This window comes from Clostridium peptidivorans (assembly GCF_900205925.1).
In the GTDB taxonomy this organism is placed as follows: domain Bacteria; phylum Bacillota; class Clostridia; order Clostridiales; family Clostridiaceae; genus Clostridium_AK; species Clostridium_AK peptidivorans.
Window position 1 is genome coordinate 115,344 of sequence record NZ_OAOD01000002.1, and the last position, 57,671, is coordinate 173,014.

General features: G+C 30.7%; 58 protein-coding genes, 1 riboswitch and 1 other annotated feature (2 of these 60 cut by a window edge). Of the genes, 8 read left to right on the forward strand and 50 right to left on the reverse strand.

Translation table 11 applies throughout. From position 1 onward, the window contains the following. Positions 1-1,994: the 5' portion of an AAA family ATPase gene (locus CRN98_RS02330; protein ID WP_097025813.1), read on the reverse strand. Its footprint begins 382 nt before the window's first position; 1,994 of the gene's 2,376 nt are visible here — the first part of the coding sequence; the start codon lies at positions 1,992-1,994; its stop codon lies off the left edge, out of view. A gap of 132 nt (positions 1,995-2,126) precedes the next feature. Beyond that, on the reverse strand, positions 2,127-2,786 hold the full coding sequence (gene deoC, locus CRN98_RS02335; protein WP_097025814.1) for a deoxyribose-phosphate aldolase: 660 nt from the start codon (positions 2,784-2,786) through the stop codon (positions 2,127-2,129). Positions 2,787-3,126: 340 nt separating this feature from the next. Between deoC and CRN98_RS02340 the strand changes: the two genes are divergently transcribed. Beyond that, positions 3,127-3,534 (forward strand): hypothetical protein, encoded by a 408-nt coding sequence (locus CRN98_RS02340; protein WP_097025815.1) that lies wholly within the window; start codon positions 3,127-3,129, stop codon positions 3,532-3,534. 51 nt (positions 3,535-3,585) lie between these two features. Here the strand turns inward: CRN98_RS02340 and brnQ are convergent, their stop codons facing one another. The 9 genes from brnQ to CRN98_RS02385 all read right to left on the reverse strand — a co-directional run bounded on the left by brnQ (position 3,586) and on the right by CRN98_RS02385 (position 18,229). Beyond that, positions 3,586-4,890: a branched-chain amino acid transport system II carrier protein gene (brnQ, locus tag CRN98_RS02345; protein ID WP_097025816.1), complete on the reverse strand. Its 1,305-nt coding sequence runs from the start codon at positions 4,888-4,890 to the stop codon at positions 3,586-3,588. A 75-nt stretch (positions 4,891-4,965) separates the two neighbouring features. Then, positions 4,966-5,264, reverse strand: a binding site (T-box leader). A gap of 93 nt (positions 5,265-5,357) precedes the next feature. Further along, positions 5,358-6,884 carry a histidine ammonia-lyase gene (gene hutH, locus CRN98_RS02350; protein ID WP_097025817.1) on the reverse strand — a complete coding sequence of 509 codons (1,527 nt, stop codon included), beginning with the start codon at positions 6,882-6,884 and terminating at the stop codon, positions 5,358-5,360. A 90-nt stretch (positions 6,885-6,974) separates the two neighbouring features. After that, positions 6,975-8,282 (reverse strand): Na+/H+ antiporter family protein, encoded by a 1,308-nt coding sequence (locus CRN98_RS02355; protein ID WP_097025818.1) that lies wholly within the window; start codon positions 8,280-8,282, stop codon positions 6,975-6,977. Between the two features lie 63 nt (positions 8,283-8,345). Continuing rightward, on the reverse strand, positions 8,346-9,665 hold the full coding sequence (locus CRN98_RS02360) for a YjiH family protein (RefSeq protein ID WP_097025819.1): 1,320 nt from the start codon (positions 9,663-9,665) through the stop codon (positions 8,346-8,348). Positions 9,666-9,806: 141 nt separating this feature from the next. Further along, the gene (locus CRN98_RS02365) at positions 9,807-10,385 is read right to left on the reverse strand and encodes a cyclodeaminase/cyclohydrolase family protein (protein WP_097025820.1); all 579 of its coding nucleotides are present in this window, start codon (positions 10,383-10,385) and stop codon (positions 9,807-9,809) included. A gap of 1 nt (position 10,386) precedes the next feature. Then, positions 10,387-11,688, reverse strand: a complete 1,302-nt coding sequence (gene hutI, locus CRN98_RS02370; protein ID WP_097025821.1) for an imidazolonepropionase — start codon at positions 11,686-11,688, stop codon at positions 10,387-10,389. 106 nt (positions 11,689-11,794) lie between these two features. After that, complete coding sequence (locus tag CRN98_RS02375; protein ID WP_097025822.1) at positions 11,795-13,504, reverse strand: urocanate hydratase; 1,710 nt, start codon at positions 13,502-13,504, stop codon at positions 11,795-11,797. Between the two features lie 251 nt (positions 13,505-13,755). After that, positions 13,756-15,477 carry a sigma-54 interaction domain-containing protein gene (locus tag CRN98_RS02380; RefSeq protein WP_097025823.1) on the reverse strand — a complete coding sequence of 574 codons (1,722 nt, stop codon included), beginning with the start codon at positions 15,475-15,477 and terminating at the stop codon, positions 13,756-13,758. A 196-nt stretch (positions 15,478-15,673) separates the two neighbouring features. After that, on the reverse strand, positions 15,674-18,229 hold the full coding sequence (locus CRN98_RS02385; protein ID WP_097025824.1) for a calcium-translocating P-type ATPase, PMCA-type: 2,556 nt from the start codon (positions 18,227-18,229) through the stop codon (positions 15,674-15,676). 197 nt (positions 18,230-18,426) lie between these two features. Between CRN98_RS02385 and CRN98_RS02390 the strand changes: the two genes are divergently transcribed. From CRN98_RS02390 to CRN98_RS02400, 3 genes are all read left to right on the forward strand, one after another. Continuing rightward, on the forward strand, positions 18,427-20,064 hold the full coding sequence (locus CRN98_RS02390; protein WP_097025825.1) for a putative manganese-dependent inorganic diphosphatase: 1,638 nt from the start codon (positions 18,427-18,429) through the stop codon (positions 20,062-20,064). A gap of 173 nt (positions 20,065-20,237) precedes the next feature. Continuing rightward, on the forward strand, positions 20,238-20,477 hold the full coding sequence (locus CRN98_RS02395; RefSeq protein WP_097025826.1) for a hypothetical protein: 240 nt from the start codon (positions 20,238-20,240) through the stop codon (positions 20,475-20,477). A 121-nt stretch (positions 20,478-20,598) separates the two neighbouring features. Next, positions 20,599-21,366, forward strand: coding sequence for a hypothetical protein (locus CRN98_RS02400; RefSeq protein ID WP_097025827.1), 768 nt, complete (start codon positions 20,599-20,601; stop codon positions 21,364-21,366). A gap of 65 nt (positions 21,367-21,431) precedes the next feature. On the opposite strand, the gene CRN98_RS02405 is transcribed toward CRN98_RS02400, so the two are convergent. The 31 genes from CRN98_RS02405 to CRN98_RS02560 all read right to left on the reverse strand — a co-directional run bounded on the left by CRN98_RS02405 (position 21,432) and on the right by CRN98_RS02560 (position 47,332). Beyond that, positions 21,432-22,202 carry a flagellar hook-basal body complex protein gene (locus CRN98_RS02405; RefSeq protein ID WP_097025828.1) on the reverse strand — a complete coding sequence of 257 codons (771 nt, stop codon included), beginning with the start codon at positions 22,200-22,202 and terminating at the stop codon, positions 21,432-21,434. 10 nt (positions 22,203-22,212) lie between these two features. Further along, complete coding sequence (locus CRN98_RS02410) at positions 22,213-22,953, reverse strand: flagellar hook-basal body complex protein (RefSeq protein WP_097025829.1); 741 nt, start codon at positions 22,951-22,953, stop codon at positions 22,213-22,215. A 196-nt stretch (positions 22,954-23,149) separates the two neighbouring features. Beyond that, a complete protein-coding gene (locus tag CRN98_RS02420) occupies positions 23,150-23,665 on the reverse strand; it encodes a coiled-coil domain-containing protein (RefSeq protein WP_097025831.1) in 516 nt (171 codons plus the stop codon). A 29-nt stretch (positions 23,666-23,694) separates the two neighbouring features. Continuing rightward, entirely contained in the window at positions 23,695-24,429 is a 735-nt protein-coding gene (locus CRN98_RS02425; protein WP_097025832.1) for a FliA/WhiG family RNA polymerase sigma factor, read from the reverse strand. A 4-nt stretch (positions 24,430-24,433) separates the two neighbouring features. Next, the gene (locus tag CRN98_RS02430; RefSeq protein WP_097025833.1) at positions 24,434-25,093 is read right to left on the reverse strand and encodes a flagellar brake protein; all 660 of its coding nucleotides are present in this window, start codon (positions 25,091-25,093) and stop codon (positions 24,434-24,436) included. A 30-nt stretch (positions 25,094-25,123) separates the two neighbouring features. Next, positions 25,124-25,996, reverse strand: coding sequence for a MinD/ParA family protein (locus CRN98_RS02435; RefSeq protein ID WP_097025834.1), 873 nt, complete (start codon positions 25,994-25,996; stop codon positions 25,124-25,126). Then, a complete protein-coding gene (gene flhF / locus CRN98_RS02440) occupies positions 25,990-27,108 on the reverse strand; it encodes a flagellar biosynthesis GTPase FlhF (RefSeq protein WP_097025835.1) in 1,119 nt (372 codons plus the stop codon). The genes CRN98_RS02435 and flhF overlap by 7 nt, the downstream gene beginning before the upstream one ends. Position 27,109: 1 nt before the next feature. Beyond that, positions 27,110-29,173 (reverse strand): flagellar biosynthesis protein FlhA, encoded by a 2,064-nt coding sequence (flhA, locus tag CRN98_RS02445; protein WP_097025836.1) that lies wholly within the window; start codon positions 29,171-29,173, stop codon positions 27,110-27,112. A 46-nt stretch (positions 29,174-29,219) separates the two neighbouring features. Continuing rightward, complete coding sequence (locus CRN98_RS02450; RefSeq protein ID WP_097025837.1) at positions 29,220-31,052, reverse strand: fused FliR family export protein/FlhB family type III secretion system protein; 1,833 nt, start codon at positions 31,050-31,052, stop codon at positions 29,220-29,222. A gap of 18 nt (positions 31,053-31,070) precedes the next feature. After that, positions 31,071-31,340: a flagellar biosynthesis protein FliQ gene (gene fliQ, locus CRN98_RS02455; protein WP_097025838.1), complete on the reverse strand. Its 270-nt coding sequence runs from the start codon at positions 31,338-31,340 to the stop codon at positions 31,071-31,073. Positions 31,341-31,352: 12 nt separating this feature from the next. After that, a complete protein-coding gene (gene fliP, locus CRN98_RS02460; protein ID WP_097025839.1) occupies positions 31,353-32,138 on the reverse strand; it encodes a flagellar type III secretion system pore protein FliP in 786 nt (261 codons plus the stop codon). After that, positions 32,119-32,487 (reverse strand): flagellar biosynthetic protein FliO, encoded by a 369-nt coding sequence (gene fliO, locus CRN98_RS02465; protein ID WP_097025840.1) that lies wholly within the window; start codon positions 32,485-32,487, stop codon positions 32,119-32,121. The genes fliP and fliO overlap by 20 nt, the downstream gene beginning before the upstream one ends. A gap of 26 nt (positions 32,488-32,513) precedes the next feature. Continuing rightward, positions 32,514-33,044: a flagellar basal body-associated FliL family protein gene (locus tag CRN98_RS02470; protein ID WP_097025841.1), complete on the reverse strand. Its 531-nt coding sequence runs from the start codon at positions 33,042-33,044 to the stop codon at positions 32,514-32,516. Continuing rightward, positions 33,041-33,781: a flagellar motor protein MotB gene (locus CRN98_RS02475; RefSeq protein ID WP_097025842.1), complete on the reverse strand. Its 741-nt coding sequence runs from the start codon at positions 33,779-33,781 to the stop codon at positions 33,041-33,043. The genes CRN98_RS02470 and CRN98_RS02475 overlap by 4 nt, the downstream gene beginning before the upstream one ends. Beyond that, a complete protein-coding gene (locus CRN98_RS02480; protein ID WP_097025843.1) occupies positions 33,774-34,604 on the reverse strand; it encodes a motility protein A in 831 nt (276 codons plus the stop codon). Before CRN98_RS02480 ends, CRN98_RS02475 begins: the two co-directional genes overlap by 8 nt. Further along, on the reverse strand, positions 34,601-34,810 hold the full coding sequence (locus CRN98_RS02485; RefSeq protein ID WP_097025844.1) for a flagellar FlbD family protein: 210 nt from the start codon (positions 34,808-34,810) through the stop codon (positions 34,601-34,603). Before CRN98_RS02485 ends, CRN98_RS02480 begins: the two co-directional genes overlap by 4 nt. 122 nt (positions 34,811-34,932) lie before the next feature. Beyond that, positions 34,933-35,940, reverse strand: coding sequence for a flagellar hook-basal body complex protein (locus CRN98_RS02490; RefSeq protein WP_097025845.1), 1,008 nt, complete (start codon positions 35,938-35,940; stop codon positions 34,933-34,935). Positions 35,941-35,975: 35 nt separating this feature from the next. Further along, positions 35,976-36,524: a flagellar hook capping FlgD N-terminal domain-containing protein gene (locus tag CRN98_RS02495; RefSeq protein WP_097025846.1), complete on the reverse strand. Its 549-nt coding sequence runs from the start codon at positions 36,522-36,524 to the stop codon at positions 35,976-35,978. A 12-nt stretch (positions 36,525-36,536) separates the two neighbouring features. Then, complete coding sequence (locus tag CRN98_RS02500) at positions 36,537-37,880, reverse strand: flagellar hook-length control protein FliK (RefSeq protein WP_097025847.1); 1,344 nt, start codon at positions 37,878-37,880, stop codon at positions 36,537-36,539. Positions 37,881-37,885: 5 nt separating this feature from the next. After that, positions 37,886-38,323: a flagellar export protein FliJ gene (gene fliJ, locus CRN98_RS02505; protein ID WP_097025848.1), complete on the reverse strand. Its 438-nt coding sequence runs from the start codon at positions 38,321-38,323 to the stop codon at positions 37,886-37,888. Between the two features lie 25 nt (positions 38,324-38,348). Beyond that, positions 38,349-39,656: a flagellar protein export ATPase FliI gene (gene fliI, locus CRN98_RS02510; RefSeq protein WP_097025849.1), complete on the reverse strand. Its 1,308-nt coding sequence runs from the start codon at positions 39,654-39,656 to the stop codon at positions 38,349-38,351. A 23-nt stretch (positions 39,657-39,679) separates the two neighbouring features. Beyond that, positions 39,680-40,477: a FliH/SctL family protein gene (locus tag CRN98_RS02515; protein WP_097025850.1), complete on the reverse strand. Its 798-nt coding sequence runs from the start codon at positions 40,475-40,477 to the stop codon at positions 39,680-39,682. After that, positions 40,461-41,483: a flagellar motor switch protein FliG gene (gene fliG, locus CRN98_RS02520; protein WP_097025851.1), complete on the reverse strand. Its 1,023-nt coding sequence runs from the start codon at positions 41,481-41,483 to the stop codon at positions 40,461-40,463. The genes CRN98_RS02515 and fliG overlap by 17 nt, the downstream gene beginning before the upstream one ends. Positions 41,484-41,488: 5 nt before the next feature. Beyond that, entirely contained in the window at positions 41,489-43,054 is a 1,566-nt protein-coding gene (fliF, locus tag CRN98_RS02525; RefSeq protein ID WP_097025852.1) for a flagellar basal-body MS-ring/collar protein FliF, read from the reverse strand. A 16-nt stretch (positions 43,055-43,070) separates the two neighbouring features. After that, a complete protein-coding gene (fliE, locus tag CRN98_RS02530; protein ID WP_423237079.1) occupies positions 43,071-43,334 on the reverse strand; it encodes a flagellar hook-basal body complex protein FliE in 264 nt (87 codons plus the stop codon). A 55-nt stretch (positions 43,335-43,389) separates the two neighbouring features. Next, positions 43,390-43,821: a flagellar basal body rod protein FlgC gene (gene flgC, locus CRN98_RS02535; protein ID WP_097025854.1), complete on the reverse strand. Its 432-nt coding sequence runs from the start codon at positions 43,819-43,821 to the stop codon at positions 43,390-43,392. Positions 43,822-43,894: 73 nt separating this feature from the next. Next, positions 43,895-44,296 (reverse strand): flagellar basal body rod protein FlgB, encoded by a 402-nt coding sequence (flgB, locus tag CRN98_RS02540; RefSeq protein ID WP_097025855.1) that lies wholly within the window; start codon positions 44,294-44,296, stop codon positions 43,895-43,897. A gap of 412 nt (positions 44,297-44,708) precedes the next feature. Further along, positions 44,709-45,545: a flagellin gene (locus CRN98_RS02545; protein ID WP_097025856.1), complete on the reverse strand. Its 837-nt coding sequence runs from the start codon at positions 45,543-45,545 to the stop codon at positions 44,709-44,711. A gap of 71 nt (positions 45,546-45,616) precedes the next feature. Beyond that, complete coding sequence (locus CRN98_RS02550) at positions 45,617-46,282, reverse strand: TVP38/TMEM64 family protein (protein WP_097025857.1); 666 nt, start codon at positions 46,280-46,282, stop codon at positions 45,617-45,619. Positions 46,283-46,358: 76 nt separating this feature from the next. After that, positions 46,359-46,700, reverse strand: coding sequence for a single-stranded DNA-binding protein (locus CRN98_RS02555; protein ID WP_097025858.1), 342 nt, complete (start codon positions 46,698-46,700; stop codon positions 46,359-46,361). Between the two features lie 125 nt (positions 46,701-46,825). Beyond that, positions 46,826-47,332 carry a gamma carbonic anhydrase family protein gene (locus CRN98_RS02560; protein WP_097025859.1) on the reverse strand — a complete coding sequence of 169 codons (507 nt, stop codon included), beginning with the start codon at positions 47,330-47,332 and terminating at the stop codon, positions 46,826-46,828. A gap of 387 nt (positions 47,333-47,719) precedes the next feature. Here CRN98_RS02560 and CRN98_RS02565 point away from each other — a divergent pair, with 387 nt between their 5' ends. Beyond that, positions 47,720-48,583, forward strand: coding sequence for a formate/nitrite transporter family protein (locus CRN98_RS02565; RefSeq protein WP_097025860.1), 864 nt, complete (start codon positions 47,720-47,722; stop codon positions 48,581-48,583). Between the two features lie 77 nt (positions 48,584-48,660). On the opposite strand, the gene CRN98_RS02570 is transcribed toward CRN98_RS02565, so the two are convergent. From CRN98_RS02570 to CRN98_RS02580, 3 genes are all read right to left on the reverse strand, one after another. Further along, positions 48,661-50,406, reverse strand: coding sequence for a 5'-nucleotidase C-terminal domain-containing protein (locus CRN98_RS02570; protein WP_097025861.1), 1,746 nt, complete (start codon positions 50,404-50,406; stop codon positions 48,661-48,663). Positions 50,407-50,641: 235 nt separating this feature from the next. Then, complete coding sequence (locus tag CRN98_RS18010; RefSeq protein WP_097025862.1) at positions 50,642-50,776, reverse strand: hypothetical protein; 135 nt, start codon at positions 50,774-50,776, stop codon at positions 50,642-50,644. Between the two features lie 66 nt (positions 50,777-50,842). Further along, the gene (locus CRN98_RS02580; RefSeq protein WP_097025863.1) at positions 50,843-51,358 is read right to left on the reverse strand and encodes a folate family ECF transporter S component; all 516 of its coding nucleotides are present in this window, start codon (positions 51,356-51,358) and stop codon (positions 50,843-50,845) included. Positions 51,359-51,409: 51 nt separating this feature from the next. Next, positions 51,410-51,519, reverse strand: a riboswitch (THF riboswitch). A gap of 263 nt (positions 51,520-51,782) precedes the next feature. Here CRN98_RS02580 and greA point away from each other — a divergent pair. After that, a complete protein-coding gene (gene greA / locus CRN98_RS02585) occupies positions 51,783-52,247 on the forward strand; it encodes a transcription elongation factor GreA (RefSeq protein ID WP_097025864.1) in 465 nt (154 codons plus the stop codon). 89 nt (positions 52,248-52,336) lie between these two features. Here greA and CRN98_RS02590 read toward each other — a convergent pair whose 3' ends face one another. The 3 genes from CRN98_RS02590 to CRN98_RS02600 form a co-directional block, all read right to left on the reverse strand. Beyond that, positions 52,337-52,672 carry a hypothetical protein gene (locus tag CRN98_RS02590; protein WP_097025865.1) on the reverse strand — a complete coding sequence of 112 codons (336 nt, stop codon included), beginning with the start codon at positions 52,670-52,672 and terminating at the stop codon, positions 52,337-52,339. 265 nt (positions 52,673-52,937) lie between these two features. Next, complete coding sequence (locus CRN98_RS02595) at positions 52,938-55,010, reverse strand: methyl-accepting chemotaxis protein (RefSeq protein ID WP_097025866.1); 2,073 nt, start codon at positions 55,008-55,010, stop codon at positions 52,938-52,940. Between the two features lie 237 nt (positions 55,011-55,247). Then, entirely contained in the window at positions 55,248-55,913 is a 666-nt protein-coding gene (locus CRN98_RS02600; RefSeq protein ID WP_097025867.1) for an FHA domain-containing protein, read from the reverse strand. A gap of 206 nt (positions 55,914-56,119) precedes the next feature. Here CRN98_RS02600 and CRN98_RS17605 point away from each other — a divergent pair, with 206 nt between their 5' ends. Beyond that, positions 56,120-56,257, forward strand: a complete 138-nt coding sequence (locus tag CRN98_RS17605) for a hypothetical protein (protein WP_179631879.1) — start codon at positions 56,120-56,122, stop codon at positions 56,255-56,257. A gap of 14 nt (positions 56,258-56,271) precedes the next feature. Here the strand turns inward: CRN98_RS17605 and CRN98_RS02605 are convergent, their stop codons facing one another. Further along, entirely contained in the window at positions 56,272-57,051 is a 780-nt protein-coding gene (locus CRN98_RS02605; protein ID WP_097025868.1) for a cytidylyltransferase domain-containing protein, read from the reverse strand. Between the two features lie 123 nt (positions 57,052-57,174). On the opposite strand from CRN98_RS02605, the gene CRN98_RS17450 reads away from it, so the two are divergent. After that, entirely contained in the window at positions 57,175-57,351 is a 177-nt protein-coding gene (locus tag CRN98_RS17450; protein WP_179631880.1) for a hypothetical protein, read from the forward strand. A gap of 4 nt (positions 57,352-57,355) precedes the next feature. Here CRN98_RS17450 and CRN98_RS02610 read toward each other — a convergent pair whose 3' ends face one another. Further along, positions 57,356-57,671, reverse strand: partial view of a bifunctional 4-hydroxy-2-oxoglutarate aldolase/2-dehydro-3-deoxy-phosphogluconate aldolase gene (locus tag CRN98_RS02610; protein WP_097025869.1) — the 3' portion only. It continues 314 nt past the right edge of the window; 316 of the gene's 630 nt are visible here — the last part of the coding sequence; the start codon falls outside the window, past its right edge; the stop codon is at positions 57,356-57,358.

The window sequence follows — 57,671 nt, forward strand, 5'->3', positions numbered from 1 at the left end:
AAAGAACCTGTTACAGCTATATTGTTTTTTACACCTATTTTACTTAAAGAAGATAGCATTACAACCACTTCTGCAACTGATGCACTATCTCCATCAACTTTTCCATATATTTGTTCAAAGGTCAAATGAAAATCCACTGGAAGTTTTTTATATCCTCCCATCAAAGTATTCATATATCCTCTTAATATATTTATTGCCTTACTGTGTATTTTCCCACTTAAATCACTATCCTTTTGAACATCTATTATATTCCCATCTCCTTTATAGCAACAGCAGGTAATTTTTACAGGCTTTCCAAAGCTAACATACCCTGTATCTAAAACTGTAAGACCATTTATTTGTCCCACAACCTTGTCACAAACGTTTATAAATATTTTTCTTTCCTCAAAATACTCCTGAAATTCCTTTTCTATACTTTCTTCCTTATAAGCTATACTTACTATATCCTTGGCCTTTATTCTATTTCTGCCTTCATTTACGACCTTATTATTTGCAAGCATTAAAAGCTTATCAATTTGCCAATCATTAAATACCATCTTTTTTTTACTTTCCGCAACCCTTGAGAGATATTTCTCCACTTCAAGAACAGCACCTCTATCAAGTGCCATTAAATTATTTTCTTTTGTTATCTTGTTTATAATTCTAAGTAATGCACTATGATTGTTGTCATTTATTTTTACTAAAGGATTAAATTCCGCCTTTATTTTAAATATTTTCTTGAAATCTTCATCATAGCTATAAAGCACATCATAGCTTTCATAATCTCCAATTAATATAACTTTTTCTTTTATTTTAATAGGTTCTGGATGTAGTCCACTTAAAGAAAGAAGTTCTAAGTATCCCCTGTTATAATCCATATCAACTTTTTCATTCATAAGAGATTTTTTTAGATAATAATAGGATGATGGATTTGCAAGCAAGTTATTTATTCTAATTATAAGGCATCCTCCATTTGCCTTTAACATAGAGCCTGCTTTAATTAAACTTACATCTGTTACATAAACTCCATTTTTGTTTTCATATTCTATACTTCCCAAAAGATTTGAAAGACTTGGATCTTCTTCATATATACATCTAGGTTTTTTATAATTTGTATTATCAACAATTACATTTACTGTATATTTATATATTATTTCACTTATGCCTTCTTCATCTTCCTCATAACTCATTGTGTAGTTATCCATAAGTTGCTTTTCTATTTCAGCACAAATATTATCTAAAAAACTAAGTACTTGTTCTTCATCTTCGAATTCCTTTTGATAAGATCTTTTTATCTCCTTACTGCATTCAGTATAATATTGAACTAATAATTCTCTTATATTTTCAATTCCTTCTTCTTCTTTTTCTTTCATCTCATCTAATATATCTTGAGCCTTTTTCTTTAATTCAGAAACCTTATTTAAAATATCATCTTTCTCCATTGACTCAAGCGCATCATATTCTTTTTCGCTCATAGGCTTTCCATCATCTTTTATAGGAACAAAGGTAAATCCTCCTTGATTAACTTTTATATCAAATCCATTTTCTTCTGCAATTTTTAACATTTTGCTTACAAGCTCGCTTCTGTTCTTTTCAACCGTTTCAACTAACTTTTCCTTCTCTTTATGCTCTGATGTGTTATAAAAATCAAATGTATTTTCTAAATAAATTCTTTGAATATCCTCTACATATTTTTTAAATACGTTTCCCTTTCCATTCCCTAAAAAAAATGCCTTGGGATTTTTAGTGTCTTCATATACCACGTAGCAAATATCCTTTGGAGGTTCTTCTTTAAAGTTACTTTCCACAAAACTTATTATATTTTCTAATTTATCCTTAGAAAAATCATCTATAAGATAAACATTGTAACCTTCCTTATTTATTTCTAAGGCAGTCTTTATTTGAGTATATACTTCATCATACTCTGGAAGATAGTATTTATTATCTATACTCATTCCTATATTTTTAAAACTAGATTTATATTTTACTTCCTCCACTGTAAGTTTCCTTAACATTATTCTCCCCCCTTTTATCCCGTTATTATAATAATATTCGTATATTTTAGTTTTAGAAATAAATTTTATGTATATTAACAAAAAAAAGCAAAAGCCAGCTTTTAACTGACTTTAATTTAAAATTAGTATTTATTATTTTGCTTTATTTATTATATCAATTGAAGCTGATGCACCAATTCTTGTTGCTCCTGCATCTATCATAGCTATACAATCTTCATAGTTTCTCACTGCACCTGATGCCTTAACTCCTAATTTTTCTCCTACAGTTTTTCTCATAAGTTTTATATCTGAAGCTGATGCTCCTCCTGTAGAAAATCCTGTAGATGTTTTTACAAAGTCTGCTCCTGCTTCTTTTGATAGTTTACATGCCATTATCTTTTCTTCATCAGTTAAAAGGCATGTTTCTATTATAACTTTAGTTAGCGCCTTTCCTTTTGCCTCATTAACCACTGCTTCTATGTCTCCCTTTACATAATCATAATCCTTATCCTTAAGTTTTCCTATATTTATAACCATATCAACTTCTGCAGCACCTTTTTCTATAGCATCCTTAGTTTCGAATACCTTTGTAGCTGTAGTATTTGCTCCTAATGGGAATCCTATTACAGTACAAACCTTGACTTCACTCCCCTTTAAAAGTTTAGCTGCTATTTCTATGTTGCATGGATTAATGCACACAGATGCAAAGTTATATTGAAGTGCCTCTTTACATATTTCTTCTACCTTTTCTCCTTTTGTATCAGCCTTTAAAACAGTATGATCTATCATTTTTGCTAATTCATTTTTTGTCATATAAATACTCCCTTTCTTTTATCAATAATTGTTCATTGCTTAATTATAATTAGTCTTTATTTAATTTATATATCAATAATTATTATACATCATTGTATATTATTTACCATTATTTATTAAAATATTTTAACAAATAGTTTTCTTTTCTAAATTATGATTTATAATTTTAATGTATACAAATAATATATATACTCTATGGATAAAATATAAATACTAAGTCAGTCTTATCAAAGTTTCTTTTAAAACTTAAAATAGTATGCTATAATATACACATAATATTATATTTTGGAATTATATTGTCACTTATTACAAATATTTTAACGCAAAGGAGTAATAAAATATGGGCTTCAGAGAAAAAATAAATAAGTACTATGCAGAAAATTATATAAAAAAATATGGTGACAGATTATCTCAAGTACAAGGTAATGTAATATCTGTGAAAGTTGAAGAAAAAACCATACTTTGGATTTTCCATAAATTAACTGTAACACTTCTTGTAAAGCCAGAAAGAAGTAAAAATATTGTTAAATGTACTTATAAGAAAAATAGATGGTTTAAACCTATTTCCTTTATTCCTGTATCTCAAGGTAATTATGTTCTAGTACAAGGACTAAAGGGTAAAAAAGGTAAGGAAAATAGAGAACAAATAGAAATAATGAATATACGAAATATGACTAATAAAAAAGATCTAGTTCCTCTTGAAGGAAAAGAACCAAAGGTTCAAAGAATTAAACAAAAGTATAGATAAATAAAAAATCAGGGAATTTCCCTGATTTTTTATTTATCTTAGAAAGTGCATCTAACTTTCTAAAATTTTATTAGATTTACTTTCCTTTCCTTTAGTAATAAATAAGGCTAATACTAAAGATAATAGTGTAGGAGTTACCCAAGCAAAACCTATGCTTGATAATGGAATTACATTAAGAAGTTCTTTAAGAAAACCCCCATCAACACCCATAGATGGTAATGTTTCAATTATGCTAAATATTAATGAAGTATATACTGGAACTCTTAATACAAAATTGTTTTTAGATAAATTTTTAGATAAAGTCATCAATGTAAGAGTTATGGCTACAGGATATAATATACATAATACAGGACCGGATATTTTAACTATTTTGTCCACTCCAAAATTTCCTATAGCTATACTAACTAAAGATATTACTATGGCATTTATCTTATAGGGTAACTTTCCATTACTTATATTATCAAAAAAGCTTGATCCGGCTGTTATTAATCCTATGGATGTAGTGAAACAAGCAAGTCCCATAGCAATTCCAATTATTATACTTCCATATCCACCTAAGCTTCTTTTTGATATTTCTAATAATAAAGCAGTTTTAGATATATCCTTTGGAAGTATAGAACTTGTTTGTGCCCCTAAATACATTAACCCTCCATATACTATGGCTAATCCAAGTATTGCAATAAGTCCAGATTTTATAGTTATACTTATGGCTTCATCACCCTTATAACCCTTTTGAATCACCGAAGATGTAATTACTGTAGCAAACATTAATCCTGCTAAAGCATCCATAGTTTGATATCCCTCTATTAAGGAATTGGAAAATACTGAGGACATATTTGTATCTATAACATTTCCTATTGGAGATACTGCTCCCTTAACTATTAATATTAAAAGGGCAATTAATAAGGCTGGTGTTAAAAACTTTCCTATATTATCTATTACCCTAGAAGGTCTTAAAACAAAACATAAATTCAATGCAAAATATAAAATCATAGAAACCATAGAAGACATCCATGGAAATACAGGCTGTATAGTTAATTCATAAGTGGTAGCTGCAGTTCTTGGTATTGCAAGCATTGGACCTATAGCTAAAAAAATGGCAATAGAACATACTATAGCAAAGCTTCTACTTACCCTCCCTGCCATATCATTAAAATTCCCATTGGTTTTAGTACATGCCAGTATCCCCAAAAATGGCAACCCTACTCCCGTTACAACAAATCCTAATGTAGCTAACACAAATTTACTTCCTGTCAATTTTCCAAGATACGGAGGAAAAATTAAATTGCCTGCCCCAAAAAACATAGCAAATAATGCAAGACCTATTACCAAAAAATCCTTTGTAGTTTTTTTCATGAATAAAACACCCCTTAATTTATTTAATTTAAAAATAGATAATAAAAAAAGCCCTTCATCCTCATAACTGAATATTATAAGGACGAAAGACTATACTTCCGCGGTACCACCCTATTTATGGTTATATTATAACCACATCTTTTTCAGGTCGATCTCTATAAATAACAAATAACAGTATAAATAATAGATATTAATTGTTATCTCTGATGAACCCTAACCATATATCGCTGGTATACGTCCTCATCTACTGAAATTTTTTCAACAAGGAAGCTCTAGAGCTACTATTATATATTCACTTTAACATCAACTCTCAGCAAATGTTGATTCTCTGTAATTAAAGTATTGAATATTTTTCTCTCTGTCATTGCTTTAAATATTCATAATATTAACTTATTTATTACAAACTATTATATTTGCATTTTTAAAAATTGTCAATAAAAAATTATAAAAAATCTGTAATATACAATTTATTTTAATTCACCTATTTCTTCTTCTACTATTTCTACCAGTTTATGACTTGCTACTAGTTTATAACATTTATTTATATCTAAGTACATAATTCTGTCATTTTCTAAAGTAGCAACTTCCTCTCTTATTTTATTGTAAGCTGCTCTTGTTCCAGGAGCAAGTTTCCCTGATGCACCAAAATCTATTGCTTGTGCTGCTGTCATTATCTCTATACCAAGAACATTCATAACATTATTTAAAATTTCTCTAGACTTTCTAGCTGAAATAGAACCCATACTAACATGGTCTTCTTGATTAGCTGAAGTAGGTATAGAATCTACACATGCTGGATGTGCTAATACTTTATTTTCAGACACTAACGCTGCAGCAACATATTGTGGTATCATAAATCCGCAATTCAATCCACCATTTTTAACCAAAAATGCTGGCAATCCACTTGATGAAGGATTTACAAGTCTATCAATTCTTCTTTCACTAACATTTGCAAGTTCAGCCACAGCAATTCCTAAGAAATCAAAAGCTAATGCCATTGGTTGCCCATGAAAATTTCCTCCTGATATAACTTGCCTATCATCAGCAAATATTAATGGATTATCCGTAGCTGAATTTATTTCTGTGCTAACTCTATCTACAACATAATCTATAGCATCTCTACTAGCACCATGGATTTGAGGTACACACCTTAAAGTGTAAGCATCCTGTACTCTTATCTCACCCTGTCTAGAAGTGGATTTACTTCCATTTAGTATCTTCAACATATTTCGTGCACAATTAATTTGCCCATTATGAGGTCTTACCTGATGAACTTTTTCATCATAAGCATCTATTATTCCATTTAATGCTTCTGCAGTCATAGCTGCTGCTATATCAGCAAGTTTAGTGAGCTTTTTTGCATCATAAGCTGTTAATGCTCCGACACCTGTTAAAACCTGAGTACCATTTATTAGTGCTAAGCCTTCCTTTGAAATCAACTCTACTTTGTCTATTTCTGCTTTTGACATAGCATCTTTACCAGATAACCGCTCACCTTTATAAATAGCTTCTCCTTCTCCCAGCATTACTAGAACCATATGAGCTAATGGGCATAAATCTCCACTGGCTCCTACCGAACCTTTTTCAGGTATTATAGGATGCACACCTTTATTTAGCATTTCTATCAATGTATTTAATGTACTTAGCCTTATTCCAGAATATCCCTTTGATAGGGCATTAGCTCTTAAAAGCATAGCTGCTCTTACAACTTCTTCTGGATAAGGATTTCCTACCCCACAAGCATCACTTACAATTAAATTTCTTTGAAGTTCTTTAGTTTGATTCTTTGATATAAGTACATCACTAAATAATCCAAATCCTGTAGTAATTCCATATATAACTTCTCCACCATCTACAAATTCATCTACTAAGGCCCTTGATTTATTTACTCTTTCAATTGCTTCCTTAGTTAGTTCCACCTTATAATTTTCTCTGGCAACCTGTACAAGTTCCTCTAAGGTTAGACTATTTCCATCAATATATATAACACCCATTTAAGAAATCCCCCTTTAGTTTTTAGTTAAGCAAGTTTTATACACCTCCTAGAATTATTTTTTATCCTAAGAGGTGTATTTATTATTCTTTTATGTGAACATAAGAGCTCCGATCAAACCAAATATAAAAAGTGGTATATTATAGTGTAAAAAAGTAGGAACACATGTATCCCAAATATGATCATGCTGCCCATCCACACTTAACCCTGCTGTTGGTCCTAGTGCAGTATCTGATGCAGGAGAACCTGCATCTCCTAAAGCACCTGCAATAGCTATCAATAGTATGGTAGATTTAGGGCTAAATCCCATAGCTATACAAAGAGGTACATATATTGCCGCAAGAATTGGAACTGTTCCAAAAGAAGTACCAATTCCCATAGTTACAAGTAATCCTAATAATAGCATAACTAAGGCAGCAACAGGTTTACTTCCACCCATAGCTCCAGCAGCTGCATTTACTAAACTCTCAACACCACCAGTTTCTCTAATTACAGCTGCATAGCCAGCTGCAACTAGCATAACAAATGCTATAAGGCCCATCATTTTAATACCGCCATTAAGCATTTCATCCATATCACTCCATTTGATTGCTCTTGCCACTATCATAATGGCAAGCCCTACAATTGCTCCAAGTGGCAATGATCCAAACGCTAATTGAATTCCTAATGCTGCAACTCCAGCTATTAATGTAGCTATATGAGCTGAAGTTACTTTAACTTCTTCTTTTACTGCTGCCACCTGCTCTTCTTCTATGGATGCCATCTCATAATCTCTTGGTTTTCTATAGGTAAATAAAGAAATAATAAAACCAACTACCATGGCAAGACCACCAACCCAAGTAGCCTTCCAAACCATATCCAAGCTTATAGGCATTCCATTGGCTGTCATTTGGTCTTTTATTATTCCATGAAATATTAATCCATAACCAATAGGCCAAGTAATGTATGGGGCTTTTAATCCGAAAGCCAAGGCACATGCCGCTCCTCTTCTATCCATTTTAAGTTTATTCATTAATGATAATAGTGGTGGTATAAGAATTGGTATAAAAGCTATATGAACTGGTATAACTGTTCCTGATATACAAGCAACTATTGCAAATATTAGTAATAGCATAATCTTTTTGCCCTTAATCCAGCCAGCAATTTTCATAGAAAGAACTTCTGCTGCTCCAGTTTTGTGTATAGCTGCTGCTAACGCACCAAGTAAAATATAACTTAGTGCTGTTTGAGAGTTCCCTCCCATACCTCCAATTAGTACCTCCATAGTTTTAGAAATAGGCATGCCTGCCGCAGCCCCACCCACTAAAGCTGCTACTATTAATGCAATTAGAACATTTAACTTTAAAAGACACAGTATTGACATCACTAAAACTGATAATATTACAGGATTTGTTAACATATAATTCCCCCCTGGTTTTTTTAATATTTATATGTGCATATATCCTTTTATTTAATCTATTAACTAGAAAAATAAATATACAATTGGTGCAGCTATAATTAAAGAGAGTACTACCCTTTCAAACCATATAATTACAATATCCTTTAAACTAATAGGAATATCTGTTGACAAAACACAAGGCACTGATGCTGATAAAAATAGTATTTCAGATATACAAACTATTGCAATTATAAATCTTGTGCTAAACCCTGCCCCTTTGGCTATAATAGCAGGTACATACATGTCTGCCAAAGTTATAGCACTAGCTTTTGCTGCTAATAATGGATCTGGCATTCCCAGCAATGCTGTAAAAGGATAAAATAAATATCCACCAATATCAAATATTTTTGTATACTCTGCAGCTAATAATGCAAGAACACCTATGGACATGATATTTGGACCAATATTTATGGCAAGTTTAATACCATCTCTAAGATTAGCACTAATATTGTGTAATAAAGAAGGAGCTTTCTCCATGGTTTTCATTCCTTCTTCCCAAGCCCTTTTAATTGTATCACCTTTCTCTTCCGATTCTAAATCAGGTTCCACATTATTGTAATAAGTTTCTGGTTTTTTGTTTAAAGGATATATTCTTGCTGTTATAGCCGTTACAGCAAATGTAACTACTAGAGTAATCCAGAAAAAAGCACTCCAGTGTTCCATAATTCCCAGGGTGTTTGCAACAATAATCATAAAGGTTGCAGAAACAGTTGAAAATCCAGTAGCTATTATGGCAGCTTCTTTTGTATTATATTTTCCTTCTTTATAAACTCTGTTGGTAACTAATAAGGCCAAGGAATAACTTCCTACAAAAGATGCCACTGCGTCAATTGCAGAACGCCCTGGAGTCTTCCATATTGGTCTCATTACAGATCTCATAAATACTCCTATGAATTCCATTAATCCATAATCTACAAGAAAAGCTAGGAACACAGCCCCTATAGGCACAATAGCAATTACTGGTACAACAACTGTTTTAAATACATATGGTACCATATTAGGATCTAGCAAAAATGCAGGCCCTACATTGAATATAGCCATAAATGCTGTTACTAAGCCTAATATATTTAACAAAGAAAAAACTGTAGTTGTTTTGTTTTTATTCCAAGTCTTATTAATGAAAGGTAACATGGTGCCTACGGTTATCATTATGCCACCATAAATAGGTATAAAATATGGTATTTTTCTAATCCATGTAACAATATGATCTATTGGAATCGTCTTTTTACCTGCAAAGGTAATTGAAACAAAGAACATAAATATACCAATCAAACTATAAATAACCAATTTTATTCCATTAACATTTTTGCCCTTTTTCCTAGAAGTATTTATTATACTATTCATACTTCTTCACTCCTACTTTAAATACTTTATACCTGAAAATTCATCAATTAGCTATAGTAACACCATTGGCCCTAAAGTAACAAAATCCTCCGCTAATATGCCTCATGGCTTTATCTATTCTATTTAATATATCTCTTTAAGCTAACTATATTCACTGTTGTATTGTTTTAAATAATTAATCTCCTTTTGAAATTTCAATTTAACATCTTCACTTTTAATCAGTGGAAGATTAGCTTCTATATTTAACACACAGCCTAAAATTGCTGCATTTAAAAGTAATTTTCCTTCCTCTAGATCTGAAGAAGCATTAGGATTAGACTTTCCTTCCATTAAAATATAAAGATCAAAAATTTCTCTACAAAGCTTTCCATTGTTTAAAGGAACGGTAGCTGCTCCAATTGCAGCCTCTTGAATTGCTTGGCTTCGAGTTAATTTTTCATCTTCGGTCTCCTTAGGCATAGCATAGGCTTCTTTTATCTTTATAAAAGACTCCGTATCCTTTACCGCCCCATTAATTAAATCTTTACTGATCTCATCTAACCTATCAGCAATATAAATATACTTCTCCGCTGAAAGACCATATTCTTTTTTGATAGATAATCTAGCTACCATACCAATAAGTCCTGCTGCCATTGCTCCTGCCAAAGCCGCTGCTGACCCTCCACCTACTGTAAAATCTCTAGAATCAATAATTTTATTTAGTGCATCTATATAATTCATCTTAAACATCCTTTTTCACAGTATTGTTTATAAAGGAAAACCCTGATAAGTTATTTTCTATTACAACCTTTCCCCTCTTTATAACCTTTTCTACTACATTCCCGCCCAAACGATATACCACATCTTCATAGGTATCAACATCCCATATTTGAATATCTGCAAGTTTTCCAACTTCAAGGGATCCTCTATCATGTTCTAAGCCAAGAGCAATTGCCCCACCCAAAGTAGCTGCTCTTAAAGCTTCTGCAGCACTCATTCTATGCCTTCTACAGGCAAGAGCCATAACAAATTGCATGGATTCATTCCAGCAGCCTGGACAACAATTAGTGGCTAATGCTATAGTCATGCCTTCTTCTATCATAGGCCTTGGGTCGAATGGCTTCGGATGATTAACAGCAAAATCAATTGCAGGAAGTAGCACTCCTGGTACATTAGCTTTTGCTAATTTATTTAGTACAGACCTTGGTGTATAATTTAAATGATCTGCAGAAATCATTTTCATATCTGCTGCTAAGTCAGACCCTCCTATATAGGAATAAGCATCCGTGTGTATCTTAGGTTCAATACCAAGATCTCTTGCAGCTTGAAGTATTCTTTCACATTCTTTTGCAGTATAATGTCCATCATCACACCATATATCACAAAACTTTGCTAGTTCCAGCTTTGCCACCCAAGGTATCATTTCTTCCATTAGTGTATTTATATATTCTTCACGTGGTATGTCATCTGGCCAACCATGAGCTCCTAAAAAAGTAGAAACTATATCTATAGGTAAGCTTTCGTTTAATTGTTCGTTAATTTTTAACATTTTTATTTCATCTACGGTAGTAAGACCGTAGCCACTTTTGCTTTCTACAGTTGTAGTTCCAGAATTTAGCATCTTGTATAATCTACTCGCAGCTGCTTTATATAAGGATTCCGTTGAAGCATTTCTAGTCATTTCTACTGTGACCATTATACCTGTCTTAATACCCATGTCCTGTAATACTTTTGGGTCATCCGTAGTTAACTTAGCAGCATACTCCTTAACCCTGGATCCTCCAAAAATCAAATGAGTATGAGCATCAATAAAACCAGGTGCTACTACTTTTCCTTTAGCACTTATTATTTGTGCTTCGCTACAATCTACTAGGTTCATTACTTCTTCTTTAGAGCCTAATGCAGCAATTTTTTCTCCTGCTATTGCAATCCATCCATTTTCCATTAATCCAATATGATCTACAGAGTCTTTTTTACAAGTTACTAATTGTGAACAGTTTTCAATAACTAAATCAACTTTTAATTTAGATTTCTCTTTTTCCACTTAAGCTCACCTCTAATAATGTAATTTGTACCTCTTCAATTTCTGAAGAGGTACAACTGCAATGAAAATTATAAGTTATATTAATATTTTAATACTTTACTACTTATTATCTTGGAGCCTTTCCGTTTGGTCCAAATGTTGCTTCTGGTGTCCACCATAATGGAACCTTAATGCTGTCAGTTGTGTATTTTCCTTTTCCTTCAGCAATTTCTCTTGCAGTTTCATATCCAGCTTGAGCATGTCTTATAATACCTATTCCAGAGTCTGTTGTCATACAAACCTCAAGTCTCATAGCTGCTTCATCAGTACCATCTGCAATCATTGTAACTCCTGTATGAACTGCTTCCCCCATGGAATAGTTAGATTGTATAGCTATTAAATCACACATTCCTACAGCATTAAGCAATCCATTTAAATATGGCCAGTCAGAAATTAAATCGCTGCCATCTTTCATGTTTTCTGATTCGAAGGTTGGGTTAACTATAGAACCACAGTCTAGATTGTCTCTTGAGAAAGCTACTGGTCCCTTAATTTCTCCTTTTTTAATAAGTTTATTTACTGCTAAAGCAAACTTTTTACGTTCTCCAAATGCCATGTAACAAACTCTTGCTGGGAGAGCTTCTATTGGAAGATGTTTATGAGCTAATGTAATCCATCTTGTTACTAGTGGGTCGTTTTTGAATAACTCTAATGCAAGTGCATCTGTTTTAGCAAGATCTTCTGGATCTCCTGATATACAAGTCCATCTAAATGGTCCACGACCTTCACAGAATAAAGGACGAATATATTGAGCAACAAATCCTGGGATTATAAACGCTTCTTCTTTAGGCATTCCTGCATCACGGCATTCTTTTCTTATGCTTGTTCCATATTCAAATACTTCAACGCCCTTCTCAAAGTAAGCATTCATTGCTCTTAAGTGTCTTATCATAGTTTCCCTAGCTTTTTCTAAATAAAGTTCACGATTTTCAGCTCTAAATGCGTCTGCTTCTTCCCCAGTATATCCAGATGGAATATATGAAATTGGGTCATGACATGGACACATTTCACTTATTATATCTGGCATGAATCCTTTATTGTATGCATACTCGTATAAGTCAGCTGCATTTCCAACAACTCCTATGGATAATGGTTCTTTCTTAGCTGCTGCAGCTGTAGCCATTTCTATAGCTTCATCCATAGAATATACTATACTATCCATGTAATCTTTTTCTATACGTCTTTTAATTATTCTTTCATCAGCATCAACTACTATAGCAACTCCACCATGCATCTTCATTGCCCAGCTCTGATTTCCACCCATTCCTCCTGCACCAGCAGTTAAGTAAATTCTTCCTGATAAATCACCATTAAACTTCTGTATAGCTATAGCTGATAATGTTTCAAAGGTTCCTTCTATAACACCCTGGGTTCCAATGTATTCCCAAGGAGCAGCAGTATATTGAGCAAACATAGTTAAATTCTTATCTTGAAGATCATAAAATGTTGGCCAATCAGCCTTCATAATATTTGTAGTAGCCATTACAACACTTGGAGCATATTTATGAGTTTTAAATACTGCTACTGGCATACCAGATTGTACAACTAGAGTTTCATCATCTTCTAATTCTTTAAGAGATTTAACTATGGCATGATATGATTCCCAGTTTCTAGCACACTTACCATTACCACCATAAATGACCAATAATTCAGGTATTTCTGCGTTTTCCATGTTATTTTCTAACATTCTAAGTATAGTTTCTTGTTTCCAACCCTTACATCTTAATTCTGGACCTCTCTGAGCTTTAACTGAATACAGAATTTCTGGTTTTTCCATAACAATTTCCCCCTTAATCTTATATGTTTTTATTTATTAATTAACTTATTTATGCATTTATATATAGCAAATGTCATGCCAATAGTATTTTTCAAATATATTACATAAAAAATATGTTTATCAGTATTTTACCAGTTTAAATATTATTATTCCTATATATCCGTTGCATAATTTTTATGCAGTTATCATTGGAATACTTGTAAAACTATTGCATAAAAGTTATGCACTAGGCAAATTTATTATTATACTATCTATTTTATATCTCTTTTTATATTTAATTTCTTTATTCTATACTCTAAACTTTGACGAATAATACCTAAGTCCTTAGCAGTTCTAGTTAAGTTCCATAAATTTTTATTTAAACTATCTAAAATCATTTTCTTTTCTTCACAGCGTAGAAATTCAGGTAAAGTTTTTTCATTATCTTCTATTATGTTCACAGCTACATTATTTAACATTTTATTTTTTATATATCTAGGAATGTCTTCATAATTAAGTTCCCTTTGATTCTCTGTAGCCTTAATCATCATATTTTCTACAAAGTGTTCTATTTCTCTAATATTACCAGGCCACTTATAACTTAACATTATTTCTCTTAGCTGCTTTGAAAAAGTTTCTATATTTCTATTTAATAACTTATTATATTTTTTTATAAAAAATTCACCAATACATATTACGTCTTCCTTTCTTTCTCTTAATGGAGGTATATAAAGACAAAATCCTGATATTCTATAAAAAAGATCCTGTCGTAATCTTCCCTCATCAATAAGCTTTGAAGGCTCCTCATTAATAGCAGTTATTACACGACATTGTATTGGAGTTACCGTAGATCCTCCAACCCTTCGTACAACTTTTTCCTGTAATACTCTTAAGAGTTTAGATTGCATTGATATGGGCATAGAATTAAGCTCATCTAAGAAAAGTGTTCCATTTCTAGCTTCTTCAAAAAGTCCACTTTGAGTAACTGCTCCTGTATAAGCTCCTTTTATTGTTCCAAACAATGTACTTTCTAATAAGTTCTCAGGAATTGCAGCACAGTTTATAGCCACAAAGGGCTCATTTTTATTCTTGCCAAAGTTATGTATGCTTTGTGCAAAAACTTCCTTTCCAGTACCTGTTTCTCCAACGATAAGTACTGTATTATTCAATAAGGATACAGTTTCAGCCTCTTTTATTATGCTTTTAGTAACATTACTATTTCCTACAATACTTGAAAATGTATATTTAGTTCCATTGTTTTTATACTTTTCTTCTTTTTCTTCCCCTTTGCTAAATAATTTTCTTTTTAGCTCTATAGTTTCTGAGAGTAAGGCTTGAAGGCTTGTTTCATTTTTACTTATAGAATAAACACCAATTACTTCTTCATCCTTTATTATAGGATATGTGCTATAAGACAAGTATTTAGGTATACCATTTTTAAAGGTATGTGCTCTATATTTTTCTATTATAGGTTCTCTAGTTTTATAAACTCTCCTGTGTTCTGCCATTTCCGGATTACACTCCGGATTATACTCGTAAACTTCCCAAAGATGTTTTCCAACCACTTCTTTTGCGGTGAGCTCTTCTAAATTTTCCTGTGCTTTATTGTATAATACAACACGTCCTTCATGGTTGCTAATTATAATCCCATCATTTATAGATTCTATTATTTTTTCCAAACAATAAAGTTTTATATCTTTATTATAAATATCTGTTATCTCTTGTATATATACTATATATATTCTTTCTTCTTCAATATACCGTGCCTTTAGATTATATATATTACCAGGTAATGTTTTTATAATTTTGAATTCTTTAGTGATTTCATCTAATTTAATAGAAAATATCTCTGAAAACTTCTTATTTAAATGATTTTTATCATTACAAATTTTTTCCATTAAATCATTGCTCCATATAACCTTTTCCCCCTCATCAAGAATAATAATACCTGAAAAGCAATCTGTTAATAACTTCCCCAACATACTTAAATTCATTTTGCTCCCCCTATACTTTTTCTTTTATGAATAATCATAATATTCAATATTTTTCTCTAAAGTCCTTCTTATTTATTTCATTGCATATATATTCTATTAAAATTTTTATTAAATCCTTGTGATTTTATTTATAGTTAAATTCAACACAAGGAAGTCCTAAATAAAAAAATCTATGCTGCGCATAGATTTTTTTTATTTACCTTCTTTTTGTAGTTAAATATAAGTAAGTGCTATTTATAAATGCAATTACTCCCGAGAAAAATATAACTATACACCATTTACCAATGTCTAGAGGTACTGTATGAAATACGTTACTTAAAAATGGCACATATAATACTAAATTTAGCATTATTATTGATATTAAAACCGCTGCAACAAGGTACATATTAGTATAAAATTTTATTTCAAATATAGAATGTCTTTCTGATCTACATTCAAAAACATGTATAAGCTGCGATAGTACTAAAGTACAAAGTGCTAAAGTTCTAGAAGTTTCAAGATCCATATTATATATTTTACCTGCCATAAATGCCATTAAAGTACATATTCCAATTAAAGTTCCTCTAATTATTATCTTTTCTTTAAGTCCCCTTGCAAATATACTTTCTCTCTTAGGGCGAGGTCTTTGTTCCATTATATCGGGATCTGCCGGATCTACTCCAAGTGCCATAGCTGGGAGTCCATCTGTAGCTAAATTTACAAATAATATTTGTATTGGAAGTAATGGTGTAGGCAGTGCTAAAATTGAAGCTAAAAACATAGTTAGAACTTCTCCTAAATTGCAGGACAAAAGATATCTAATAAACTTTCTTATATTATCATAAATAACTCTACCCTCTTCTACAGCTGATACAATTGTTTTAAAATTATCATCTAAAAGTATCATAGAAGATGCTTCCTTTGTTACATCTGTTCCTGAGATACCCATAGAGATTCCTATATCTGCTTCCTTAACTGCTGGTGCATCATTTACTCCATCCCCTGTCATTGCTACTATATTTCCATTATTTTTAAAAGCTTTAACTATTTTTAACTTATGATTTGGACTCACTCTTGCAAACACTCTTATATTTTCTACTTTCTTTTCCAGTGCCTTATCACTTAACTTATCTAATTCTTCCCCAGTTATCACTTCACTTTCATCCTTTACTATATCAAGCTCTTTTGCTATAGCATAAGCTGTATTTTTATGATCTCCAGTTATCATTACAGGTCTTATTCCTGCAAGCTTACATTTAAATACTGCATCTTTCACCTCACGCCTTGGAGGATCTATAATTCCTGCAACTCCTACAAATATTAGGTCTTTTTCTAGATTACTCTCATGAAGATTTGAAATGTCCTTATAAGCGGCTCCTATACATCTTAATGCTTTAAAAGACATAGTTTCTACTGCCTTTAAAATTTTTTCTTTATAACCGGATGTAAAAGGTACTACTTCTCCATTTATTAAAATGTACTTACAGTTTTCAACTACTCTTTCTGGAGCTCCCTTTAAATACACTGTATACTTAGAGTTTTCCTTCATAACTACAGACATCATTTTTCTTTCGGATGTAAATGGGTTATCCTTTGCTCTATATGCTTTACTTAAAAAGTTTTTTACTTCTCCTGTCTCCTTAAAAAATGCTTTAATAAGAGCAGTTTCTGTTGGATCACCTAAAAGTGATTTATCTAATTCCTTTTTATTAGGATCTATATTACAATCATTACAATAAGCTACAGTCTTTTTAAAAAGCACATTACTGGGTACATTTTCCTTATCTAAATTATACATACTATTGTTAAAATACATTGCTTTTACTGTCATCTTATTTTCTGTCAAGGTACCTGTTTTGTCACTACATATTACGGATGTACATCCTAAGGTTTCTACTGCTGGGAGTTTTCTTACTAATGCATTTTTCTTAAGCATTCTAGAAACTCCTAAAGCTAAAGCTACTGTTACTATTGCTGCAAGTCCTTCAGGAATAGCAGCAACTGCAAGACTTACACCTAAAAGAAACATTTCAGTAACATCTTGTCCCCTAAATATACCTGTTGCAGTAACTATAGCACATATTATCAGGCACATATAAACCATAACTTTACCTAATGAGTTTAACTTTTCTTTTAAAGGTGATTTTTCCTTTTCTATACTTTGAAGCATACCTGCAATTTTTCCCATTTCAGTTTGCATGCCCGTACTTATTATCTTTGCCTTGGCTTTGCCCTTTAAGACTATTGTGCCCATATATAAATTGGAGCTAGATTTATTAGTAGAAGATTTATTAACTCCTACAGATTCTCCTGTTAAAAGAGATTCATCTACCATTAAATTTGAGTCCTCAAAGATTATTGAATCTGCGGGTACTCTATCTCCACTTTCTACTAAAATTACATCTCCAATTACTAAAAGTTCTGCATTTACTACTTTTAAAACTCCATCTCTCATGACCTTTGCAGTAGGTGATGCCAGCTCATTTAAAGCTTCTAAGGATTTTTCTGTTTTAAATTCTTGAATAAACCCTAATACACCATTCATTATTACAATTATAAGTATTGTTATGGCATCTGCCTTTTCTCCCATAATGCCAGATATTATAGTTGCAGCAATTAATATCCACACTATAAAATCATTAAACTGCTGCAAAAATATTTTTATAGGAGAAATCTTTTCTTTACTTTCAAGCTTATTAGGGCCGTACCTTGCAAGTCTCCTTTGCACCTCTAAGGAATCTAATCCCTGGATTAATTCTTTTTCATTTACCATGCTAATCCCCCCTTATGTATAACATAAATATGTATTTAATTTTTCTCACTAATTAAATATATGTGCTAAATGCTATAAATATTTTAAATTTTAAAAATATGCTTAATTATACATTTTTCTTGGTTCTTCTTAAAGTTACTTTAAATTTGCTGATTTTTTTGATATTATTAATAAGGTAAATAAAAGGAGGTTTTTTTATGAAGGATTTAATATACATAAGTGGACATAAAAATCCCGATACGGATTCTATATGTTCTGCTATAGCTTATGCGGATTTTAAAAATAAAATTGGAAACATACCAGCCATCCCAGTAAGACTTGGAGAGTTAAGTCGTGAAACTCAATTTGCACTTGACTATTTTGGAATAAAAACTCCAGAGTTTATTGAAACTGTGAGAACTCAAATTCAAGATCTAGACATAGATACGGTTCCACCAATAAACCCTGATATAACTTTAAAGATGGCTTGGTCTATAATGTCAAAAAATAATATAAAGACCCTTCCTGTAGTGGATAATTCTGAAAGACTTGTAGGTCTTGCTTCTGTATCTAATATAACTTCTAATTATATGGATATATGGGATAATAATTTACTTTCAAGAAGTGGAGTTAAGCTTGAACATATAATAGAAACTCTTTCTGCTGAATGTATATATGTAGCTCAAAATGCCCAAAAATTTAGTGGAAAGATAGTAGTTACTGCTATGAAACCTGATAGTGCCTGTGAACTTGTAGAAGAAGGCGACGTAGTTATTTGTGGAGATAGAGAAGATGCTCAAAAAATAATACTTGATAAAAAAGCTTCTCTTATGATAATTACAGGTAAACATGTTGTACGTGAAGAAATATTAGAAAACGCAAAAGAAGTTGGGTGTTCTATTATAATGACTCCTTACGATACATTTACCGCAGCAAGACTTATACCTCAAAGTGTTCCTGTAAGTTATGTTATGACTAAAGATAATTTATTAGTATTTAACCCAATGGATTTAGTAGATGATGTGAAAGAAACAATGCTTCAAACAAGATATAGAAGTTATCCTGTAGTCAATGATGACAATAAAGTAATAGGAAGCATTTCAAGATATCACTTAATTTCTAAAAATAAGAAAAAGGTTATATTAGTTGACCACAATGAGAGAAGTCAATCCATACCTGGTCTTGAAGATGCTGAATTGTTAGAGGTTATTGATCACCATAGAATAGGAGATATTCAAACAGGTAATCCAATATACTTTAGAAATGAACCTGTAGGATGTACTGCAACCATTGTAGCTTCAATATTCTTTGAAAACGGAATAAGACCTTCAAAGAAAATAGCAGGTATTTTATGTGCAGCTATAATATCCGATACTTTATTATTTAAATCTCCTACTTCTACTAGTATGGATAAAATAATGCTTAAAAGATTATCAGAAATTGCTAATATAGATGCTGAAAAATTTGCGCAAGAAATGTTTAAAGCTGGTACTTCACTTCAAGGAAAAACTATTGAAGAAATTTTCAATCAAGACTTTAAAGTATTTAAAATAGGTTCATTAAAAGTAGGTGTTGGCCAGGTAAACACTATGGATACTGAAGGCTTTGCTAAGATGAAAGATGATATGATAAATTACATGGAAAAGAAGGAACAAGAAGAAAACTTTAATCTTTTAGTTCTTTTAGTAACTGACCTTTTAAAAGAAGGTTCTGACTTCCTTGTGGTTGGTAATGAAAAATATCTTATAAATAAGGCATTTAACGTTCATCTTGAAGGCAATAGTGTGTATGTTCCTGGAATAATGTCTAGAAAAAAACAAGTTATTCCACCACTAACTGCTGCAGCAACTGAATAACAATTCAAACAATAATTAATAAATAATAGATACTAATTTATGAAAAAAGTCACCTTCGGGTGACTTTTTTCTTTATTTGTTAATTATTATTTATAATTTATTATGTATTTTATGGAAAGTTTTTCTAACCTCTTTCATATAATAGTAGTGATAATCTTTTAGGGGGAATCTATATGTATAAAATGAATAAATGCATGTGTAATTATATGCATATGAATCCTTACGAAAACATGCATAATCGTAAAGTTAAAGGCATATTTACGTGTCCTATGATGAATAGGTGCTATATGAATCAACACTCAATGCCTTGTGAGCAATTTAGAATGCGTGAAAGTATGAACATAAAAGAACAAGATGATGAAATTCCTAAAATTAAGATGAAAACCGTAAAACTTCATGATTTAATAGACTAAAGAACAGTTAGGAATTAATGTTTAATAGTGATTTGTTGTTTAAGAAATTTCGAAGGATATTCCTTCGAAATTTCAATATAATAAAAACTATTCACCATTAACTAGCAAAGGGGGCTTATATATGGGAGTGGGCTATGTACTAGGATGCTTTTTCAGCATTTTATTATGGAAAATAGATAGGCAAATAATATATCGTAGAATAAATAATGTATTTAAAAAAATTGTAAAAAATCCAATAATACCTGTATTTTTTTATTATTTATGTACTGCATTATTATGTATTTTGTTATCTGATATAAAAAACAAAGAGATATTTAACGGCATAACTGCATTTTTAATTACAGATATAAGCAGTAGTGAACGAAAAAATTTAAAAAGAAGCGACAAGGTTCATTTTTATGATTCTATATCAATCATTTCACGTTCTACAGTTTGTGGATTTATAGCTCCCTTCCTTTATATCATATTATTTGGAAATAGCTTTGCAATTATTTATACATTAACATATAATCTTCGTATTATAAGCAACTTAAATTTTATACTTATATGCTTTAATATACTTACTTTTATTCCTGCATTTATAGCTCAAGGATTTTTATACATTATTTATATTACTCGAAATAAAAAGTTCTCCTTAGATTTTAAAGGAGATTATTTTATAAATTCCTATATGAACCCTATGTTAAATGTAGACATCCTAGCGGCTTATGTAGAATCAGTTAATTTTTATCATTATTTTTCTAAAAAAAATACATCATATCTTAAAAGTTATGGTGAATATAAAAACAAAATTGATCAAATATGTATAAAAGATTATATAGGTATTTCTTATGGCATTTGTATGATTTGGTTTGTTATATTTTTTCTAATCACTATCCTCAAGCGCTAATTTTCAAAAGAAACAGTCGCTAATCTCTGTATACTTGAGACTAGCGACTATCTTTTGATTGTACTTTACTTTCCTCTCATGTTATTGACCATTCCCCACATTTCATCTGCAGTTGTTACTGCACGGGAACCAAAACTAAAGGCTCTTTGCGTAATTATCATATCAGACATTTCTTTTGCCATGTCCACATTAGAATTTTCTAAAAATCCCTGCATTATGTTTGAATTAATAAGCTTAGGCTGAACCCCTTCCTTAGGGATGTATAAGTTTTCACCTACAGATAAAAGATCATTATCTCCTGTGGTATTGTAAATATCAATTTTCCCTATTTCAATGTAATCATTTCCTTGTTTAACGGTTATTACTCCATCTTCTTTTATGGAAAAGTTATCTTTGGTTAAAGGTACATTACCATTATTTCCATAAGGTCTTATAACCAATAAGTTCCCATTTTTATCTACTAAATTTCCATTAGCATCTATATTAAAACTTCCACCTCGTGTAAGCATATCCCCTTCAGGTCCTCGAACTCTAAAATAGCCTGGCCCATCTATTGCTAAATCTGTTTTAGCTCCTGTATCTACAACACTTCCTTGGGAATTATCTCTTATCCATTGCCCTGTTTTAACACCAGTTCCAGTTATGAGATTTTTATTTTCTCCTTTATTTACAGGATATCCTCTTCTATCCAATGTTTCATACATCAAATCTTGAAATGAAACCTCTTCTCTTTTATATCCCGTAGTATTAGAATTAGCTATATTATTTGATATAGCATCTAACTTTTCTTGCTGTGCTATCATAGAACTTCTACCATTCCACAAAACTCTAAGCATATCTTACCTCCTAAATCCTTCCTATTTCATTTGCTGCTTTTCCTAAAGTTTCATCTAATGATTGAATCATCTTTTGATTTGTTTCAAAAGTCCTCATAACAGTCATCATTTCAATCATTTCACGAGTTACATTCACATTAGATTTTTCTAGAGAATATTGCTTTATATTTCCATTTGCTGCTATTTGTTGTCCTTCTCCACTGTAAATATTATCTCCAATTTTAGTCAAAGAATTATAGTCCTGAAAATCTACAAGCATCATATTAGACTGATTTAAACTATTAACATTTACATTTATGGGCTCCTCTGCCCTTGTCTGAGCATTTATTCCAATTACATTATCTCCACTATCATTTACTAAAAACCCTTGAGAATTTACATGAAAATGTCCATCTCTTGTATAATATCTCTCTTTATTTATTCCATTATTTCTTTCTATTACAAAAAATCCTCTTCCTTCTATGCCGAAATCAGTTTCTTTATCCGTATTTTGCAAAATTCCTTGAGTAAAACTTGTAGCTACTTCATCAATTTTACTTCCAAGATTTATAGTCCCAAGATTTACTTTTACATTTTTACCATTTACTATTTTGTCCCTATTGCTTAAAAGTACTTCATTAAAGGATTTAGTTGCTAAGTTGTCTACTTTAAAACCTGCAGTATTTACATTTGCAAGATTATTTGTTATAACATCTTGCTTTGCTTCCTGTGTTATCATTCCAGATACTGCCGTATATAATCCCCTTATCATTTTTTCACTTCCTTATCCAATATAACTTTTGCTTCCTCTGGATATTCCATACCCATATTCCTTGCTCGTTTTTCTACTTGATAATCACTCATTTGATAATTAATCTTAGCGCCAAGCATTGCTATAGTCCCTATAAATATTCCTATTCCTATTCCTAATAATATTTTTTTATCGCTTAAAAATAGTATAAGTTCTTTTATTTTAAATATAGTTCTTTTATTAATAGCATTTCACCCCTGCCTATATGTAGTGCTTCTGCAATTTCTTCTTCATTCATGCCTTTATCAATAAGCTTCTTTATTTCTTTTATCTTAACGCTATTTTTATCATCATCTTTATTATCGGCCAATATTTCATAATTTTTAGCTTTAATTCTATCACTATGTATTTCTTGATTTTTATTTATTTTTTGTTCTTCAATATTTATAATGCTTTCTTCCTGAATTATATTATATTGATTCTTTACAGCATCTTCTTTTTTTATAGCATATTCTAATTTATTTAATTTTTCCTTTAGTTCTTCCATTTCAGTTTGTATATCTAATATGGTTTCTCCCATTTCTCGTCTAAGCTTTCCTATTTCTACTTCGTAGTTTTGTAGACTTTCTTCTTTATTTATTAAAATATCTTTAAATGAATTTTTATCTTTTTTAAAAGATAAAATATTTAAAAATATCAGTGTTAAAGAAATTATTATTAAAAAATATGGCATTAATAATACTCCTTTTTGTATTTAATTTATTAATTTTCTACATTATATTTTAATCTTTTAAGCTCATCCCTTAAATGTAATATTGCTCTACTATGAAGCTGACATACTCTTGACTCAGATACTCCAAGTACACTGCCTATTTCCTTTAATGTAAATTTCTCATAATAATATAATGAAAGAACTGTTTTGTCCTTTTCTTTTAAATTATCTAAAGCTTTTGCCAAATATTCTAAAAGCTCTTTTTCTTCTAGCGTTTTTTCAGGGCTTGGACTTTTTTCATCTTCTATTGTGCCTATTAACGGCATATCATCATCTTCTGAAAATATTAAATTTTCTAAGGAGACCACTGATATATAATTTATATAATTTTCTACTTCAGAAACATCTTGTATTGAGACCCCAAGTTCAGCTGCTATTTCAAAAATCTTTGGTTCTCTTCCCTCTTTCTTTTGTAAATTTTCTACCGCAGCATTATATCTGTTAAGCTTGTCCATTGCTCCTTTAGATATAGGGCTTATTTTACGTAGCTCATCTATCATTGAACCCTTAATTCTTATAGAAGCATAGGTTGAAAATTTCATACCTTTAGAGGCGTCAAATTTATTTATTGCATCCATAAGCCCAAGCAATCCATAGCTTACCAAATCTTCATACTCAATATATTTTGTTTTCCCTATAATAACTCTTGATGCTATATATTTTACTAACGGAATATATTTTTGTATTATTTGTTCTTTAAAATTTCCTTCTATTGCTATAGCCATAATTTTAATCCCCTTCTACTCCAAGTTTTCTCTGTTCCCTCATTATTTGAAATAATATTCTCATTATTTTATCTACAGTTTTATTGTCTATGTCTAAAAAGCATATCCCATATATACCTTTATTATTTTCATCCTTTTCTATTCGTACAACTTTTCCTTTTAAATTTAAAGTTTCTTCTTTAATAGAAATATGCATTATTATTATATCCCCTAGATATAACTCCTTTGCGGTGCTAAGTCTTATTCCGCTTGCACTTAAATCTAATGAGTATCCACTATAAAATGTGATTTCATCATCATTTATATTTATCATTTCGTTTTTATTACCTATGACTGCAAAAGATATATTGCTTAAAAAATATACTCTTACAAAATTTCTTCTTTGTATCTTAATAAACTTTTCAGGTTTCTTTAAAGTTATCATCATTATTCTGTCTATCTTTCTTCCTAAAACAGGAGTAAAAAACTTATATACAGCTTTACCTTGGTAATATACTCCCTCTATGGTTTCACCTTTTCTCAAGGGTAAATAACTTCCGTCTTTGACAGGAACGCTTATTGCTATATATTCCTCGGTTATATCTTGTATATTGCTTTTATAAATTCCGTCTTCCATCAAAATTTCCATTTTTTCATTTATTTTGAAGTTTATCCTATCACTCATGCCGCTAACACTCCTACCCTAGTTTATATTTTATGAAAAGATAGCAAATAGCTTTTTAAATAAACCTTTTACAGAAGCACTATCCTTGGATGTATTAATTCCTATAAGTTTTTCTGCTATTTTTTCTATTGCTCTTGATGATTCTGAATAAGGTGCACTTATTACTACTGGTTCTTGTTTTCTTACTGCTTCTGTAAGCTTTCTATCTTCAGGAATATGTCCTAAATAATTTAATTCCATATTTAAAAACTTAGCTACAGTACTTCTAAATCTCTCATAGGTACTTATAGACTCCTTTAAGTTAAATGATTTATTTACAACTACATAGGCTTTATCCTTTAATTTAAAATGTCTTACAGCCTTTAAAAGACTATATGCGTCTGTAAGGGATGTAGGTTCTGGAGTAGTTATAAGTATAAGCTCCTCTGAGCATGCCACAAAGGCTAGTACATCTCTATTTACTCCTGCACCTGTATCCATAAGCAAGAAATCTATATCTTCTACTTCTCTTAATTTGCTTATAAATTCTTCTCTTTGTGAATCTGAAATTTCATCTATTTTTGAAAATCCATTTCCCCCTGGCAAAAGCTTTATTCCAAATGGGCCTTCTATTAAAACTTCATTTATTTTCATTTCCTTAAATATAACATCATATATATCATATTTAGGTATATATCCTATAAGTACATCGTCATTTCCCATACCAACATCTGCATCGAATATCATCACCTTATATCCTTGCTTTTGAAGAGAAATTCCCAAATTTACAACTAAATTACTTTTACCAACTCCCCCTTTTCCAGAGGTAACAGTAATTATACGTGGTGCCGTTTTAACTTTTACGTCCTTATCCTCCTGCCTTTGCTGTATAAGTTTTCTTAAGTTTGCCGCTTGATCTAGCATACATTATCTTCTCCTAAAATTAGATTCACTATTTCATCTTTAGAAGGTATTTTAATATCGTCTGGAACATTTTGGCCAATAGTTATAAAACTTAATGGCTTTTTAGCAGTGTTTAGTATATTTAAAATTGGGCCATAAGTTGTAGTCTCATCTAACTTTGTTACTATAACATAATTATATTCTAACACTTTATATCCTTCCAATATTGTATTTATATCCCTATTTTTTGTTACTCCACTTATAACTAGGTGAATGTCTTTTGTATTTATTTTTTCTATAAAGGCTCTTAGTTCAGATATTTGCATTATATTTTTAGAACTTCTTCCTGTAGTATCAACTAAAATAGTGTCACAATCTTTCATACTTTCCATTGCGCTTTCAATATCCTTCATAGAAAATATCACCTTAAAAGGTATATTCATTATGTCTGCATAGGTTTTAAGCTGTTCCACAGCTCCAATTCTATATGTATCTATAGTTATAAGTCCTACCTTTTTTTTCTCAAGAAGTGCTAATCGTCCTGCAATCTTTGCTATTGTAGTAGTTTTTCCAACCCCTGTGGGCCCAACTAAAACTACTATATCACTTAATGTTTTCTCTTCTATCTCAATGTTTTGGTAAAGTATTTTTTTAACTGCCTCTATATTTTCCTCATCTTCTTTAGGAAGCTTTGCCAATATCTCTTCAATGATTTTAGGTTCTATATCACTTGATTGAAGCTTTTCTTTTATCTTATTCTTTGAAGCTTTCTCCTCAGATGTTATATTTATCATATTCTTCATCATACTTTTCATTTCATGAAATTCTTTTAAAAGCTCTTTATTAATTCCATCAGTTTCTACTTCTACAGCTTTATGATTTATATCCATAGAAGCTTTGTCTTTAATTAAAGTTTTCAAAGCCCCAAAACTCTCTTCTTCCTTTTTAGAAGCTCCTTTAGCTCTATTATCTACTGCTGCAGTAACTTCCAATACTTTCCCTTGAAAAAACCCAAGAAATCCTGGTTTTTTTACTTTTCTTTGACTTATTATTACTGCATCTTTCCCTAGCTCATACTTTATTATATTCATAGCCTCACTCATGCTATTTACAATATATTTTCTTATCATCATCTTATACAGCTACAACTCCTTCGGCTTTAATTTCCACATCATTTGGTATTTCATTTATAGAAAGTACACATAAATTTGGGAATACCATTTCTGTAAGTTTTCTAAATGCTGGTCTTATTTTAGGCGATACCAATATCACAGGCTGACCTTCATAAAAGAAAGTACCTTCTATTATATTTCTTAAAGAATTTAAAATATTTCCTGTGGTTTCTGGATCCACCGCTGGGAAAGAACCTTGCATAGATTTTTGTATGTTATTTGCTATTATGTCTTCAATTTGTGGTGATAAAGTTATAACTGTTATAGAATTATTTTCATCTATTAGGGAATTACATATACTTCTTGCAAGGGAAAACCTTGCATATTCAGTTAATACTTCTATATCTTTTGTAGTTCTTGAGTTATCCGCTAAAGATTCAAGTATTGTTACCATATCTCTTATAGATACTCTCTCTTTTAATAAATTTTGTAGAACCTTTTGTACTTCCCCTATTGTCATAAGATCTGGTATGAGTTCTTCTACTACTGTACTATATTTTTCTTTTATTGAATCTATGATAACCTTAACCTCTTGTCTTCCTAAAAGCTCATAGGAATGAGTTTTTATAACTTCAGTTAAATGAGTAACCATGACCGTTGTTGGATCTACTACTGTAAGGCCTTTTATTTCTGCATCTTCTTTTTTATCATTATTAATCCAAATAGCCGGAAGTCCAAAGGCTGGCTCTATAGCTTTTATCCCCTGCATTTCCACTTCTCCTGAAGGATCCATACATAAAAGCATACTAGGCATAAGCTCTCCTTTTGCAATTACAGTTCCTCTTATCTTTATCACATATTCATTAGTTTTAAGTTGAAGGTTGTCTCTTATTCTTATAGGTTGTATTACAACTCCCATTTCAATAGCACATTGTCTTCTAACTGAAGTAATTCTTTGTAGTAAATCCCCTCCTGATGCCTCATCTGCTAGTGGTATAATTCCATAGCCTATTTCAACTTCCATTGGCTCGACATTAATAAGGTTCATTACATTTTCAGGTTCCTTAGCTTGTATTTCAGTGATTTCTTGATTTTCCAATTCTATTTGCTCTATCACCTTTGCAGCTTCATCCTTGTAAAGCATGTATGCTGATACTCCACAAGCTATAGAAAGTATTAAAAATGGTGGCTTTGGAAGTCCTGGTATTAAAAACATAAAAAATAGTACTGCAGATGCCATAGCAATTACCTTTGGAAATGCTGTAAGCTGATTACCCACAACAGATCCAAAGTTATCTTCATTTCCTGAACGAGTAACTAGTATACCTGAAGCTGTGGATATTAAAAGTGCTGGTATCTGACTTACAAGTCCATCTCCTATAGTAAGTCTCGTAAAGGTTGCTGCTGCCTTTGCAGCATCCATATTCATCATCAAAACACCTATTATTATTCCACCAAGAATATTTATACCTGTAACTATAAGTCCTGCTACTGCATCTCCCTTTACAAACTTAGATGCACCATCCATAGATCCATAAAAGTCTGCTTCCTGCTGAAGCTTTTTTCTTCTATCTCTTGCTCCAGTTTCATCTATAAGTCCTGAGTTAAGATCTGCATCTATACTCATTTGCTTACCTGGCATAGCATCCAGCGTAAATCTTGCTGATACCTCTGAAACTCTTGAAGCACCACTTGTTATTACAACAAACTGAACTATTACTATAATTAAAAATATTATTACTCCAACTACATAATTACCTCTTACTACGAAACTTCCAAAGGCTTCTATTACACTTCCTGCACTTCCCTCAGATAATATAAGCCTTGTAGAAGATATATTAAGTCCTAATCTAAATAATGTTGTAATTAAAAGCATAGTTGGGAATGATGAAAATTGTAATACATCTGTGGTAAACATAGTCAAAAGCATTATAACCACTGAAATAGTAATGTTTAATGCTAAAAGTACGTCTAAAAACCATGATGGAAGAGGAATTATTATCATCATTACTATGGCTATAACTCCAAAAGCTATTACTATGTCTATATTATTTTTTATGTTAAACTTTCTGCCTGTGTTTTCCACATTAATTCTCCTCACTTTTTAGTTAACAATTAATAACTATCATCGACTATTTACTCTTCATTATAACTGCCAATATTTCAGCTACTGCCTGATACATCTCTACAGGTATTTCTTCATCTATTTCAACCTTTTTATATATCATTCTAGCTAATGGTTTATTTTCAATAATTGGTATTTCATACTCTCTTGCCTTTTCTTTTATCTTTAATGCTATATAATCTGCTCCTTTTCCTATTACCTTTGGAGCTTCATCTTTTCCTTGTTTATACCTTAGTGCTATAGCTAAATGAGTTGGATTTGTGACGATCACTGATGCATCTGGAATACTCTGCATCATTCTGCTCATTGCCATTTCTCTTTGCTTTTGTTTTATCTTTCCTTTTACCTGAGGATCCCCTTCTTGTTGCTTATACTCTTCTTTCACTTCTTGCTTTGTCATTCTCATATCTTTTTTAAATTGTCTTCTTTGAAAAATGTAGTCTCCTAGTGCTATTGCTACTAATACCAAAGTAACCTTGAAAAATATACTTTGAATTAATTCTCTTATGGCTTCTACAAGAACCCCAAATCTCAAATTATATAAATTCAAGATTTTTGTGTAGTTTTCCATTATAAATTTATATCCTATATACCCTACTACTGTTATCAATAACACATCTTTTACTAATTCAACTAAAGTTCTCTTAGAAAACATTCTTTTAATACCATTTATGGGATTTAACTTTTTAAAATCAGGTTTTAGAGGCTCCTTTGTAAACATAATTCCAGTTTGCATAAGATTGGCAGCTATTCCCACAACCATAATAGATATCATTACAGGCAATACAAGCATTGCAATTCTTAGTAAAGTAATAAATGTTATGTAAAACAAATTATTATAAGATAATTCCATATTTAAAAAATTAGTTAAAAAATGAATTAAAGTTTTCTCAAGTCCTTCTATTATATAATTTCCTAATGCCGTTATAACTAATGTACAGGCTAAGAGTGTAAGTGCCAAGCTTGCCTCTTTACTCTTAGCTACCTGCCCCTTCTTTTTTGCTTCACTTAATTTATGAGGTGTAGCTTCCTCAGTTTTATCATCTGAAGCAAATATAAATAATACTGGCATCATTGGTAATGTATTATATATTCCTTTAAAAACCTCTGTCATTACACTAAATGCATCTCCAATTAAGCTTAAAAATATGGGCATTGCAAATAAAAAACTTGCTAGCGATATAAGTATCTTAACTGGAAGTCCTAGTATCATAACATTTAATTGAGGGACAGTTCTTGACATAAGTCCTAAAACTAAATCTGTTATGACTACAATTAATATAATTGGTATTGCCATTTTAAATCCAATTATAAAAAAGCTTATAAATGCTTCTATCATAATTCCTGCTGAACCTTGAAATAGTATAAACTTGCCAAGAGTTACCCATTTAAAACTTTCAATAAGCTGCAATATCAAAATATGATGTCCATCTACTATAAAAAATATTACAAGACTTATCCAATATAAAAGTCTTTCAATTAAAGTTGCATTACTATTTGAATTAGGATCAAACATACTTGCCATAGCTAATCCTGATTGAAGATCCATCATATTTCCTGCAAATTTAGCTGCCATAAAACAAAGTTCAGTTATAAACCCGAGTATTATTCCTGTGGTAACTTCACTTATACAATTTGCCATAAAAACTATCATATTTGAAATAGAATTTATTTGAGAAAAGTCTACACCTGGTAAAATTATGTACGATAATATAATTGCTACACCTATTTTTGCCATTGGCGGTGTTCCTTTTGGGAAAAGTCCAGTAGCTACAGTAAAAAAACTAATAAGTCTTAAAAATACCAAGATAAGTGCTGTAAAATATGCTATATTTATCAACTAAAACACCCCAATGATTTATTGTATTATATTTGAAATTAATGCAAATATTCTCTCCGTAAAATTTACAAGCTGATGAAGCATAAAGCTTCCTGTGAGGAGTCCAACTATTGCTACAGCTATAAGTTTTGGCACAAATGTTAGTGTTTGTTCCTGTATTTGTGTTGTTGCTTGAAATATACTTACAATAAGACCTACCAGTATTGAAATCCCAAGTATTGGTGCTGCTACTATAAGTCCTGTTTGTATAGCATCTTTTACAACCCCTATTACCATATTTTCACTCATTTATTAATCACCTCATTTAAAGCTCATTATTAAAGATTTTACTAGGAGGTGCCATCCATCTACCATTACAAATAAAAGAAGTTTAAATGGTAATGAAATCATTATCGGTGGGAGCATCATCATCCCCATAGACATAAGTATACTTGCAACCACAAGATCTATAATTAAAAACGGAATAAAAAGTAAAAATCCTATTTGAAAAGCTGTTTTTAATTCACTTATTATAAAAGCTGGAATTACTATGTAAAGAGGCATTTCATTGGCTGTCACATCTTTATTTATCTTACCCACATCTACAAAAAGCTGTAAGTCTTTTTTTCTAGTTTGCTTTAGCATAAATTGTCTTAGTGGAACTGCTCCAATCTCTATAGCTTGTTCCTGACTTATTTTATTTTCCATATATGGCGTAAAAGCCTTAGCATTAATTTCATTATATACAGGAGTCATAATAAATACAGTTAAAAACAGTGCTAATCCTATAAGTACCTGATTTGGTGGCGATTGCTGGGTACCTATAGCATTTCTTAAAAATCCAAATACAACTGTAATTCTTATAAAACTAGTCATCATTATTATAAAAGAAGGAAGTAATGTAAGTATTGTAAGCATTATAAGCAGCTTTATATTATCTACGTAATTTTTAGAATCCCCTGCACCATCTAAAGATATATTTACTCTTGGAATTGGCACATCTGCTGGAGCTGCATAAATTTTAGATGAAAATATAAGTACGCAACATACTGCAATTAATACTGTTCCCACTAAAACTCCTACATTTTTAATATTTAGTTTCTTCATCTTTATCTTCCTTTTTAGATTTTAGTTTACAAATTAAATCCTTTATGCTATGGTACTCTGGAATTTCCCTTGAGCACTCAATTTTAATTATATCTTCTTTAGGTATTTCAAAAATAATTTCTATTTTCCCTTGAGTACTAGATATTACATAGGCCTTTTCTCCAATCTTTACTACTAAAATATTATTTTCTTTGGATAGTGGAAGCCTATCTAATACTTTCATATATTTTCCCTTTTGAAGATCTTGGAGTTTCCCTCCCCCATATTTTATGAATATATATATAAGCATAAGTACAAAGGGAAGGAATAATATTAATTTAAATAAAGTTGACAAAAATTGTAAATCCATATATACTATACCTTTATTCTTTAGTTTTATTGAACTAATATTTCATTAAAATAGACGCTTTCACATCTTCCTTCTTTAAACATTGGATTTATTCTGTTTAATATTTCAACTTTTATATCTTCTGTTCCTTTAGGAGTAAAATCCTTTGCTTTTTTTGATCTTAATACACTATTAATTGCATCTCGGAGCATTGGGGTCTTACTTTGAAGTTCCTTTACAAGCTTTTTATTGCTGTATCCTATATGAATATTTGTCTTTACAAATCTTTTTTCTCCCTCATCTGAAAGATTTACTAAAAATTCGCCAAGTTCAAATGTGTAATCACTTATTGCAGGCTGAATTGCTCCATTTACAGTTGTTTGTGCTGAAGCCACTTGAGAAGGTAAATTATTATTTACTACTTGCATATTATTTCCATTTGCTTGACTGTTATTTTTATTAACCAGCATATATCCTCCAAAAACTCCTCCAGATATAGCTAAAGCTATGACAATTATAATTATTATAACTTTGAAAGACTTCTTTCCTTTCCCTTCTTTGGCTGTATTCTCACTCATTTGCTATCATTCTCCTTTTCTGAGGCTACAATTACTATATTTACTCTCCTATTTCTTGCCTTATGTTCTTCTGTATCATTAAGATATAAAGGTTTAAATTCTCCATATCCTGCTGCAGTAAATCTAGAAGGATTATGTTTTTTAGTTTCAACAAAGTATCTTACCACATTTACTGCTCTAGCTGTAGAAAGCTCCCAATTAGAGCTATATTTATAATTGCTTATAGGTACATTATCTGTGTGTCCTTCTACCACTATTTCATTAGGTAAGTTTAATATCACCTTATTTAGCTTTTCAAGTATTGGCAAACTAGAATCCTTTATTTCTCCTTGTCCAGTTTCAAAAAGTACATTATCTTTTAACTCCAATGATACTCCTCGTCTGTCTGATTTCACACTTACAGTATTTTGAAGTTTATTTTGATCAACAAAATCTCTTACTTTATCATAAAGTTCATTTTCTCTTCCACCAGTATCAGACCCTAGGTCTACTGTTTCCCCTACCATGGGTACATCCCCGTTTTTCATGTTAAAATCAAATATTGTATGCCCACTTTCTCCAGACAAAACACTTTGAAATGCAGAAGCTACTTGTTTAAGCTTTTGAGTATCTACACTTGAAATAGAATATAGTAAAATGAAAAAGGTCAAAAGTAATGTTACTGTATCTGAATAGGTTGCAATCCATTCGTTATTAGCTCCTCCTGAATCGCTACCCCCTCTTTTTCTTCTAGCCATTTTCAGCCACCCCTTCTGCTTTTGCAGATACTGTATAGCTCTTTCTTTCTTCAGGTGATAAATAAGACATAAGTTTTTCTTCAACTATTCTTGGATTTACACCTGATTGAATAGAAAGTATTCCTTCTAACATCATATCTCTTATAGCTACTTCTTGCTCACTTTTCAAAGCTAAATTTGCAGCCATAGGATTAAATATAAGGTATGCCATTAATGAACCATAAAATGTAGTTATAAGTGCCTTTCCCATACCTGATGCTATTTGGCTTGGATCTGAAAAATTACTTCCAAGCATTTGTATAAGTCCTATAAGAGTACCTGCCATACCAAATGCCGGTGCATACCCTCCCCAAGTTCGTAGCATATCTACTCCTTCTTTATGACGTCTTTCCATTTCAGAAATCTCTAAATCCATTATTTCTCTTATAGTTTCTGGTTCAATACCATCCACTACCATTTGAAGTCCCTTCCTTAAAAACTCTGCCTCTATAGAACTTATTTCATCCTCTAAAGAAAGGAGTCCTTCTCTTCTTGCTTTTCTTGAAAGGGATATAAACTCACCTATTGTATCTGGTGCAGATTTTTCACTTTCTTTAAATGTCTGAAATATTATTTTAGATAATCTTTTAAAAGTATTGAATGGGTAGGCAATCAAAAGTGCACAAAATGAACCTCCTACAGTGATTATTACAGATGGTATATCCCAGAAAAGTTTGAGCTGTCCTATATTATATTCTGTAATACTTACCATTGCCATACCCCATAGCATCATTGCAAATCCTACTGTTATACCTATTACTGTCAATATGTCTCTTCTCTTCATTTTTTAGTTGCCTCCTGTAAGTTCATGGAAAATATCTTTCTTTTGTATATTAGTGCTCTCTCTAATATTTCATCTAAAGATTCCTTTACCAAATACTTTTTTCCATTAACTAAAGTAATGAGGCTTTCAGGAACAGACTCTATTTTTTCTATATGCTCTGCATTAAGTATAAACTTTTTGCGATCTAATCCCGTAACTTCAATCATCACTCTGACCTCCTTGTCACTAGAGTTTTAATTATAAGCTTTAATCATAGTATGAAAATTCCCCTCAAGGGAAATTTTCATACATTTGATTAATACTCAACAACAAAAATTCTCAATTAAAACTATCTCTTAAGATTAACTAACTCTTGTAGTATTTCATCACTTGTTGTTATTATCTTTCCATTAGCTTGGAAAGCACGGGAAGCAACTATCATTTCTGAAAACTGCTCCGCTAAGTCTACATTGGACATTTCAAGCATTCCTTGAAGCATATCTCCATATCCACTATCATTAGGAGTTGTAGCATCGGTTCCTACTCCATTTCTAAAAATTGCTTCTCCAGAGTTTGCTGAGTTTTGCCATAAATTTTTGCCTAACTTTGTCATACCTTCTGTATTTTTAAAAGATGCCATAGCAATTTGGCCAAGGGCTGTTACTTTGTTATTACTAAGTACAGCCTTTATAACTCCATTTTTATCTATAGAAAAACTTTTTACTTTTAGCTTTTCGCCTCCATCTTCAATTTCATCTGGTATAGCTAAAGGTACAAGCTGTTGCTCATCAGCTTTTAAATCTTCACTTTCGGAATCTACAAATTCCATTGTTCTTTTTCCATCACTACCGTAACTAATAGAAGTTTTACCATCTGCTGTAGTAGCATATCCCATTATTCTCAATCCATCAGAGTTTACTAAATTACTATTATAATCTAATGTAAAAGACCCATCACGAGTAAACATAGTTTCCATTGTTGTACCTGTATCTGCAGTCATATCATCTTTTTTAATAACAATCTTTGCATCCGTAGGTCCCTTACCTACTACAAAGAATCCATCTCCATCTATAGCTGTATCAAGTGTTCCTCCAGTAGTCTGCATATTACCTGGAGTCATAGTTGTATCAATCCCTGCAACCTGTACTCCTAGTCCTACTTGGCTTGCATTAGTACCTCCTAGATTTCTACCCGGTCCTGTAGCTTGTCTAACATTTTGACTTAACATATCTTGAAATCTTATTCTCTGATTTTTAAAAGCTGTAGTACCTACATTTGCTATATTATTACCTATTACATCTAACTTAGTTTGATTTGCTCTAAGCCCACTTATACCTGAATACATTGCACGTATCATTTCATATAACCTCCAATTTAAAATATTTTCGTCTTTTAAGCATTTTTGCTTTCATTATCATCTTCTGAACCATCTGGCGGTTTCACATTATCTCCAGAACCATCTGGTGTTTCTACAACTTCTATAACAGATTCATACATAAATTGTCTTATATCATCTACTTCTGTACCATCATCAAGCTTTATTTTACCTACATTTACATTTACCCTTACTATACTTCCATCTTTAGATATTCCAGTAACTGTACCTATATGATACTTTCCCTTATCATTGATTGAATCAAGCATTACTGTTTTACCAATTAAACTTGATGCTCCAGAAAACTTCATAGAAGTATTTAGATTCGTCATCTGCTCTAAGTTTGCAAATTGAGCCATTTGAGCTACATATTCTGTTCCATCTTTTCCACCTGATAATGGATCCTGATTAGCAAGCTCTGCCGAAAGTATTTGCAGGAACGCATTCTTATCTAATTCTTGCCCAGCTTTTATTATCTTGGTACCCCTATTTGTTTTGGTAGATGAATTTGTTTTGGTAGATGAATTTGTTTGATTTTGAGTATTAACACCTGTACTTTCTGCCATTTTTTCACCTCCTTAAGCAAATAAATTTACATTATTTAATTCTTCACTTGAGCTTGATACCTCATCTACATCTAGTCCTTGTATTCCTGGAGAATCTGATTTATTTTTCTTATTTTGTTGTTTTCCACTATTTTCATGCTCAGATTGTCCCCTAAAAAAAGTTGTGTCTTCGTATATACTTATGTTAAGACTTTGAACACGTATATTATTTTGTTGTAATTTATCATTTAACTCTGAAAGATGAGCGTTTAATAAATTGAAGGCTTCCTTATTTTGAGCAGTAACGTTTGCCTTCATGATGCCTCCTTCTATAGTTACTTTTATTATTATTTCTCCTAATTCCTTAGGATTAATTTTTACAGTTAAATCTTTGAGATTGTTGATTTCCATATATTTGACTGTTTTTAATATGTCGTTTGCAAAAGTAGATTTATTTATAACTATATTTTCTTCTGCTGGTACTTGTACATTTTCTACAGTTGTTTTTAAGTGATTAATAAAGTTTACTGCATTTGTAATTTTGTTATCTTTTGAGGAGTCCTTAGATAAATTTTTAAGTAAGCTTTCTTCTTGTGAAAACTTGCCATCATGTAAATTTAAAAAAACATCTTTATTTTCTTTAGTATTATTAAGTACTACATTAGTATTATTGGATATTACATTAGCATGTTTACTTAAACTTACTTCATGATTTTCAAATACAACTTCATTTTTATTTGGAAATTTGTTTAAAGCTTTTTTAGCTTCTTTTACAAGAAGTGTAAGTTCTTCCTTTAAATTTTGCTTAAAAGAGTCTGACAGACTACTATGTACTTTATCTTCAGGAAAGTTCTTACTAAGACTTTCTAATAATGAGTTAAGTTCATCTTTGGAACTATTATCTAAATTTACATCATTAATTAAAGTTTCTACGTTAGATATCACTAATTCCTTTAATTTACTTAATTCCTCATTAGTGGTATTTTCGTTCAGAAAATTTGATATTAATGTTTCCATTACTGAGATAATATTTTGTGGTAAAATATCAGCTTCCTGTGTATTTAATAAATCTTCTTTTATAAGTATTTCTAAATCCTCTATAGAATTTACATTTTTTAATTTTTCTTCACTTATTCCAGCTGTTTTAAGTTCATCCTTAATCCTACTTATATCTAAATTTAAATCTTCTTCTACTTCTTCACCTTCATTTTTAGGTTTTTGGAAATTATCTTTTTTCGTTTCCTTAGAAGATAACTTACACTTATTTTCTAAAGTTTTAGAAAACTCATCTTTAAATTTAGTATCTTCTGGCTTTTTAGGAGTTTCTACATTCTTTATATTAAAATTAGTTGTGATTTCTCCTAATACTACATTCAATTGTTTCACCTCCCTTGGATAGCTTTTATGTGAGAATAAAGTGCAAATTCATCATTAGTTTTTTGTTCAATTAAATTTTTCTCTTTTATAAATGCTTCATATCCCTTTTCTTTCAATATTTCAACAATTTTTCGTTCTATCTGCTTTTGATTCAATTCTTGACGAGCATTATCTAAAAGTTTTTCCTTATTTTTAAGCTCTCTTGAAGTTTGATTTATTCCCACATTTAATGCTGATAAATATTGATATTTTATTTTTTGCTCTACTATACTTCGCTTATCACATAAGTTGCAGTACTTCTTATAATTCTCCTGAAGATGTATTAATTTATTTTCAACTTCTACCTTTTCCTTTTGAACTTCTTTAAAATTTCTCTTAGATTCATCTTCTTTATCCATTCTTATGTTTAAAAGCTTTTGAAGCCTAAATTTATAGTTCTCCATATAACTACCTCATCTCAATTGTGAATCATTTAAACATTGATTTTAGCCAATTTATAGTATCATTAAACTCTGTCTGTTCCTCTACTCTTTGTGTTAAAAATTTATTTATACTGTCTATATAATGTATAGCCATATCTACCTTATTATTGCTGCCTTTAACATAAGCTCCTATGTTTATCAAATCTTCCGACTCTTTATGAGTTGCCATCAGATCCCTTGAAATTGCAGCAGCATTTTTATGCTCTTCTTCTGTAATTTCATTCATAAGTCTACTAATGCTGTTTAATACATCTATGGCTGGATAATGATTTTTAGCTGCTAACGCACGGGAAAGAACTATATGCCCATCCAATATACCTCTAACTGCATCAGCAATAGGTTCATTAAAATCATCTCCATCTACAAGCACTGTATAAAATGCTGTTATAGAACCTTTATCAGACATTCCTGATCGTTCCATAAGTCTTGGAAGCATTGCAAAAACTGATGGTGTGTATCCTTTAGTTGCTGGAGGCTCCCCTATAGCAAGACCTACTTCTCTTTGCGCCATTGCAAATCGAGTTACTGAATCCATCATAAGAATTACTTTTTTTCCCTTATCTCTAAAGTACTCTGCTATAGCTGTAGCTGTAAATGCTCCCTTAATTCTCAAAAGAGCTGGTTTATCAGAAGTTGCACATATCACTATACTTTTCTTCATGCCCTCAGGTCCTAGATCTCTTTCTATAAAATCTAAAACTTCTCTTCCTCTTTCACCAATAAGACATATGACATTCACATCTGCTTCAGCATATTTTGCTATCATCCCTAAGGTTGTACTTTTTCCAACACCACTTCCTGCAAATATTCCTATTCTTTGTCCTTCCCCACAGGTTATAAAACCATCTATAGCTCTAATTCCTGTTGGAATTATATCCTTTATTCTTTTTCTCTTCATAGGATCTGGCGGAGCTGTATCTAGTGGGTAGTAAACTCCATATCTTGCTTCTTCACCCTCTAGTGGTCTTCCTAGTCCATCTAAAACTTTTCCAAAAAGCTCTTCTGAACATTTTACACTTAAGGGTTTGCCAGTAGGAACTACTCTACAACCTGGTGATATGCCTATAAGTTCTCCCAGTGGCATTAGTATCACATCTTTATCCTTAAAACCAACAACTTCACAATCTATTGGATTATTTCTTTCATTGTATATAATACAAACTTCACCAATAAAAGATTTTATGCCTTCTGCTTCTATAGTAAGTCCTATTACTTTTTTAACAATACCTTCCATATGATAAAAGGTAGTTTCTTTAACTCTTTTATTTATAAGCTGAAACTTTAATGCTTCCATACCGTACCCTCTTATTTACTTGATTATTCAGAAAGAAGTATTTCCTCTATTTTTTCTAAGGCTTTGTCTGCGCTTATGAGTATTTTTCCATTATCTTTTTCTATTATTAAATTTCCTTCAGGCATTGTCTCATCTAATATTACAAATACTTCTCCCTTAAATATCTCACGAGACTTCCAAATATCTATAGTGTTTTTTAACTCTTGTCCATATATTTGATTACATCTTACTATTATTGATTTAGCTCCCTTAGCTACGTCTAGTACGTCTAATACCATGTGATTTAAGCTATCTTCTTCTTTTATCTCTCTTTTAAACACTGCCTCTACTATATTTTTAACAGTTTCCACTATTTCATCTTTTTTTTCATCAAGATATCTCAAATATTCAGCTTTAGCACTTTCTATAGTTTTAGTTGAAGTATTTTGTGCTTCCTTTATTAGTAATTCTCTTTCATCTTTTGCTTTTTCAATATTTTTTTTGTATCCTTCTTCATATGCGTCACTATATCCCTTATTTTTTCCCTCTGCATATCCTATTTGATAAGCTTCATTATATGCTTCACTTCGTATTTTTTCTGCTTCCTTATAACTCTGAAATAATATATCATCTCTTTCAGCTCTAGCTTGCTTTAATATAGAGTCACTTAAAGCTTCATAACTTCCAACTATATCCTTAGTATAAACTTCTTCAATTTTATCTTTAGAACAAATTTCTTCAGTGATTTCCTTTTGCATTTTAGGGATATATTCTGTTATTATTTCTTTTTTACCTTGATTAACTACGCTGGTCCCCTTTATCACGCTATACGATGATTGCATCTTCTCCACCTCTTGCAATTACTATTTCCCCAGCCTCGTCGAGTCTTCTTATAATGCCTACAATTTTTTGCTGCGCTTTTTCAACATCCATAAGTCTTACAGGTCCTAAGAACTCCATGTCTTCTTTCAATGAAGCAGCCGCTCTTTTAGATTGATTTTTAAATATACAATTGGCCACTTCTTCTGAAGCTCCCTTAAGCGCCAATGAAAGTTCTTTTGTTTCTACTTCTCTTAATACTCTTTGTATTGATACATCATCTAATGTAATAATATCTTCAAATACAAACATAGACGACTTAACTTTCTCTGCAAGTTCAGGATTTTCTCTTTCTAGAGCCTCTGTTATATTCTTTTCTGTAGTTCTATCTACTTGGTTTAATATATCAACTATAGTTGGAACTCCTCCCATAGCCTTCATCTCTGATCTAACTACAGAAGATAATTTACTATCTAACACCTTTTCTATTTCCTTTAACACCATAGGAGAAGTATTACTCATAGTAGCAACTCTATAAGCTACATCTGCTTGTACTTCTTCAGATAACTCAGATAAAATTTGTCCTGCCTTATCTGCCTGAAGATGGCAAAGTATAAGTGCTATAGTTTGAGGATGTTCATTAGATATAATATTTAAAAGCTGATTTGCATCTGCCTTTCTTGCAATAGCAAAGGGTCTAAACTGCTGTGTAGCTTCAGTTACCTTATCTAATATTTCAATTGCCCTTTGGCTTCCCAATGCCTTAGCTAGAAGGGTTTTGGCATAATCCAGTCCTCCTTCTACAAGATAATCCTTTGCTTTGTTCATTTGTATAAATTCTTCTAATATACTTTGCTTTTGTTCCGATTTAACTGTACTTATATTAGCTATTTCATAGGTAATCTTTTGTATCTCTGATTCAGGAAGCTTTTTTATAATTCCAGCAGAAGCTTCTGGGCCTAAAGTTATAAAAAGTATTGCAGCCTTTTGTACTCCAGTTAATTTTTCCACATCTACCCCTGTATGCATTTAAATCACCTCTCATCTTCTGCTAACCAAGATTTTATTATTTCTGACACTTGGTCTGGTTTTTGTATAGCATATTTTCTTATTTCATTTTCTGTATGACTAATTTCAGTTTCTGTTTCTAATTCTATAGGCTTAAATTTAGGTACTTGTTCAAGTTCAATTTCATCATCTATAACAGTATCTATATGATCTAGTGGTAAAATCTCTTCTTCTTCCTCTCTATGACTTCTTCTCCATAAAATTATTCCTATTATTGATGCTAATAATAAAATTACTCCAATTCCTATTAATCCATATTTCTTCATAACAGCTGCCTTTGCTTTTTCCTTTTCCATTGCTTCTAAATCGCCTTTAACCTTATTATCTAATTCTTTATCAAAGGCTAATCCTTCTACGCTGATACTGTCTCCTCTAGTTTGATTATATCCTACAGCAGACATAACACTATTACTAACAGATGCCCTTGTGGCATTATCTATCACACCATCTAATATTACAGAAACTGTAAGCCTATTAACATCACCAGGTGCTTTTATTACCTTTTCCTTGCTTTCAGATATCTGATAATTTTTAGTATTTTCTTCATGAGTTGTTATACTGCCATCAGCGTTTTTCTGGATTGTATTATTCATATTATCATCTACAGGACTTCCTGTTATTTGGCCTTCTGTACCCTTTTCGGTATTTTTTATATTTTTTTCACTTACTACTATATTCTTAGGATCATAAGTTACTTTATCTGTTTCTTGAGCATCAAAATTCAAATCAGCATTTACAATAACTCTTACCTTATCTTGTCCATATACAGCTGAAAGCATATCCATAACTTTATTTTCAAGCTTTTTCTCGTAATCCTTTTCTAATAACTGCTGCTTTTCAGCTGAAGAAGATGCTTCAAACTTATCATCTTCAAAAAGGTTTTGTGTTAAGCTGCCTTTCGTATCATTTATTTCAACATTTTCTTTAGGCAAATTTTTTACACTTCCAGATACCAAAGAAACTATAGCCTTTACTTGATCTTTTGTAAGCTTTTTCTCAGGCTTCATTTTCAATGTAATCGAAGCTTTTGCTGGTGTAGAATCCTTAACAAAAACACTATCATCAGGAAGTACTAAGTGCACTCTTGCATCTTCTATTTCTGGAAAGGCTTTTATTGTCCTTTCAATTTCTCCTTGAAGAGCCCTTTGGTAGTTTATTTTCATTTCTGCATCTGTGCTGCCAAATTTACTTTTATCTAAAAGCTCAAATCCCTGACTTCCATTAGTCATAGGCACCTCAGCTAACACTTCCATTCTTAAGGAATCAACTCTATCTTTAGGAACTAATATAGTATTGCCTTCTACCTTAAAATCCTCTTTTTTTTCCTTAAGCTTAGTATAAATTGCCCCTGAATCATCAGAATCTACATTTTGAAAAAGAACAGCATATTTAGTAGAACTTGCTGAAATAATTCCATATATAACAACTGCTATAATACTTACTAAGATAATTCCATAAGCTATCTTCTTTTTTGTACTCAATTCAGATAATTTTGTCTTTAGGTTGCTAATCCATTGGGATAGCTTGTTCATTCACTAGCACTCCTTACTATAATTGCATTCTATTAAGTTCTTGATATGCTTCAACTATCTTATTTCTTACTTGAACTGCAAGTTCTAAAGATAGCTTAGCTTCTTCCGCATCTAACATTACCTTATGTACATCTACTTCTTCTCCACTAATAAAGCTTTGCGTGGTATTTTCTGCAGTTATTTGTTTTTCATTTATTGAATCTAATTTATCTTTAAGTACTGAGGAAAAACCACTACTTTTTTCATCTGTTTTATTTTCTCTATCCGTTTGCATTCTCATATCATTAAAGATGGAACTGGATGGAGCAAACTCATTTATTTTCATTATTTTTCACCTACCTTCCTATTTCCAAAGCCTTAGAAAACATAGATTTTTCTGAATTTATTGCATCTACATTGGCCTCATATGATCTAGTTGCAGCTATCATATCAGCCATCTCATTTAACATATTTACATTTGGCATCAGTACATATCCATTTTCATCCGCATCTGGGTGAGTTGGATCATACACTCTTCTAAGCTCTGTTGGATCATCAGCTACCTTTACTGCCTTTACTCCTAAAAGCCTTTCTTTTTCCTTTCCAGTAGTTTTCTCCACTTCCCTTGTCAAATTCTCCTGGAATAGTGCTATCTTTCTTCTATAAGGCTCTCCATTTTTTCCTCTTGTAGTAGAAACATTGGCTATATTAGAAGAAATGGTATCCATTCTCAATCTTTCAGCTGATAATCCGCTGGCACTTATTCTTAAACTATCAAATGCTTTCATTGTAATCCACCTCATCGTTGTTAAATTTAATTTAAATTTTACTGACTAGTTATAAGCTACTATTGATCAATTACTATTTTCCATTAACCACAATTCTTCTTTGTGAAATTCTATTGTTTAGCTGAGCAATCATAGCATTATACATAAGAGCATTTGCCGCTTGATTAACCTTTTCTAAATCTAAATTAACATTGTTACCATCCTCTCTCATACTGCTTGTCTTATCTTCTTTTACAGTAATTTCTCCCATAGGAGCATCATAACTTAAATGTTTTTCGTTAGAAGTTTTTAAACTCAACTCTCCATTATTTTGTTTTAAGGTTTCCTCAAAGCTTACATATCTTCTCTTATAGTTTTTTGTATTTATATTTGAAATATTATTAGCTAGGGTCTTACTTCTTTCTGTAGAAGCATCTAATCCTTTTTTTATTACTTCATATGTAAGCTGATCTGGCGAAAGATTGGAAATTTTCAAATTATCATCCCCCAATGTTTTGTATAATTTTCTAAAATTATTACATTAAATTCAAAATACGTTTCAATTTTACAATAAAACTAAACTTTTGTATAGTGCAAATTATCATTTATTTAAAAATATTTAAATAAATAATAATTTTTTTTAACTTTTTCTAATAATTAAAGCATTTTAAGGCTATTGGTGATAATATGGCATAATACACTCACATTTTAGTGTATTATGATTCACTGGAATACACTTATTAATTTAACAATTTAATGAAATATTTTCCTATACTATGCAATTATACTACATAATTTACTATTTTTCATCTAATTTTAAATAAATTTTATTTTTTATTTAATTAAATTTTATTTAATTTTAAACAAAAAAATAGACAATCAGCTTTCATACTGATTGCCTATATCACTTACCTGCTTTTTACATTTTCAAGTATTCTAAGTATCTCTTGTGGCAATTTATTAGATTGAACCATCATCGCATTACCCGAATCTACAAGTATATTATTTTTAGTAAGCTCCATCATTTCTTCTGCTATATCTGTATCCCTTATAGCGCTTTCCGCTGCCTGAGTTACTAGTTCAAATTCTCCTAACCCTTCAAAACAATTTTCAAACATATTATCTAATGCTCCATATTCACTTCGAACATTACTCAAATTTTCTATAACTGAATCAGATTTTACCAGAGCTTTTCCAAATTCATCCTTTTCTACAAACCCTACAATTTCATCCAAATTAAGATTTCCCGCTCTTAAATTATAAAATTTTATTTCTGTATTTTCATAAGCATTGGCTCCCAATTGCATTTTCACACTGTTTATACCATTCTGCGGCTCAAACAAAGGCACACCATTAAACTCACTGTTTTTAGCTATATCATCATAGCCAGCTATCATCTGTTTTACTTCATTTAGTATAGTTTCTTTATCTTCAGGACTATTTGACCCATTTCCTGCTTGTACTAAAAGTTCTCTCACTCTTTGTATAGTATTTGTCATAGAATCTAGTGCGCTATCTGCGGTTTGCATCATACTTATTCCGTCTTGTACATTTCTTTGAGCCATTTGAAGCCCTCTTATTTGAAGTCTCATTCGTTCGCTTTTAGCTATTTCATTTGGCGCTTCCCCAGCCTTTGTAAACTTTTCTCCAGAAGATATATTTTTTAACGCTTTGCTTTGATTTACCAAAGACTTTTGATATTGTCTATATATTCTTTGTGAAGACATATTTTGCATCAATCTCATAAATTATCACCTCAAAATCAAATTATTAATAAAAATCAATACTTTATTTATCGGCAATAAACCATACTACTTTACTTAAAAGAGCCTCTTTTTACCAAAAACCAACCTAAAGCTCCTATAATAACTATTATTACAATAGATAATATAAATTGAGGAGAATGAGGATTAAATATATTTTCTCCTAAATATGCATAAGCTGCAGTTTCTATAAACACCCCTAATATGGATCCTATGATATAATCTTTATATTTTATTTTAGTAAGTCCTAAAGTATAGCTTACTATGTCATAATGAAATACAGGTACAAATCTTATAAGCGCTATGATAGAAATTCCATTTTTATTTATTATCTTATCTATTTTTATACCTTTTCCTTTAACTATTCTGTCTACAAAAGATTCACCTAAAAATCTTGCAAGAAAAAAAGCTAAGGTTCCTGATAAAAAAAATCCTATTAAACTTAATAATAGTCCTTGTAATGGTCCAAACAAACTTCCTCCCACTATGGTCATAATCATAGAAGGTATAACTATTATAAGTGGTTTAAGAGCAAATAATACTACAAATATAAACTTTGATAAAGCACCTTGGCTTTTTATAAAATTTTCTAAGTACTCCTTATTTATCCCTTGAAGAGCTGTTCTATGCTTTATCAAATAACACAATTGTATTATCAATAAACAAATTACTACAATTTTAATCACAAATCGCCATTTAATGCACTTTTTATCCTTCATAAATCATATCTCCCTATAATAATATTTATCCTTTACATTCTTATATTATAGGGAGACAGAATTATCGTCAATATATTTATTCTGCTTTTTCCTTATGTTTAAATAGATCTACAAATTGTATTTGTTCTGCTACTACTTGAGCTGAATATTTTTTTTCACCATTTTCTTTAGTAAAAGCTCTGATATTTATTCTCCCCATAACACTTATAACCTTACCCTTTTTAAGATAAGGTGATAATGCTTCACTTGCTTTTTTCCAATAAACTATCGGAATGAAATCTGCATCTCTTTCTCCATCTTTGTTTAAAAAAGGCTTTTGTACCGCTAATGTAAAATTTAAAACCGCTGTATTATCTTCTCCTACATATCTTAACTCGCAATCTTTAGCTAGCCTTCCTATTAACAAAACCTTATTCATTTTTTCACCTTCTATATTTATTTTTTATTAATTATAACCAGCTTTAGAGATATTAAACACTAATTTATAACTTTAAATTGCAGATTTTCAATTTCTAAGTGATTTATAGTTAATAGGAAGTAACTTTATTTACCTTTATATTCTGATGCTAGCTCTCTATAGTGTTCAGCACTTCTTTTTATTTTGCTTATTTCTTCTACTGTAAGATTTCTTATAACTTTTGCAGGAGTTCCTAGGCATAAAACTCCCGATGGGATTTCCTTTCCTTCAGTAACTAAGCTTCCCGCCCCTATAATGGTTTCTTCTCCTATTTTTGCATTGTTTAATATTATACTACCCATACCTATTATTACATTATTTTCTATATCACAACCATGTAATATAACATTATGTCCTACGGTAACATTATCTCCTATAATAAGAGGAGCATCATTCTCTTCATGCAAAGTCGAATTATCTTGTATATTAGTATTTCTTCCTATAATTATATTATTTGATTCTGCTCTTATAACCGATCCAAACCACACCGAGGAATTTTCTCCTATTTTTACATCTCCTATTATCGAAGCATTCTCTGCTATAAAACAGGATTCTTGAATTTCTGGACTCTTTTCTAAAAAATTCTTTATCATAATACTCTCTCCTCCATTATCTTAATACCAAGTATAATTTAATATGAATATTTGCAAATACATTAAATTACAATAGCAATTTTGTATTATTAATTTCCAATTGTCAACTATAAATTAAAAATAAAAAATACATACAATTTCAATATTGTGTTAACATTTTTAATTTTTTCACATTTTCTAAGCGCTGCTAAATTTATATAGACGATTTATAGATGTTTTTACAGTATAATAAAGACTATAATAATTTTCATTTTATACTGTATACCTTTGTAAAAGAATAGTTATTTATTAACGTCTAAAATATCAGTAACCGTTTACTTGCTACCTACAACTGATAATCGACTACCAACTTTTCACTATTAACTATAATAAATAGGGGGATATATTATGGATAAACAGATGTTAAAATGGTCGGAATTATGCCCTGAAGCAGTAACTACAGCTGTGGGAAAAACAAACTCAACCTTTATAAAAACTCTTATACTTGGAATACTTGCGGGTGCATTTATAGCTATGGGAGGTTTTGCTGCAGCAGTAGCTTCTCACAGCATATCAAATGTTTCGGTTTCTAAATTTATGGCAGGCGCAGTTTTCCCCGTTGGACTCATATTAGTTATAATATGCGGCGGAGAACTTTTTACGGGAAATTCACTTATGATTACAGGTATACTCGAAAAGAAAATAAATTTAAAAGCTATGCTTAAAAATTGGATTATAGTATACTTCGGAAATTTTTTAGGTGCTCTTTTAATAGTGGCTTTGCTTTGTCTTAGTGGTTCCTTTGATATAAATGGAGGAAAATTAGGAGGCTATGCACTAAAAGTCGCTTACACTAAAGGCTCATTAACTGCGGTAAAGGCATTTTCTAGCGGAATACTTTGTAACTTTATGGTAAGCTTAGCGGTATGGGGAGCTTATGCTGCTAAGGATATAATAGGGAAAATTTTTATGATATGGTTTCCTATAATGGCTTTTGTAGTAGGAGGCTTTGAACACTGCGTAGCCAATATGTATTATTTATTCGCAGGCTTACTATCTAAGGGAAATAATATTTACATAGCGGCTTCTGGACTTAACTCTTCAGCCATTTCAACCATAAACATGTCAAATATATTTCATAATTTATTTTGGGTAACGCTTGGAAATATAGTAGGCGGCTCAGTTCTTGTGGGATTCTTGTATTGGATAGTGTACTCACAATCTAAAAGCACTGCTTATGTGACTCATTCATCTTCTAGAAATTTAGGATAAAAGTAATAAAGGAACTTGAAAATGTTATTCAAGTTCCTTTATTATTTGTTTAGAGTAATTATATTTAAAAACCAACATTAATTTTGAGGAATAATAAGCTTTTGTCCAACAAATATTAAATTCAAGTTATTTATATTATTAATTTCTCCAATTTCTTTATAATCAACATTATATTTTGTCCCTATAGAATATAATGTATCTCCTAATTTTACAGTGTATATAACTGATTTTTGTGGTATTACTGGTATCGTTGGACCTTCCACCTTTTTCTCTTCTTGTAGATAATTCTTTTTAACTAGTGAAAGTTTTTTAGAAGCCTTGAATTCATTTATCAATGCATCCCTTACTGGAATATTTGTATCTAACTTATTTTTACCCTTTGAAAAGTCATATTCATCCCCATTTGAGGCCATAAAATCATTAGTTACTACCTTGTAATATTTATTCATATCTAATTTCGTTCCATTCATAAGGCTCATTTCAGTTACTCTGTTTCCAAATGCCCTTGACAAATCATATTTTACCTTTAATCCTGAAACTTGAACCCAGCCAATCTTGTCATTTCCTATACCATTTTCTATAACCTTCTTTATATCTGTACCTGTAAGATCCATAGTAAACAATGTATTGTCAAATGGCATAACTTCATATAAATTTCCCATGGTTATATCGCCCTTATTTAATGAAGTTCTTATTCCTCCACCATTAGTTATAGCTATTTGAGAATTTGTAGCCTTTGCCATAACTTCACATATCCACTCACCAAGTATTGAAGGACCACTTAATTTATCATGAACTAAATCCTTATCCGTAACAGCCAAAACTTCATTAAGCTTTGGTCCTGATAACTTTTTATATTTTTCAGCTATAGCTTTAACTTCTGTATCTTCTTTTAATTCACCTATTGAACCTATTAAATCTACAGCATAGGGTGTTATTTCTGCTTTTTTTGTATTTAAATCGTATTTTATTTCCAATCTGCCATAAGCTCTTCCATTATAATAAGCTGAAACGACAGGAATTCCTTCAACTTTCCCTGATACAGTTTGATGTGTATGTGCTGCTATTACGGCATCTACATAAGTACTTGCTTTGGCAAAATCTGCTGCCTCTCCTGTGATAACTTTACTATCCTTATTTTGAAAAGCACCTAAGTGAGTAAGAGCTATAACTATATCAGCTTTTCCTTCCTCTAATGTTCCACTCTTAAGCTTTTCAGCCCATTCTTTAGCTGATTTAATAGGATCTCTAAACTCTAAATCTTTTATATAAGCTGACTTTGTTTTGTAAGTAGTTTCTGGAGTAGCCAGTCCTATAAATCCTATTTTCACCCCATCTACTTCTACCATTTTATATGGTTTTGCAAAAGCTACAGGCTTAAGTGTATTTTTATCATATATGTTAGAAGCTAACCATTCAAAATTTCCTTCTTTAGCCCATTTTTCAATTTTATCTATTCCCCAGTCAAATTCATGATTTCCTAAAGCTGAAGCCATAACCTCTAAGTTATTTATCATTTCATTTATTGGAGCACCTTCATTTAAATTAGATATGGCGGATCCTTGATAAAGATCTCCAGCTGCAACTACTATAGTGTTCTTATTACTATTCTTAAAATCTTTTATAGCTTTTGCAAACTTTGCCATGCCAGGTTCCTTCTTGCCTTCCAAAACCTGTCCATGATAATCGTTAAAGGATAGTATATTTATGGTCTTAATGTCTTCAGAAGCAGCAAATGCATTCCCTGAAAAAATCATACTTAAAACCATAAGCACTGATACAAATAATGAAATTATTTTTTTCCGTTTCAAGTTATAAGTCATTTCCCATCCCCCTTTTTAATACAGCTTGTGTAGTGCTATAACAGAGCCTACATTTGAAATATATTAATTTTACTCAATTATTATTCTCCATAATTGCAATAATAATTAGTTATAAATATTAATAAATAATTTAATTTAAAAACAACCAATTAATTTTTCAAATAAAAAATAGGAAGTTTGCAAGCAAACTTCCTATTTTTTATTTTAACTTTTATGCTCTAATTATTGAATTATATCAATCTATCTTTTCTCCATCAAAGTTTTCATAAGCTGGAGGATTCTTCTTGTCCCTTTTTTTCACTCTATCTATAGGTTTTACACCATCATTTTTCCCACTTTTTTGATGTTTATCCCCTTTAAAAGGTCTCATAGCCATCCTTCCTTTCTACATGTATTTAATTATATTTTGCCATGTAGAACATAAATTTATACTTATTTAAATTGCCACATTACGGAAGGATTTGTCCATATATTCTCCAATTGCTTTCCAACACATATATATAACCGGAACTTTTACTGGTATTTCTATAAGATTTTTTATTATTCTAGGAACTATTATAGCATATACTGCCTTTCCAGTTATCATTGAAATCCATATGGTATTAAGTCCCAAATTTACAAAAAGTGTTATAGTTAATACAGCTAAAATTATATTAATCATAGATTTAGGTCTTTTATAAAGAAATATTCCATATATTACTCCTGATAAAGCTGCACTCAATGTAAATCCTGGAAAATATGCTCCTTTAGGAAATATCAGCATACCTAAAATATCAGCTGCTGCTCCGCATATACCTCCATATAAAGGACCAAATAACATACCACATAAAGCTAATGGTAAAAATCCAAAACTCACTCTGATAATTGGTGTTTCAATTCCTAAAAATCTTGTAAGTATTACTTGTAATGAAATAAACAAACCTAAAAATACCATTTTTCTTGTATTTTTCATAACGCCGCCTCCTTTGATAGTATTTGCTAATAGAGAAAGTGACGCTAAAATGTTAGCGGAATGCGGCAATTGCATCGCGAAACTTAAAAAAATCAAAGTCTCTTCGTCTAGTGGCAACTTCCTGTCCACCTAGCACTTTACGCGCAATCACCTACTCTAACAAGCAAATCTATTTACATTATATACAAATATTTATTACATAACAAGATAAATTTTAGATTTTTTACAATTATTTCGACTTTTCAAACAAAAGCTCCATTCTTAAATATTCATCCCTTATTATTCATAAATATTATATATGTGTTGATTATACTAATATATTGATGATAAAATGGCATTAGAGGAAAACTTAAAAGCATTTTTATATGTCGTTTAAAATTTTATTGACTGTCAATAATAAGTTACTAGGAAGGTGAATTTGTTTATGGATAAAATTATTTTAACTGAAACAGCTAGAAAAAAAATAGAAACAGAATTGGAATACTTAAAAACCGTTAAAAGAGTTGAAATTAAGGAAGCATTAAAACATGCTCGTTCTCAAGGAGATCTAAGCGAAAACGCCGATTATTCCGCTGCAAAGGATGATCAATCTTTAAATGAAACTAGAATACTTGAACTAGAAAATCAATTAAGAAATTCAGTAATAGTAGAAAGTTCTACAGATGCAAATATGTTTGACATCAACAAAACTGCAATAGTTAAATTTTATGATATGGATGAAGAAGAAGAAGTGACTTTAGTAAGTTCTGTAGAAGCTGATCCAAGAAATATGAAAATAAGCATAGACTCTCCTTTAGGAAAAGCTTTATATAAACTTTCCATAGGAAAAAAGGCTAAAGTAAGCTCCCCTGATGGAGACTACGAAGTTGAAGTTATAAAAGTACTTTAATACATATTGCTAAAAATTATCATAGGCTAGGTACTAAAGATTAGAAACTGTATATAAAGTTTTAATTTTTAGTACCTATCTCTATTTACTTAGTAAATTTTCTTATCAAAAATTTCAGAATCTATATACATTTTATATAATGCCAAAGCATCTTCCTTAGTTATTTTATTGTTCAAGAGATTTCTATGAAGTATATATAAATTTGCATTTAAATCTGGATTTGAGCTCCTAGTTTCCCTCATTTTTTGTTCGATTTTTTCCATCACAGTTTCTGTATCTTTATTTAATTCCTTACTTACTAAATCTAATATCTCCTCTGCTTCTTTAATTAATGCCTTGTCCTTACATAATGATTTAATGGTTTGAGCTCTTGACTTTATTTTTATAAGTATATCTTTGCTAACAACTATTTTATCCTCTCCCATTATTCTACTCCTTTCATGTACTATCTAAATCTTCTTGTAAATCCTAGCTTGAGTTTCGTTTTTATTTTCAAAATTAAATATATTTCAACCATACTATCATACTATATTACATAACCTATTTGCCGATGCCTTTTCCATAAATATACTCTAAAAACAAAAAAAACGCAAAACATTTTTTCAAATAATAATTCATAATTATTATTTGAAAAATGTTTTGCACTTTATTATTCATTTTTTCTTCCATTCACTAGTAACTATTTACTATCTATTCTACCTTAAAATTGTTCACCTCTTCTAAAAGATTTTCAGCTAACTCTGATAACTTATTTGTACTTGTTGAAAGGTCTTCTATAATAGCAAGTATCTCTTCTGCACTTGCAGAAACTTCTTCTGTAGAAGCTGAAGTTTCTTCAGATGCTCCTGATATTTCTGTTATAGCTTCCATTATTTCTTCTTTATTAATAATCATAGTTTTATTTAATGCTTCTATATGATTCATATAGTTAGAAACCTCAACTATAGACTTGTACATTTCTCCAAATACTTCACGTGTTCCATTTACTGAACCAATTTGTTTTCCAAGTGTATCCTTTGTAGCGCTTATAGAAGTTACAGCATTAGCAGATCTTCTTTGTATTTCAATAATAAGCTTGTTTATTTCTTCTGTTGAATACGCTGTACTTTCTGAAAGTTTTCTTATTTCCTCTGCTACTACAGAAAAACCACGACCTGCTTCCCCTGCACGAGCAGCCTCAATTGATGCATTTAGCGCTAAAAGATTTGTTTGATCAGCTATAGATTTAATAGTTCCTATTATTTCTCCTATTTTTTGAGAACTTATATCCATAGCTACTATTACTTCATTAAGCTTTTCTGTATCAGAATTTACAAGAGAAGTCTTACTTGTTAAATCCTCAATTTCTTTCATACCATTTAAATTTAACTTTGTAACATTATCATAAACTTCTTTTACTGTGTGTATTGCTTTTGAAATCTCATCAATACTTTCTGAAAGCTGTTCTGATTTTTCCATACCTCTTTGAGTTTGTACAGCTTGTGATGTAGCAGTTTTTGCTATTTCTCCTATAGTAAATGCAACTTCTGTTGTAGCGCTAGAAGTTTGAATTGACATATCTCTTAAAGACGTAGAGCTTTCTGACACTATTTTGGATGATGAAACTATCTCACCTATAAGAGATTTTAAATTACCCATCATTTGATTAAAGGCATTTCCTATATTCCCAAACTCATCCCTTGAGCTTATATTTATGTTTTCTGTCAAATCTCCTGAAGCTGCTTTATTTATTCCATCTTCTAGTACTTTTAAAGGCTTTGTTATCATATTAGATATATATAATGCAAATATTATTCCTATTATTGTACTTAATAACGCAATTAGTATATTTGTTCTATTTATTGTATTTAGCTCTTTTTGAGTTTCATTTGTATTAAAACTTAATGCAATCTTCCATGATGTTTTATCATTAGTTGTAAATGATACATACTTATGATCTCCCCCAAAGGTATATTTTTTAAAACCTTCTTTATCAGAATTAATTACCTCAAAAACTTCTTGTCCTTTTATACTTTTACCGATTAGCTTTTCATCAGGGTGGGAAAGTACTGTACCATCAGGACTTATGACAAACATCCTTCCACTGTGTCCCATGGTAACATTCTTATATTTTGTTGATAAATTTTCAAGGGTAATATCTATTCCCATTACTCCAAGTATTTCTCCACTATTACCCTTTAAAGTTTTTGCCATAGTAAACATAAGTTTTCCTGTGCTTGGACTTACATAAGGATCTATATATACTATCTTATCTGGATTTTCCATTGCCTCTTTATACCAAGGTCTCTGTGTAGGATCATATCCTGGCATATTTCCTGCCTTGTTAGTTGAATTTGCAAAGAATGTTTTATTTTTGGTTCCTATGTACACGGAAAATATACCATTTCCAGTTTTAACTTTATTATCTAATAACTTTCTTGAAAAATATTTTGTTTTTTCTACTTCTTCTTTTATTTGATCTTTTGCTGCATCTTTGCTATTCATTTCATCTTCTAAACTTACTAAATTTCTCAAATTTTCATCCATAGATAAAAAGTTTATAGTTGACTCGATTTCCATAAACATATCATTTAAATTATTATTCATTTGTTTTGTCATTTCTTTTGAATTATTTTTAAAACTATCTAAAAGTACTTTGTTTGAAATTCCATAGTTTAATATGCTAAGTATTAAAAGCGGCAGTACCATAGCAATAACTATAAGTGGCAACAGCTTATATTTTATACTTCTGCGATTTTTTTGCTTCATTGATAACTTTTCCATCTCATCTTCTCCTTATTGTAAATTACTTATCTTTTTTATATTGTCACTGCAATATTATACCAACATCCTCAATTATCGACAAGTTATAGCAAAACTTTAAATTTTTTCATAGACTTTGTAATTGTTTTAAATCTCTTATTTAAACTTCACTTAAAAGCCCATAAAATTAGGAAGTCTGCATTTACAGACTTCCTATTATAACTATCCACTATTAATAATTAACTATTAGCTTCATCTTTATTGTATAACTACAAATCTTAATTTTGTTTCTCCAATTATTACGGTGTCATTGTTATTTAATTCCTTAGCTTCTTCTATTTTGTCTCCATTCACAAAAACTCCATTTTTTGAATTTAAATCATATATATACATTTTGTCTTCTTGTTGTTTTATAATGGCATGATTCCCACTTACATACATATCATCAAGTACTATATCATTTTCATCACTTCTACCTATATGACTTTCTCCAGGCTTAATCTCATAATTGGTTCCTCTTTTTGTTCCATTTAACTGCACTAAAAATGCAATTATATTATTGTAAAAATTACTTAAAATTATTGTATCATCACTTATGGTAGAATTTATTTCTTTCTTTACATCAAGTTCTGTAGCTTGCTTTTCAACTAATAAATCATTTTTTATATCACTCTTACTATCTTTATAATTATGTTTTTCAATATTATCACTTTCTTTATTTACACTTTCTTCAGCATTTTTTTCTTCTGTAATTTTTTTATCTACCCTACTATTTTCATTTTCACTTTCTTCAAGATCATCATCTTCATCAAGGTCATCATCCTCTATAAAATCATCTTCATCATATTTTCTAAGTACTAAGAAACCTACAACAGTGCCTATACCTACTATTCCTATAAGCACAAGTATTATCCCAATTGTCATAAATTTATTCCTCCCTTATTGCTCTGCAAGTCCATTGACTTTTGGAAAATTTTAATTTAACTTCCCACTTTTTTATTTCAATTCTTAGCTAAATTTTAAAGCTTTAATGAAAAATAGTCAATACACAAAAGAATATAGATAATATATTGAATAGTAATTCTAATTTTGTAAACTATATGTATAGATAAAATTAATGGAGGACTACTATGCAAAAGGAAATATATAATTTGCTTCAAGAAATTAGAAAAGAAATAGAACTTATAGAAAAAAGATTAGATGAAATAGAAAAAAACTCAACTAATTTAAATTCATCAGAAAATGAACATAGAAATGAAGTAAAATAATGTTTCAAGTCAGCCTAAGGCTGACTTTTTCCCTTTTGATTTATCTCTGCAATTTCTGGATTCTCATCTAAAAACTTTATAACTTCCTTAGCATTTGGAAAATCAGAATCAAAGTGCCTAAAAATGGTGCATATAAGTCTGAAATCTTCTTTAGTATCAACAGAAAGCTTATAGCCTCTATTGTAGGCCTTTTCTCCTTTTACTATGCCAATCTTAAACTCCCTAGGATGCTTTAAAATATAATTTGTTACTCCTTCATAGTATTTACCAGGAGAGCATTCATTTGAATACATAGATTCCCTTATAGATATAGTATTTATTCCTGAACTTTTTATAACCTTTTGTAGACATTTATCTAATGCTGCTTTTGAAAACACCTCTACTTCTAAGCCCTCTGGAAAGGAGTTTGGTACGTCTAAGCATACATAGTCATAATCGTACATTTTAAAATAAGATATAACATGGTCTACAATATCAGGGGCTATTAAAGGACAATTACCTTTTATTCTAACTATTATATCACCAAAATGTTTACCTGAAGCTTCCTTAAATCTTTTTAGCATATTTTCTTTATCCCCTGTAAATACATGAAGCTCGGTTTCTTGAAGTGCACTTACCAAAGAGGAATCCTTAATATTATTGGATGCCGCTACAATAACTTCATCTATAAGCTTTGCCTTCATTAGTCTTTGTAAGGTATGTACAATAACTGGTTTTCCCGAAATAGACCTTGTTAAAAGCTCCATATTTCCATTACAAACTGTTTCTGGCTGAACAATACATAATACCTTCATTAAAATCACCTCTATAAATTTAGAATAACCTTAAAGGAAAAAGTTTATGAAAAAAACTTTAAATATATAATATACACGTTATCTATATGCCTAATGTTATCAATCCACTCTAAGGTAAATCCTATGACTGTTTATAATAATAATGATAATGTTACCATAGAAAAGGTTTTAAGTAAAAACTACAATTCAGAAAAACAATGGAATAACTTGAGTAATCTTGAAATTGCTATGAAAAGCCACATGGCAAATCGTGATACAAACTTTATCATTATTATTTATCCTCTAAGAAAGTTCTTGTAAGGTTTCACACATGATTACAAACCGCTCTTATCAATCTTTTACATCTACTTCTTAGTTCATCTAAATTATCTAATGTTATGTCTTGAACTAAAGCTTCATCTACGCCTAGTGTGTAGGCTCCTGCTCTAAACCACTTTTCTATATTATCCTCTCTTACTCCTCCAGTTGGCATTAAATCCATATATGGAAACGGCCCTTTTAAAGCTTTTATAAACTCAGGACCTAGGGATTCTCCTGGAAATACTTTTATAATGTCTGATCCTAAGCTATATGCCTTAAATGCTTCTGTTGGAGTGGCCACTCCTAGTGAAAAAAATATT

Bases quoted from the DNA above. Each gene is read 5' to 3' on its own strand.
- CRN98_RS02380 (WP_097025823.1), bottom strand. From the start codon at position 15,477: ATGAATTTAAGTATGTTGGGGAAGTTATTAACAGATTGCTTTTCAGGT.
- CRN98_RS02425 (WP_097025832.1), bottom strand. From the start codon at position 24,429: ATGGCTATAGCAATAGAAGGAAATTTTAAAGAACAAATAATACAAAAA.
- CRN98_RS02590 (WP_097025865.1), bottom strand. From the start codon at position 52,672: ATGGGAGAGGATAAAATAGTTGTTAGCAAAGATATACTTATAAAAATA.
- CRN98_RS02420 (WP_097025831.1), bottom strand. From the start codon at position 23,665: ATGCCATATTTTTTAATAATAATTTCTTTAACACTGATATTTTTAAAT.
- CRN98_RS02470 (WP_097025841.1), bottom strand. From the start codon at position 33,044: ATGAGTGAGAATACAGCCAAAGAAGGGAAAGGAAAGAAGTCTTTCAAA.
- CRN98_RS02435 (WP_097025834.1), bottom strand. From the start codon at position 25,996: ATGCTAGATCAAGCGGCAAACTTAAGAAAACTTATACAGCAAAGGCAG.
- CRN98_RS02550 (WP_097025857.1), bottom strand. From the start codon at position 46,282: ATGAAGGATAAAAAGTGCATTAAATGGCGATTTGTGATTAAAATTGTA.
- CRN98_RS02555 (WP_097025858.1), bottom strand. From the start codon at position 46,700: ATGAATAAGGTTTTGTTAATAGGAAGGCTAGCTAAAGATTGCGAGTTA.
- deoC (WP_097025814.1), bottom strand. From the start codon at position 2,786: ATGACAAAAAATGAATTAGCAAAAATGATAGATCATACTGTTTTAAAG.
- fliE (WP_423237079.1), bottom strand. From the start codon at position 43,334: ATGAGAATGCAAACGGATAGAGAAAATAAAACAGATGAAAAAAGTAGT.
- CRN98_RS02405 (WP_097025828.1), bottom strand. From the start codon at position 22,202: ATGCTTAGAGTTTTGTGGAATGGTAGAAGTTCTATGATAGCACAGCAA.
- fliO (WP_097025840.1), bottom strand. From the start codon at position 32,487: ATGGATTTACAATTTTTGTCAACTTTATTTAAATTAATATTATTCCTT.
- CRN98_RS02385 (WP_097025824.1), bottom strand. From the start codon at position 18,229: ATGGTAAATGAAAAAGAATTAATCCAGGGATTAGATTCCTTAGAGGTG.
- CRN98_RS02545 (WP_097025856.1), bottom strand. From the start codon at position 45,545: ATGAGATTGATGCAAAATATGTCTTCACAAAGAATATATAGACAATAT.
- CRN98_RS02485 (WP_097025844.1), bottom strand. From the start codon at position 34,810: ATGATTGAAGTTACGGGATTAGATCGCAAAAAGTTTATACTTAATGCA.
- CRN98_RS02355 (WP_097025818.1), bottom strand. From the start codon at position 8,282: ATGTTAACAAATCCTGTAATATTATCAGTTTTAGTGATGTCAATACTG.
- CRN98_RS02395 (WP_097025826.1), top strand. From the start codon at position 20,238: ATGTATAAAATGAATAAATGCATGTGTAATTATATGCATATGAATCCT.
- CRN98_RS02515 (WP_097025850.1), bottom strand. From the start codon at position 40,477: ATGCAATCATCGTATAGCGTGATAAAGGGGACCAGCGTAGTTAATCAA.
- CRN98_RS02570 (WP_097025861.1), bottom strand. From the start codon at position 50,406: ATGACTTATAACTTGAAACGGAAAAAAATAATTTCATTATTTGTATCA.
- CRN98_RS02600 (WP_097025867.1), bottom strand. From the start codon at position 55,913: ATGACAATTGGGATAATACTTGTGCTTATAGGAATAGTAGGTATAGGC.
- CRN98_RS02410 (WP_097025829.1), bottom strand. From the start codon at position 22,953: ATGATAAGGGGATTATATACGGCAGTATCTGGAATGATAACACAGGAA.
- CRN98_RS02490 (WP_097025845.1), bottom strand. From the start codon at position 35,940: ATGATACGTGCAATGTATTCAGGTATAAGTGGGCTTAGAGCAAATCAA.
- fliP (WP_097025839.1), bottom strand. From the start codon at position 32,138: ATGAAGAAACTAAATATTAAAAATGTAGGAGTTTTAGTGGGAACAGTA.
- CRN98_RS02340 (WP_097025815.1), top strand. From the start codon at position 3,127: ATGGGCTTCAGAGAAAAAATAAATAAGTACTATGCAGAAAATTATATA.
- CRN98_RS02595 (WP_097025866.1), bottom strand. From the start codon at position 55,010: ATGGAAAAGTTATCAATGAAGCAAAAAAATCGCAGAAGTATAAAATAT.
- CRN98_RS02400 (WP_097025827.1), top strand. From the start codon at position 20,599: ATGGGAGTGGGCTATGTACTAGGATGCTTTTTCAGCATTTTATTATGG.
- CRN98_RS02560 (WP_097025859.1), bottom strand. From the start codon at position 47,332: ATGATAAAGAATTTTTTAGAAAAGAGTCCAGAAATTCAAGAATCCTGT.
- CRN98_RS02480 (WP_097025843.1), bottom strand. From the start codon at position 34,604: ATGAAGAGAAGAGACATATTGACAGTAATAGGTATAACAGTAGGATTT.
- fliQ (WP_097025838.1), bottom strand. From the start codon at position 31,340: ATGAGTGAAAATATGGTAATAGGGGTTGTAAAAGATGCTATACAAACA.
- CRN98_RS02390 (WP_097025825.1), top strand. From the start codon at position 18,427: ATGAAGGATTTAATATACATAAGTGGACATAAAAATCCCGATACGGAT.
- CRN98_RS02580 (WP_097025863.1), bottom strand. From the start codon at position 51,358: ATGAAAAATACAAGAAAAATGGTATTTTTAGGTTTGTTTATTTCATTA.
- fliG (WP_097025851.1), bottom strand. From the start codon at position 41,483: ATGCATACAGGGGTAGATGTGGAAAAATTAACTGGAGTACAAAAGGCT.
- CRN98_RS02475 (WP_097025842.1), bottom strand. From the start codon at position 33,781: ATGGCTAGAAGAAAAAGAGGGGGTAGCGATTCAGGAGGAGCTAATAAC.
- CRN98_RS17450 (WP_179631880.1), top strand. From the start codon at position 57,175: ATGACTGTTTATAATAATAATGATAATGTTACCATAGAAAAGGTTTTA.
- CRN98_RS02430 (WP_097025833.1), bottom strand. From the start codon at position 25,093: ATGAGTGATAGGATAAACTTCAAAATAAATGAAAAAATGGAAATTTTG.
- fliJ (WP_097025848.1), bottom strand. From the start codon at position 38,323: ATGGAGAACTATAAATTTAGGCTTCAAAAGCTTTTAAACATAAGAATG.
- CRN98_RS02375 (WP_097025822.1), bottom strand. From the start codon at position 13,504: ATGGAAAAACCAGAAATTCTGTATTCAGTTAAAGCTCAGAGAGGTCCA.
- CRN98_RS02495 (WP_097025846.1), bottom strand. From the start codon at position 36,524: ATGGCAGAAAGTACAGGTGTTAATACTCAAAATCAAACAAATTCATCT.
- brnQ (WP_097025816.1), bottom strand. From the start codon at position 4,890: ATGAAAAAAACTACAAAGGATTTTTTGGTAATAGGTCTTGCATTATTT.
- flhF (WP_097025835.1), bottom strand. From the start codon at position 27,108: ATGATGATAAGAAAATATATTGTAAATAGCATGAGTGAGGCTATGAAT.
- flgC (WP_097025854.1), bottom strand. From the start codon at position 43,821: ATGAAAGCATTTGATAGTTTAAGAATAAGTGCCAGCGGATTATCAGCT.
- fliI (WP_097025849.1), bottom strand. From the start codon at position 39,656: ATGGAAGCATTAAAGTTTCAGCTTATAAATAAAAGAGTTAAAGAAACT.
- CRN98_RS02360 (WP_097025819.1), bottom strand. From the start codon at position 9,665: ATGAATAGTATAATAAATACTTCTAGGAAAAAGGGCAAAAATGTTAAT.
- fliF (WP_097025852.1), bottom strand. From the start codon at position 43,054: ATGAACAAGCTATCCCAATGGATTAGCAACCTAAAGACAAAATTATCT.
- CRN98_RS02365 (WP_097025820.1), bottom strand. From the start codon at position 10,385: ATGAATTATATAGATGCACTAAATAAAATTATTGATTCTAGAGATTTT.
- CRN98_RS17605 (WP_179631879.1), top strand. From the start codon at position 56,120: ATGCAAAAGGAAATATATAATTTGCTTCAAGAAATTAGAAAAGAAATA.
- greA (WP_097025864.1), top strand. From the start codon at position 51,783: ATGGATAAAATTATTTTAACTGAAACAGCTAGAAAAAAAATAGAAACA.
- hutH (WP_097025817.1), bottom strand. From the start codon at position 6,884: ATGGGTGTTATATATATTGATGGAAATAGTCTAACCTTAGAGGAACTT.
- CRN98_RS02605 (WP_097025868.1), bottom strand. From the start codon at position 57,051: ATGAAGGTATTATGTATTGTTCAGCCAGAAACAGTTTGTAATGGAAAT.
- CRN98_RS18010 (WP_097025862.1), bottom strand. From the start codon at position 50,776: ATGAGACCTTTTAAAGGGGATAAACATCAAAAAAGTGGGAAAAATGAT.
- CRN98_RS02565 (WP_097025860.1), top strand. From the start codon at position 47,720: ATGGATAAACAGATGTTAAAATGGTCGGAATTATGCCCTGAAGCAGTA.